This window comes from Oceanobacillus halotolerans (assembly GCF_010993955.1).
Classification (GTDB): domain Bacteria; phylum Bacillota; class Bacilli; order Bacillales; family Amphibacillaceae; genus Oceanibacillus_A; species Oceanibacillus_A halotolerans.
This window is the reverse complement of the sequence record NZ_WIXL01000001.1, coordinates 35,317-92,987: the sequence shown is the minus strand read 5'-3', so window position 1 is coordinate 92,987 and position 57,671 is coordinate 35,317. Positions and strand designations below refer to the sequence as shown.

Sequence of the window (57,671 nt, the reverse complement as noted above, 5' to 3'; positions counted from 1 at the left end):
TTTAGCTACTATATACACTACGAACTATATTTGTTTGACTGCGATCTGGTCCGACAGAAAAAATGGAGAGTGGAATTTCGGTTAATTGGGATACACGTTCTAAATAATGTCTTGCATTAGCTGGTAATTCATCTAAGCTTTTTACGTTTGTTATGTCTTCATTCCACCCTGGCATTTCTTCATAAACTGGTTCACATTCGGCTAAAATGTCTAAGCTTGCTGGGAATGATTTTAGTAATTCCCCTTTGTATCGATAAGCCACACATATTTTCACTGTTTCGATACCTGTTAAGACATCTAAGGAGTTTAAAGACAAATCAGTAATACCACTAACACGACGAGCATGACGCACTACGACACTGTCAAACCAACCAACCCGACGTGGACGGCCAGTCGTTGTACCATATTCCCGACCCACTTCTCGTATTTGATCTCCTATTTCATCATGCAATTCAGTTGGAAAAGGACCATCTCCTACACGTGTCGTATACGCTTTTGAAACACCAACAACATGATTAATTTTAGTTGGCCCAACGCCTGATCCAATCGTGACACCACCAGCAATTGGGTTAGAAGATGTAACAAATGGGTATGTACCTTGGTCAATATCCAACATAACCCCTTGTGCACCTTCGAATAAGACACGACGTCCTTCATCAAGTGCATCATTTAACACAACAGATGTATCACATACATAATCTGCCATTTGCTGACCATAATCATAGTATTCCTCTAGTATATCTTCAACACTTTCGCCTTCTACCTCATAAACCTTTTCAAATAAACGATTTTTCTCTTTGACGTTTTGTTCTAGCTTTGTTTGGAATGCATCTTTATCCAACAGATCTGCAATACGAATGCCAGTTCTTGCTGCTTTATCCATATAAGCAGGGCCAATTCCTTTTTTCGTCGTGCCGATCTTATTCGTTCCCTTTTCTTGTTCTTGTAAGTAATCCAATTTTAAGTGATATGGTAAAATAACATGGGCACGATTACTAATTCGTAAATTATCAGTGGAGATTCCCCGATCATGCAAATATTGAATCTCATCGATAAATGCTTTAGGATCTATGACCATCCCATTGCCTAATACACATAATTTATCATCAAAAAAGATCCCAGATGGAATTAAATGTAGTTTATATGTAATATCATCAAATTTTATGGTATGACCTGCGTTATTTCCACCTTGGTAACGAGCAACGACTTCCGCATTTTGGGATAAAAAATCTGTAATTTTACCCTTTCCTTCGTCACCCCACTGTGTTCCAACTACAACTACTGAGGACATATTAAAACCTCCACCTTATAAAGTATGTTAATTGTTACTAAGATAGTGCAATTTTATCAATAAACACCTATATAGTCAATTAGAACACGAACATTATAAATCTATATTTTTTTATCGTTCGTCAAAATACATTATCTTATTTTTCTTATTCAAAATTCTGCTTGGATAAATGATGGATAATATCTCCTCTACTGATAATTCCGGCCACTCTTCCAGTTTCGTTTCTAAAGTAGAAATTATTCTTTAAGAGTAATAGAATGAGTAACCGTATATACCTGGTAAATCATGAAATCACGTAATCTTCTATCTTTGATCAGGGTGTTATCTAAAAGATTTTTGTTTTTTAAGTATAAATCTTAATACACAGTTGATGTATTATGCACAATAGTTTTAGCTATGAAAATCGCTACGGAAATATACTTCGCTTTCACCAGGGGCATAAGTGCGACATCTGTTCAACTGTTCGTTTAACAGTGTCTACTTTACCGCGGGTGGCTGTTGAGCCTCCTCGTGCTACGCACTCCGGGGTCTCACCTATGCCTCTCTTCCCGCAGGAGTCTCCGTATATTTCCTACGCTTGTGATATGTTTTTGGCTATGTCATTATTTATAGTAATCCGTTGTTATGGAGTTATGGTCAGCCAAATAATTGTTGGGAAGCTATTCCAAGCGGCGGAAAATGCGAGACTCCTACGGGAAAAGGAACAGTCTGAAGACCCCACAGCGAGCGTACTTTGCTCGCGAGGAGGCTGAAGCGTTCCCCGAGGAAAGCGAGTGTTTTCCGCTGCGGTGGTTGAGCACTCATCCTATAAAGGATGATAAGGAAACATATTAAAACTATTGCGCACAATATGAATTATGCGTAGAAAAAAACTACAACGTAAGGGAAGAGGAACCTGAATTATGTAGTAGATCGTAATAAAAGGTATACTAACTAATGGGGTTGATACGAACTTAACTGAATCCATCATAAAGCATAATAAAAAGCTTGTAGAAAAACGGATGATTTCTCTACAAGCTTTTGCATTTTAGGCGTGTATGGGCTCTGGTGGTATATCACTCGTACTATACCGATGATCTAAGTCTACAAACTTATTATATTCTTTTACAAATGCTAATTCTACTGTACCAACTGGACCATTACGCTGTTTTGATATAATGATTTCAATAATGTTCTGTTGTTCAGATTCTTGATCATAGTAATCATCACGATACAAAAATCCAACAATATCCGCATCCTGTTCAATACTTCCAGATTCACGTAAATCTGACATCATTGGTCGCTTATCCTGTCTTGATTCTACTCCACGGGAGAGCTGTGACAAAGCAATTAATGGAACATTTAATTCACGTGCTAATGCTTTTAAAGAACGAGAGATTTCCGATACCTCTTGTTGCCTATTCTCACGTGAATTTTCACTTCCTTGGATTAACTGCAAGTAATCAATTAAAATCATGCCTAACCCATGCTCTTGTTTCAGGCGACGACATTTCGATCGAATTTCACTTACTCGGATACCTGGAGAATCATCAATGTAAATCCCAGCATTTGATAAGCTACCCATTGCCATCGTAAGTTTACCCCAGTCATCTGCCTCTAGATTTCCTGTACGAAGGCGTTGTGCATCAATATTTCCTTCAGCACAAAGCATACGAGACACTAATTGATCTGCTCCCATTTCCAAACTGAATATCGCGACATTTTCATCTGTATTCGTTGCGACACTTTGAGCAACGTTTAAAGCAAATGCTGTTTTACCAACTGATGGACGAGCAGCAATAATAATTAAGTCATTTTTTTGGAAACCAGATGTGATTCGATCCAAGTCACGAAAACCTGTTGGAACACCTGTTACATCCTCACTTTGCTGGTGAAGCTGTTCTATATTATCATACACATCTATCAATACATCTTTAATAGATTTAAAAGCACCTGAATTTTTTCGACCGGAAACCTCTAATATGTTTTTCTCTGCTTCATTTAATACATCTTCTACTTGATCTTCATTGCTAAAACTAGTTGTCACAATATCTGTTGCTGTGCGGATTAAACGGCGCAACAAGGCTTTTTCTTCCACGATCTTACTATAGTATTCAATATTTGCCGCTGTCGGAACACTGCTAGCAATATCGGTTAAATAGGAAACACCACCAATTTCCTCCAATGTCTTCTCATTTGATAAGGAGGTTGTTACGGTAACAATGTCAATTGGTTCTCCTCTATCCGAGAGCTTCATCATCGCATCAAATATACGTTGGTGGCTAGCACGATAGAAATCTTCTGGCATCAAGCGTTCTGATGCTTGTGCAAATGCTTCTGGCTCTAAGAAAATAGCACCTAAAACAGCTTGTTCAGCATCGACATTATGTGGTGGTGTTCGATCATTCCACAATTCACTCATCGTTTCTCCTCCTTATGAAGACTTTCAAACACGATCGTTACGTAAATCTCCTCATAGACAATACATGCATGTCCCATTCTTACATTCTATTTGCGAATTCACCAGTTGGCTGTTTTCTAAATTAAAAACACTCAATATTGACAATGTCTATTATTCGCTTCGAACAACTGTCATTGTCACTAGGAATATTTAAAATGAGTGCAGCACAACTTAGCGGAGGAAAAACACGAAGACTCCTGCGGGAAGTAGGAGATCGGTGAGACCCCACAGGACGCTAGTCCGAGAAGGCTCAACACTCCCCGGCGGTAAAGTAGACACTGTGAAAACGAACAGTTTGAACAGATGCCGCACTTATGCCCCTGGTGAAAGCGTAGTGTTTTTCCGTAGCGAAGCTATGTGCATATCCTAGTTATTGCGCATAATATAGTTTATTGATCTTAGAAACCAACAACGTATGCGAAAAGATCCTAACATTTTAAGAAAGAACCTTATATTAAACAAATGTTGACCCACTGTTAAAGCGGGTCAATTGTTTCAATTTTATTCTTCTACAACATGTACTTTAATCGTACCAGTAACTTCAGGGTGTAATTTGACAGGAACATTGGTATAGCCTAATGCACGAATTGGGGAGTCCAATTCAATTTTACGTTTATCGATTTTATGGCCATGTGACTTCTTTAATGCTTCGGCAATTTGTTTATTGGTAATAGATCCAAACAATCGACCACCATCACCTGATTTTGCCTTTACCTCAACCGTCGTATTCGCTAGCTCTTCTTTTAAACGTTTTGCTTCTTCTACTTCTTCTTGTTCTTCTTGCTTTTGTTTTTTCTTTTTCGCTTCCAACGCTTTTAAATTAGCACTAGTTGCTTCTTTTGCTAGATTATTTTTCAATAAATAGTTGCGTGCATAGCCATCAGAAACATTTTTCACTTCCCCTTTTTTGCCTTGTCCTTTTACATCTTTCATTAAAATTACCTTCATTCTGTGTCTCCCCCTTCATAATATTCATCCAGTATATCCTTTAAAAATGCCTCTGCATCATCAATCGTTGTATCTTCAATTTGGGTAGCAGCATTGGTTAAATGGCCACCACCATTCATTTTTTCCATAATAACTTGCACATTGACATTACCAAGTGAGCGTGCGCTTATTCCTATTCTACCATCCGTTCGTTCACTTAGGACAAATGATGCATTTACTCCACTCATCGTTAGCAAAGTGTCCGCAGCTTGTGCGATTAAGACTGGTCCATATACTTCTCCATCATCTGCTTTTGCAATGGCAATGGAATCTCGATAAATGGTGGCTCTTTCAATTAATCTACTTCGCTTAATATAAATATCAAGGTCTTCCTTCATAAATTGTTGCACTAATACGGTATCTGCACCTTTTGAGCGTAAATAAGAAGCTGCATCAAAGGTACGAGATCCTGTTCGTAGGGTAAAGCTTTTCGTATCCACAATAATACCTGCTAATAATGCTGTTGCTTCCAGCATGGACAGCTTTAATGTCGATGGTTGATACTCTAACAATTCTGTTACTAACTCAGCAGTAGAGGATGCATATGGTTCCATATATACCAGTGTTGGATTTTCCACAAACTCTTCTGCTCTCCTGTGATGATCAATTACCACTTTATAATCTGTCTTCGTCAAGAGACGATCACTTACAACCATAGATGGTTTATGGGTATCTACTACAACTACCAAGCTTCTTGAAGTAATCATTTCATCTGCTTCTTCTGGGTCGATAAAGTATTGCCATAGGTTTTCTTCTTCTTTAATTGATTGAATTAGGCGATTAACACCAGTGTCTACATCATTAGGGTCAAGTACAATTCGACCTTCTACACTATTTGCTTTAGCTATATTTAGAATCCCGATTGCTGCACCAATTGAATCCATATCTGGTGATTTATGTCCAAGAATAATAACATTGTCACTTGCTTTAACAAGTTCTATAAGTGCATGGGAAATAACCCGTGCACGTACTCTTGTTCTTTTTTCAACTGGATTCGTCTTTCCACCATAAAAACGAACTTTACCTGAGTCATCTTTAATAGCCACTTGGTCTCCACCACGGCCTAAAGCTAAATCAAGACTAGATTGTGCCAAATCTCCAAGTGTTGGAAGATCAACATTACCTGAACCAACACCAATACTTAAGGTAATTGGAATATTTTGCCCAGCGTTTAATTCACGGACTTCATCTAAAATGTCAAACTTCGACTTCTCCAAATATTGCAGAATTTCTTTCGTTCCAACAGCTAAAAATCGGTCTTGAGAAGTTCTCTTTAGGTAAAGACCTGATTCCTGTGACCAATTATTTAATACAGAAGTTACTTGCGAATTTAACTGACTTTTTAATGTATCATCCATGTTCTGGGTTACTTCTTCATAATTATCTAGGTAAATAATTGCTAAAATCGTTTGATCATTATAATACAATGTTTCGATCTCTGATTGTTTCGTACGATCAAATAAATATAATAAACGTTCTTCTTTTTTAACCGTTACTTGGAACTCATATTCCTCTATATGAAGCCATATCTCTTCTTTATCTTCTTTGATCATTGGTGTTAACTTATCAGATAAAATCTCTAGAGGTTTCCCAACTAACGTATCATCTTCCACAAATCGATTCATATATGGATTTGCCCATTCAATTTGATAGTCATCATTAAAAAGAATTATTCCAATTGGCATTTCCAATAACGCTTCTTCTCCTACCTTTTTAATACGATAGGATAATGTGGATATATATTCCTCCGTTTCATTCAATAACTCTTTTTCATGTCGTATACTATAGTAAAGTGAAATAACTAAAAGTATCGTCATGATTAGTCCTAAAATCCATTGAAAGTACCAAATAGCTAACACAAAAAGAAAGGATAAACTATATATAATCCACAAATGGCTGCTAAGTATGGTCTTTTTTTGGAAATCTGGCATAAAATCAGCTCCTACTACTTAACTCCCATTTAGTTTGATTGTTTAGCGATGCGATCTCTCAACCCAAATCCAATATCAATAATACCAACAAGTCGAACCAAATATAGTAGAACAAATGGGAGAAGTACTGTTGCTACTACAATTCCAATTGGTAATGCCTTTGAAATCTTTTTATGATGTGCATAAAAGAATATAAATGAAAATCCCTGAATCGTCATGAACATTCCTGCTAGCATCAGAACATTCGTAACACCTAGATAAAGTGTACTAGAAGGTTCTAATGAAAAGAAAGAAAGAATTAAGGCGAAAAAGTATATCCAAATTAACGAAATCGGCATTCGTAATTGGCGAAATGGTGGAAAAGCTAGCTGTCGATTTTCGATTCGATTTAAGATTTTATAACTAAACCACTGACTAACCAACGCAAGAATAATTGCAATAACGGCAATGGCAAACGGTACTAAATCCTTGATGAACATCATTTGTTCTTCTATTATTTCAAATTGTTCTTCTGTTTGTTCCCCTAATCCGAACTGTTCCAGTGTGCTTCTACTCATTTCCATGGATTCTTGGATTGTTTGGTCTAATTCTTCCATCCAATTGACTTGAAAAATAACTTGGCTAAAAAGGAAAACAAATAATAATCCAGCTATAAATCCTACTGTTCCACGTGCCCACGTTTCATATGGTGATATATTGTGGTGAATAGCGATACCAATCATAATCCCGCCCAAACCAGCTAGAATTGTCATTGGTAATGAAAAGATAGTAGCAAATATAAGGGATAAGATCGTTGCTACTGTTAGCATTAAGAATGATGGCTTCCAATCATATTTTGATGCATATATAATAAAAGGAATTGGTAATAAAAATATCGAGAAAATGGATATGACTGGGACAAATGTTGAAATCAATAATAATACAATATATATTCCAGTTAACAATGCTCCATCTGTTAATTTTTTGGAAGCATTCATATCTTAACACCTCATAAATGGTTATATTTTTTTCATCTCATTACAATATGATAACATGATTCCTATGTCTTTTGGTGTAGAAATTAATAGAAATATTATTTCCTAGGTAATGAGGTCTGGTCTAATTTAAGTGTTCGCTTTTTCGACATTCGCTAAACATCTATTTACTTTAGTTTTTGCAATCAGTATTTAATCCGATACAGATGTCATGGAGTGTTCATTGTATTTAAAAGAAAATCAGGGAAATTTCTATTATAATAAAAGGAAGAACTTAAATATGAAGGAGAACATAAATGAAATTTCGACAAGCCTTTCTCTATAGTTTAAAACTACCCTCTAAACAAGCTATGTTTAAACTAAATCGTATTGGAATGGATATAACAGTTATTTATATGTTTATATTACTATTTATTGTTTCCATTCCATCACTTATTGATAGAATAACAGCAACAAGTGGCATGAGCTCAGATATGAATATATTATTTCTACTCCTGTATTTTTTTATTTTTTATTATTTACCTTTAACCATAATGGTTTTTCTATTATTATCAATTGTTGCCTATATCAGTACAGGGATTGCAAAACTTCTAAAACGAAAAATCCGTTTTTCGATTCTATGGAAACTGGCTGCCTATGTGACAACAATTCCACTACTACTGTATACGGTTATTGCTTTTCTCATTCCAGTTAGTGATACGTTTTTATTACTGGTTACGATTTATGTTTTCATTTTAATGCTGAAAATGATTACGGTATATCCCAAGCGAAAAATTCGATCTAAATGAGGTAGGAACAAAGGAGCGTTTAGGATGGGGAAGCTTGTCCGATTTATTATCATGATTAGTTTTATTAGTATGGTCGTTGCTTGCTCCAATCAGTCTGAAGAACTAAATGATGAGGAAACATTAATGGTCTCAGCAGCATCAAGTCTTTCTCCCGTAATGGAAGAAGTCACAAATGCTTTTGTAAAGGATTACCCAGATATAACGGTTAACTACAATTATGGTGGATCTGGTAAACTAGCACAGCAAATCCAACAAGGAGCCCCTGTTGATCTTTTTTTGTCTGCAGACCAAAATTGGATGGAGGTACTAGTAGAGCAACAATTAGTCGATAGTGATTCAATTGCTTCATTTGCATCCAATCAACTAATTGTTATCTCACAAAAAGGATCGGAATTTAATCTTGATGAACTACTAGATATTCCATCTTTACCAGTTGAGCAAATTGCAATTGGTAATCCTGAAAGTGTCCCAGCTGGAAAATACGCAAAAGAGGCATTACAACGGGAAAATGTATGGGACGAATTGGAAAGTCAATTTGTTTATGGAAAGGATGTCAGGCAAGTCCTAACATTTGTGGAATCTGGTAACACTGATATCGGATTTATCTATGCTAGTGACCTTGAAACCTCCCAAAGTGTGGAAACACTATTTACTATACCAGAAGGATTACACGAAGAAATTTATTATCCTGCTGGAGTCATTTCAACTAGTAATCAAAAAGATGAAGCGTTATCCTTTATACACTTTCTTCAGAGTAATGAGGCACAGACTATTTTTGCACAATACTATTTACAACAAAAGGAATAAAGGTGGATGAACAAATGAACTATACACCATTATTTTTGTCCTTAAAAATAGCTGGGATTGCTACCTGTATTGTCGTTATCATCGGAATACTCTTTGCAAGGCTTCTAGCCAGAAACGAGTTTCCTGGAAAACGAATAATTGAAGCAGTCATTATGCTCCCACTAGTTTTACCCCCAACCGTTGTTGGATTTGCATTATTATATTTATTTGGTAGGAATGGACCAATCGGAGGAATTTTATTGGATTGGTTTAATATACAAATTGTGTTCACATGGATTGGAGCTGTCATTGCGGCCATCGTTGTATCATTTCCCTTAATGTATCAAAGTGCATCAGCAGCATTTCAGAACTATGACCGGAATATTGAAAATGCTGCTCTAACCATGGGAGCATCAAGATGGAAAGTATTCTGGACTATTTCATTTCCACTCGCATGGCCTGGTTTACTTGCTGGTTTTGTATTAACATTTGCACGTGCTTTAGGAGAGTTTGGTGCAACCTTAATGATTGCTGGTTTTATTCCAAATCAAACCGAAACCATTCCATTAGCGATTTATTTTGCAGTAGAATCAGGAAATATGGATGAAGCACTCTTTTGGGTAATTAGTATTATATTAATAGGATTTTCAGCTATCCTTTGGTTGAATTGGTGGAGTGGTAAGAATATCTTACGTTTTAGAAGTGATTCCTAATAATGTAGCTGGAAAGGGTTATCTATAATAATAATCCTTTACTTGATAGATGATGCGGCTTTACATATAGATAACGGAATGACGATTCATCCATAAAACTTAGGCGGTTCCTCTTTCCGCTATTAGTAAAAATAGCCTTTCATCTGTAGGATAAATTAAAAAAGTGGGAAACTAACGTGAATCGTCATAAGAAATAGTGGTCAAGTATGAAAAAGACAAGAAGTGCATCGCATTTTATATAAATAACGACATATGAGCTAATTGACTTTAATAAAAAATCAGGCAAATGGTAAGGTGAATGTAGGATGTTAAAAGTTTCGATCACCAAAAAATTAAAAGCATTTTTACTGAGTGTTTCTTTTCAGGTGGATGATGAAATTGTTGTATTATTTGGACCATCTGGTTCAGGAAAAACAACAATCTTAAATAGTATTGCAGGCTTAACACAGCCAGATGCTGGCTCAATTACATTGTATAACGATAAACTGTTTGAAACAGGGCAAAGAGATGTCCCAATCCAAAAAAGACAGATTGGATACGTTTTTCAAGATTATGCCCTATTTCCTCATATGACCGTGGATAAGAACATCCGATATGGGATGAAAGATGAACATTTGCTCGATCAATTAATTGATATTGTTGGCATCCGTCATCTATTAAGTCGCTATCCATTATCCATATCAGGTGGGGAAAAACAACGGGTTGCATTAGTTCGAGCCTTAGCAACAAAACCAAATTCCTTGTTACTGGACGAACCTTTTTCCGCATTGGATGATAAGACACGAAAAGAGTGTCAAGATGAATTACTCCGTTTACATAACCGTTGGAAAATTCCAATTGTAATGGTGACACATGATTACAAAGAGGCTAAAAAACTTGGGGACAAAATTCTAAACCTAAAAGACGGAGAGATTGTTCAGTCCACATAAAAAAACCCTTTACGTATCCATAATTGGATCTGTAAAGGGCTTTTTTATTATTCTGCAACGTAAGGCAATAATGCCATTGTACGAGCACGTTTAATTGCTTTTGTTAGTTTACGTTGATACTTTGCAGAAGTTCCAGTTACACGACGTGGAAGAATTTTTCCGCGCTCTGAAATGAAACGTCTTAGCAAATCAACATCTTTGTAATCGATGTGTGTAATTCCGTTGGATGTGAAGTAACACACTTTACGACGTTTTGCACGTCCGCGACGAGCTGCCATAAGTATCCCTCCTATTTATCAAAATGGTAAATCATCATCTGATATATCAATAGGCTCCGCGTCGTTTCCCCACGGGCTATTATTTCCTTGTTGTTCCATCGGGTTCTGATTTTGATCCGGTTTTGGACTTTGTTGGAATCCTGTTGTACCTTGTCCTCTTTCCGGTGAGGAGGATCCTCTTGATTCTAAGAACTGTACACTATCTGCAACAACTTCGGTCACAAATACTGTTTTTCCATCTTGACCTTCAAATGTACGTGTTTGTATCCTACCGTCTACTCCAATCATACTACCTTTTTTCATATAGTTTGCAAGATTCTCTGCTGGTCTACGCCAAACGACGCAATTAATAAAATCAGCTTCACGATTCCCTTGTTGATTGGAAAACGGGCGATTACAGGCTACTGTAAAATTAGCTACTGCTACTCCACTCGCTGTATAACGTAGATCAGGATCCTTCGTCAACCTGCCGACAAGTACGACACGATTCAACATCAGAACCACTCCTTATTTATTGATCATCTTCTCGAACTGCGATATGACGAATTATATCATCAGAGAACTTCGCTAAACGATCAAACTCATTAACAGCTTTTTCGTCACCACTGAAGTTAATGACAACATAATACCCATCACGATAGTTTTCGATTTCATAAGCAAGACGTTTCTTACCCATTTCATCTACTTTTTCAATCTCCGCTCCATTATCTGTAAGAACATTGTTAAAGCGCTCAATTAAACTGGTTTGCGCCTCTTCTTCGATGTCTGGGCGGATGATGTACATGATTTCGTATTTTCTCATCCGTTGCACCTCCTTTTGGTCTTAACGGCCCTTATTCGCTAGCACTATTGGCTATCATAAGAGCAAGGAGTAATAATTATTACTCACAATAGTGTATTATACCAAATCCTTTTTTAAATAACAAGCCTTCGAGAGATCCTTTCCATCGTTATACGAGTAAATGTAAACCTATCATGGTTACTTCCGTACAGGAAATAGCAATATACTAGCCCTAGTCCCCAACTATTAATGTGACTTCCTTCTTCTCTTTTCGATAAGTCAATATCGAATCACTTATCTATTAAAGAGGAAGTTCGATTAAAAGCACTACTTTGCATGGTAACATCGAACCACCTAGCATAGCCTGACGAAGTTCATACGTTGCTACTGGGTGCTTTTTAGCTTTTAAAGTATTAGACATTAAAACGAAAGTGAATTACATCACCGTCTTGAACTATATAATCTTTTCCTTCTAACCGCACTTTTCCATTTTCTCTTGCTTGTGCCATGGAGCCTGCTTCTATTAAATCGTCGTAGGAAACCGTTTCTGCCCTGATAAAGCCTCTTTCAAAATCAGTATGAATAATACCAGCAGCTTGGGGTGCTTTAATACCTTTGCGGAACGTCCATGCCCTTACTTCTTGTTCTCCTGCTGTAAAATAGGTTGCTAATCCTAACAATTGATAAGATGCTTTGATTAACTGATCTAGCCCAGACTCAGAAATCCCCAATTCTTCTAAATACATTTCTTTTTCATCTTGATCTAGCTCAGCAATTTCTTCTTCAATTTTAGCACAAACAACTATTACTTCGGCATTTTCATTTGCAGCATATTCTCTTACTTTTTGTACATACTCATTCTCTTGTCCATTTGCAATGTCTTCTTCACTTACATTTGCCACATATAACGTAGGCTTACTGGTTAGTAAATGAAGTCCTTTTACCACCTTTTGTTGCTCTTCAGTGAATTCCAGTGCACGTACTGGCATTTCGCTTTCTAAGCCATCTTTTACTTTTGTTAGTAAGTCAAATTCTGCTACAGCTTCTTTATCCTTTTGTCTAGCAAGCTTTTCAACACGTTGGATGCGTTTCGTTACTGTTTCTAAATCTGCTAAAATAAGCTCTAGATTAATCGTTTCTATATCATCAATCGGATCAATTTTACCAGATACATGTGTAATATTCTCATCTTGAAAACAACGGACAACCTGACAAATAGCATCCACTTGCCGTATATGGGATAGGAATTGGTTTCCTAATCCTTCTCCTTTACTTGCTCCTTTTACAATACCTGCTATATCTGTAAATTCAAATGCTGTTGGGATTGTTTTTTTCGGGTTTACTAATTCGGTTAATTTTGCTAAGCGTTCGTCGGGAACTTCTACAATCCCTACATTCGGATCGATTGTTGCAAATGGATAATTTGCCGCTTCTGCACCAGCCTGTGTGATTGCATTAAACAATGTCGATTTACCGACATTTGGGAGCCCGACAATTCCTGCTGTCAAAGCCATTCCATATTCACTCCTTAAGGATTTCATTCATCTGAACGCGTTCGTCTCCCTAATTATAGATACTAGCGAAACAATTGACAAGCAATGAAAAAGCAAAAACAGGAAACTTTTCTTTCCCATTTTTGCTTTTTGATTAATACTTTATGATTTTTGACTATGTATCAGTAGATTAATATGCTATTTTTTTACCCTATTTAACTTTCTTCTGCCTTCTCTAATACCTTCTTCATCTTTTTGGTAAACTCTTTTCGAGGAATCATCACACTATGATTGCAGCCTAAACATTTTATTCGAATATCCATCCCCATGCGAATAATCTTCCAACGATTTTCACCACATGGGTGTGGCTTTTTCATTTGTACAACATCATGCAATCCAAACTCTTTCTCAGCCATATATATCCTCCTTTCCCTGTTACTCCTTCTCACTTGTTTCATTTTCTTGGCTCCGTAACTTATCTCGCTCACGCTGAGAATACATGACAAGTCTTGGTGCTGGAATGTCTATACCAGATTTATATAATTGATCCTGTAATTCTCTTCGAATCATACGCTCTCCTGCCCATTGAAACCCTGGATCAGTCGATGCAATAACACGTATAGCGTAAAAAGATAAATCTAAATTTTGAACTCCAATAATCTCTGGTGTTTCCTTAATAAACTCATATTTTTGTGGAAGCATTGTTGCTGTTCTTTCAATAATACTTTCGGCCTGTTCCACATCACTTTCATATGGAATATTAATATCGACTACTGCTAACCCATTGTGAACGGAGTAATTGGTTACTTGGGTAATATTTCCGTTTGGCAGAACATGTAATTCACCAGTCCAACTTAAAATTTTAGTCGTACGAAGACCTATTTCTTCTACTGTCCCCTCTACGCCAGCAGTAGCAATATAATCCCCAACAGAAAATTGATCTTCAAAAATAATAAAGAATCCAGAAATAATATCACGTACCAAATTTTGTGCGCCAAAACCGATTGCTAAGCCAGCCACACCAGCACCTGCCAATAATGCACCAATCTGAAAACCAAGTACATTATCCAAGATCATAATGAACGCAACAAAATAAACGACATATGACGCAATATTCTTGATTAATTTTTTTAGTGTGTTTTCTCGACGTTCTGAAATTCGAATAGGACCTTTTTTACGATTAGTAAAAAGCCTATCCGTGATCCGTTTACTAACACGTACAAGAATTAATGCTAATAGAATGATAATAATGATATCAAAAACACTTTTTGCTACAGAAATCCATAAATCAGGACCTGTTATATATTCCCATACTTGTACCATTTGTTGATAAAATAAATCCAATCGAATACCTCTCTTAACTAAAGTTGTCGTCTCCCTTCGATTATACCCAAATTTTACAATATTAATCTCTGCCTGAAAAGAAATACACTAGTAAACTTTTCATGGATTACGGTGTAGCATCGGATATAATAGTAGCCTTGTTAAAACATATAAATTTAAAATGCCATAAATCGGATATAAATAGGCAACCAAATTAGAAAACCCCACCATCGTTAATGGAATCATCAGAAAAAGCATGATGATAACTAATTTCCATAATGGCGTTTTAAAATAGTTCCTAATCCTCGTGACAATTCCAAGCATTCCTGAGGCTGCTGTTGTAAAAATGGCAAACCATAGTAAAAGTGACATAAAAATGTACATGTGAAATGGATAATGATTTAATATCGCAAATAATGGAATTTCATATAATAGTAATTCATCAGCAATTTGAATCAAACTATTATTGTAAATATAGGAAATCAATCCTAAAATCATACCACTCCCAACACTTGCAATCCAAATTTCCCGTTTTGAATTTATTTTATTTCCAATAGCACCTAGTACGGCAATTAGCGGTAATATATTTAATGCTGTAAAAGGAAAAGCAGCCATCCAATTTCGCTGCTCATGTATGTGGGCGAATAATTGCATATCTTGGTCAATCATAAACATAAATAGCACATAAACTAGTCCACTTAATAATAGAGGCAAAATGAATTGATTAATCGTTAATATCCCATTAATCCCTTTTATAAACAAAATGATGAGTGCTAAAACCATGATAGCAACTCCCCACCAGTAATTAAAATTAAATGCCTCCCCAGTTGCACCACTGCCTGCAATCATAACTACAGTTGTCGTAAATAAATATAAAAAAATCATAATATCATAAAATTTTGTCAGACGCTTTCCAACGATATTTTGTAGTACAGGCAAATAAGAGCTAGAACCCTTCTGTTTGCTGACATTCAAAATAACAAAACAAGAAGTAGAAAAAAAGAGAACAAATAATAATATAGCTAGTCCACTTTCATGGCCGAAAAATTGCCACAACTCCCTTCCTGAGGCATAACCTGCACCAATAGTAGTACCAATAATTAAAAACATCCATTTCATGCCGTCTCTTATCATAATCCTATCCTCCATTGTATTTTCAGATGTATAAAATACCGATTATTTCCGTATACTAATATCAATATGATTACGGAGGATAAGCTATGAATCTGATGAATCGTTTCAAACAAAAAAACGAATCCATACGTGTGTTACATACCGAGCCTGATGTATGTTTGAAAATAAATAAACAAATATTAGCATGGATGCCAAACACTCCACGAGAATACGTTGTGGTTTGTATTGGAACAGACCGTTCAACAGGGGATGCACTTGGTCCATTAACTGGCTATTACTTAAAAGAAATGAAACCAAGACACATGTCTGTCTATGGAACTTTACAAAACCCTGTACATGCCACAAATCTAGAGGATTATGTGAAAACGATTGAACAAAATCATCGTAATCCATTTATTATTGCTGTAGATGCCTGCCTAGGCAAAGCAACCTCTGTTGGTTCCATCATTGCAGAGAATGGACCTGTTAGACCTGGAGCAGCATTGAATAAATCCCTTCCATCTATTGGGGATATTCATTTGACTGGTGTGGTCAACATAAGTGGATTTATGGAGTATTCTGTATTGCAGAATACCCGTCTATCTCTTGTCGTAGAAATGGCTAAAACAATTGCGTCTACCCTTGACGAAATTGATCAACAGTTAACATCTAGTAGAACATCACCAGCTATTGTCATTTCACAAATGGAAAATAAGGAAAGAACGATATAGATCGAAACATACGAGGCTGCCTTGGGTCCTGATTACTTTTTATGTGTTACTGATACGGGCACTGATGGGCATATATACTCTATTCCCTTTCAGCGTTCTTTCCTGCTGATTTATATACTGTGCAAGTGTTTTTTATTTCTTTTTCACCCCTATTAACTAATTCTTTTAGTGGTAGTCGTCCTCTAATTTAATCACCCTTTATGCTTAGTAAAACTAGAATATCTAGCTGAAATTTAAATGGATCTTTTATACTTTGTTACCTTTTAAAAAAGCTTAGAGAATTATTCTCTAAGCAACATCATTTTTGATATAAATTGTTTACCTTATAATTACTTTCCAAATCATTTAGTATCATAATCAACCTGGAGGTTCCCTCTATAATAGATTTAATCCAACAAGAAAATCTCATCAACCTATTTAAAACAAATGATAGATATAATATATGAATCCTACTGTTATTAATGATGGTAATAGATTGGCAACACGTATTTTCATTAGATTTAATAGATTCAAACCAATCCCAACAATCAGCAAACCACCAACTGCTGTCAACTCCGTTATAAAGCCATTCAATATTGCTTCTGGTACCCATCTTTCCACCTGAGTTGCCATTAACGCAATTGCACCCTGGTATAGTACTACAGGCACAACAGACAATATCACACCAAAACCAAGCGTCGTAGTTAATACCAACCCAACAAATCCGTCAATAAAACCTTTTGTAATTAAAATTTCATGATCACCACGAAGGCCACTATCTAGAGCACCTATAACCGACATGGCACCAATAACAAACATTAAGGATGCTGTGATAAAACCTTCTGCAACACTGAAATTTTCATTTTGTGATGTGAACTTACTTCCAATCCATGCACCGAATCGATCTAGTCCTTCTTCAATATGTAACAGTTCCCCAATAACAGCACCAGTTAATAAACTTAATAACACAATTACAATCGTTTCTGTAGAAAAGGCCATTTGAAAACCTATTAAGATTACTGCTAAGCCGATTCCGTGCATAATTGTTTCTTTAATTCTTTTTGGTATCTTTGTGAAAAATAGGCCTATTAAACAACCTATTATAATACAAGCACCATTAATAAGTGTCCCGAATAAAACCATTACGTCATCTCCATCTATATTTCGAAACCTCACGTTTACGAAGTTTTTTAGTAGGATCTTTTCGCATACTTTGTTTTTTTATGTCGCATAAACCATATTATACGCAGTAAGTTAAGACGATGTTTAGCTCGTTTACCCGTTCCGGAAATACACTTCGCTTTCACCATGGGCATAACTAGAAAGGAACAATCTTTTAGAAAGCAGCCTTTTAGTAACCCCCCTATTTTTATTGGTTGTTTTATAACTTCCTATTTACCTACTACCCTTTTAAAGGTTACGATATGCTTCAATAATTTCCTGAATAGCAGCAAGGAATTTTTCTACTTCCTTTTCCGTATTATACATGCTTAAACTAACTCTTACTACCCCTCTATCCATTGTTTCTAACATTTCATGCGCAAGAGGACTACAATGCAACCCTGCACGTACAGCAATATTATAGGTAGAGTCTAGAATCATGGCGATTTCCTGTGAATCAATATCTAATACATTAAATGCAATAATTGGTATCCGTTCTGCATTGATGTCTGGGCCATAGAGGGTAACACCATCTAATTGGTTCAATCCTTTCCATAATCGATTGACTAAAAATGTTTCACGTGGAACATTTTGATTCATTCGTTCCTCATATATTAATAACGCAGCATGTAAACCTGCAATTCCTGGAGTATTTAATGTTCCACTTTCCAATCGTTCAGGAAGCTTCTTAGGTTGATCCACATCTTCTGAGTAATTACCAGTTCCTCCATGATGTAATGGAGTTAAGGAAATGTCACCCTCTATCAACAGCATCCCTGTTCCCTGAGGTCCCAATAATCCTTTATGTCCAGGGAATGCCAACATATCAATACCTTGTTCCTTCATATGAACTGGTATATGACCCACAGTTTGTGATCCATCAATTAATGTAATAATTTGCTCGTTTTGTTGTCTTACATACTTGATTACTTCCTCGATTGGAATAATTGCACCCGTGACATTAGAGGCGTGTGTCATTGCGACTAGTTTTGTAGAAGGTCTAATTGCATGAAGAACCTCGTTAACAAAAAGTTGCTGATCTCCTTTCCATTCAATATGAGTTATATCAACATTGTATTGTTTAGCAAGAAAAGCTGTCGGACGGCGAATGGAGTTATGTTCAAAGGAAGTTGTAATAATATGGTCTCCTCTTTCCCAAGATAATCCTTTTATAGCTTGATTAATGGCAACTGTCGCATTCGAATAGAATAATGCCTGTTTGGGATTTGTACAACCAAATAGTTTTGCAGCCTTTTCTCTTGCATGTAGAATAATGTTTGCTGCTTCTCTTGCCAGCGTATGACTTCCCCTACCTGGATTTGCACCGATTTCATTTACCGCCCGAACCATTTCTTGTGAAACTGAGGGCGGTTTTGGAAAAGAAGATGCAGCATTATCAAAATAAATCATGAAGAAATCTCTCCTTTTTACCTAGTAACTCATTCATATATATACTGTAAAAAAAAGACTGACATAAGAGACAGTCAGCCCACGGTTTTTTTATTTTTCCAAAACGTCCATGATCCGTTCTAGGTCATCGTTTGTATAAAATTCAATCTCAATTTTACCCTTTTTCTTACCGCGTTGAATAGAAACAGAGGTACCAAGGCGTTCTCTTAAAAGAGATTCTCGTTCTTGAATAAATATATCTTTCTTAGGCTTTGCCTTTTTCTTTTCTGGTTTTTTGTTTAATTCTACGATTAGCTTTTCTACTTGACGGACATTAAGTTTTTCTTTGCGTATTTTATCAACAAAGGGAATAATTTTCGAAGGATCTTTAATTCCTAGGAGTGCCCGTCCATGTCCCATTGATAGTTCTCCATTATTAATATAAGCAATTACCTGATCTGGTAGAGATAATAAACGAACAATATTAGCAATATGAGATCTGCTTTTCCCTAAGCGCTTTGATAGCTCTTCTTGTGTTATTTTTAATTCATTCATTAAATTAGCATATGCATTTGCCTCTTCAATTGGTGTTAAGTCCTCTCGCTGCAAATTTTCCAGCAAGGCAAGCTCCATCATTTTTTCATCAGTTAATTCTTTTATGACAACTGGAATCGTTGAAAGTCCTGCCTCTTTTGCGGCACGATAGCGACGTTCTCCAACGACGATTTCATATCCTTTAATACTTTTACGAACAATTAGTGGTTGAATAATTCCATGTTCAAGAATTGAGTCTTTTAATTCCTCAATCGCATCAGCGTGAAAGGTCTTTCTTGGCTGATACGGATTCGGCCTACATTCATTAATTGCAATTTCCTCAATTGCACCTTGATCATGTTCTTCAACATCTGGAAAAAATGCATCAAGTCCTTTACCCAACCCTTTCGCCATTGGCCATCACTTCCTTCGCTAATTCAAGGTACACTTCCGCACCTTTGGATTTAGAGTCATACGTTATAATTGGCTGTCCATAACTAGGTGCCTCCCCTAGACGGACATTTCTTGGTATAACAGATTGATAGACTTTGTCTTGGAAATACTTTTTCACTTCTTCTATTACCTGAAGACCTAAATTTGTCCGAGCGTCTAACATCGTTAGCAATACGCCTTCAATCATTAATTGTTTATTCAAATGCTTTTGCACAAGACGTATCGTGTTTAATAATTGGCTTAATCCTTCCAACGCGTAGTATTCACATTGTACAGGGATAATCACTGTATCCGCTGATGTTAAAGCATTGATTGTCAATAAACCTAGTGAAGGTGGACAATCTATTATAATATAATCGTACTTTTCCTTTAAACTGCCTAACGATTTTTTCAGACGAATTTCTCGTGATATTGTCGGTACTAATTCTACCTCTGCTCCAGCTAATTGAATAGTTGCAGGAATAATATCTAAATTATCTACGCTTGTAGGTACGCAAACCTCTTCCGCTGGCAAATCCTCTATTAGCACATTGTAAATACATTGATCCATATCTGCTTTATTGATGCCTACTCCACTCGTTGCATTCCCTTGGGGATCAATATCTACCAGTAATACTTTATTATTCAAATGTGCTAAGCCAGCACTTAAGTTAACAGACGATGTTGTTTTTCCTACGCCACCCTTTTGATTCGCAATGGCTATTATCTTGCCCATGTTGTCACCCACCTATTTTTTAGAAAACTATACATTCACAAGACCACATTCTGATGAATGTCTTCATTATACTGATATAGCTAAGAAAAATAATTTTTTCACATAGCTGAAAACAGTTAATTTCGTATCTATTCTATTCTATCATTTTTTGCACACCTGTAACGATTAAAAAATCTTTTCATTTTTGTACATTTATTTAAAGCCTATCTTTCTCATAATAATCTTTAAAAAACCCACCTTACGTTATCAAGATGGGTAACTTAAAAGCTATTTCTTTTTTGGTATTTTAATAGTGAATTGATAATAATCTTCTAAATCCTCTTCATCCGTTTCCACGTTGATCCCTGTATCTGATACCATATTTAAAGATTGTCTGATTGTATTCATTGCAATACGAACATCTTTGTTAACGCCTTTTAATTTGGGTTTTTTCTTCTTTTTTGGTGTTTTTTCTTCATCCAACTTTGCAATTAGATCTTCGGTTTGTTTTACATTCAAATCATAGTCAATTATTTTTTTTAAGATTTCTAATTGCTTAGTCTTATCTTTCACTTTTATCAATGCACGTGCATGGCGTTCTGTGATTTCTTTAGACAGGATAGCTTGTTGGATTTCTTCTCGCAGCTTTAACAAACGTAATTTATTGGCAATCGTTGACTGATTTTTACCTAACCTTTGTGCTAATGCTTCTTGTGTTAAGGAGTGAATTTCAAGTAATTGCGCATATGCTCTCGCTTCTTCAATCACCGTCAGTTCTTCCCGTTGTAAATTTTCAATGAGGGCAATAGAAGCTGTTTCCGTATCTGACATACCTCGAACAATCGCAGAAACATTTTCCCATTCTAATAATTGTACAGCGCGCCACCTACGCTCACCAGCTATAAGTTCATAACGGCCATCATCTAATTCGCGTACTACAATCGGTTGAATCATGCCATGTGTATGTATTGTTTGCGCGAGTTCTTTTATCTTTTCCTCATTGAAGACTGAACGTGGTTGATAGCGGTTAGGGTCGATTTTATCCACTGGAATCTGTATTACTTCATCTGGATGATAACTCTCTTCAATTGATTCAGTATCATCTGTTGCTTCCTTATCACCTAACCCAAATATGCGATTTAATGGACGCACCATTGGTTAAACACCACCCTTAATTCATACGTGATAAATAATATAAGTGCTATATATAAAAATGTTTCACGTGAAACATTTTTATTTTAAAGATTACTAGCTAAAGGACTTAATTTAATCCATATAAAAACGCTTCAGGATAAAACTGCTGCGTAGTCTTGTGAGTTATTCTATTGCTACTATCCTATTTTACCATATTATATCGACTAAAAGTGCGAATTACAAAAATTATTTACGAAACTACCATATAATTTTCTGTTAAATATAGTAGATCGGTAACAGGTAGATATGTCTGGTAAAATATAAATAAAACCGCCGTAAGTCGAATAGGTTGGAGCAATTTCCTGTTACGGAGGTTTTAAATAGGAAATTACCTTAATAGTCACTATGCTCATGTTAAAATTACGTCTGCAATCTATAGATGGTTACGGAATAAAAACAACCACCTGTAGGTTTTTTGAACCCAAAACTTGCTAATGTTGACGTTATGAATGACATAGCGTTCTTAATCAGCGGCCTCCCTGTTTATATATAATCTTAGAAAAACTCGCATCCGCTCGTCCTTAGCGAATGTGTTCGTTTTTCTTATACTTGGGACATTAAAATTTTAGCCACGTCGAGTCTTCTTCTTAGCTAAAATTTTATACTTTCCTAACGTAAAAAAAAGACTAACCAATATCTTTAAAAGAAATTGGTTAGTCTCCAACACTTTAAGTTAACGGAACTATTCCTAACTTATTGGGTTTTTATTTGGCGTACCAGGTTTTCTGGGATAAGTCTTCGGTGTTGATTTCTTTTTATCAATTAAAACGATAGAACGTTCGCTCTCTTCTTCAGGTAATGAAAACGTATGAACATTACGAAGTGTTCCACCTAACAAGTGAATTGCTTTATTAGAATCAGCCAATTCTTCATTGGCCTGTGCACCCTTCATTGCAAGAAAAACCCCATTAACTTTAGTTAGTGGCAAACATAGCTCACTCAGTACTGACATTCGTGCTACTGCTCTGGCCATCACAAGATCATAGGCTTCTCGATGTTGCTTCTTTTTCCCAAAAGCTTCAGCACGATCATGATAAAAGGAAACATTAGTGATATTTAACTTATCAGCTAGTGTTTCTAGAAAACCAATACGTTTTTTTAATGAGTCCACAATCGTTACATGGATATCGGGAAAGCAAATTTTTAATGGAATACTAGGAAAACCGGCCCCAGCACCCACATCACATATCGTTAAGTCTTTTGTAAAGTTAAAATAGAAACTTGCTGAAATGGAATCGTAAAAATGCTTTAGATAAACATCCTCACGTGATGTTAAAGCTGTTAAATTTATTTTTTCATTCCATTCTACTAATGTTTCATAATACAGATGAAACTGACTCTGTTGTGCGTCACTCAAAGTGATCCCTTTTTCCTGCAACGCCACTGTAAACTGTTCTGGATTCATAAAAGACAATCTCCTTGTACTTAGTTAGCTACTCGCGCAATGTTTCCTTGTTCAATATAAACCAGCAAAATAGAGACATCTGAAGGATTGACACCTGAAATTCGAGATGCTTGGCCGACAGATAATGGACGAACTGTTTTTAGTTTTTCTTTTGCCTCAGAGGCTATACCACTAATATCATCATAGTCGATATCACTTGGTATTTTTTTATCTTCCATTTTTAACATACGTTCTACTTGTTCATGTGCTTTTTTAATATATCCTTCATACTTAATTTGGATTTCCACTTGTTCTTTCACATCATGTGGTAGATTTTCATCAGGTTCAATAACCGTTTCTAGCATGTCATACGTCATTTCTGGTCGTTTTAATAAGTCATAAGCCTTTACTGCTTCTTTTAGTGGTGTTGCCTTTACATCATTAAGCATTTGTTGTACATTTTCTTCTGGTTTTAGAATAATTTTTCCTAAGCGCTTTTTCTCTGCTTCGACTAAACGTTTTTTCTCTAGGAATTGATTATATCGTTCCTCACTAATTAGACCATACTTGTAACCTATCTCTGTTAAACGCCAATCTGCATTATCATGACGTAAAAGTAAACGATACTCTGCACGAGATGTTAATAGACGATATGGCTCATTTGTCCCCTTTGTCACAAGGTCATCAATTAATACACCAATATATGCTTGAGAACGGTCTAAAATAAGCGGATCTTTTCCTAATACTTTTGCAGCAGCATTAATACCTGCCATGATCCCTTGTGCAGCTGCTTCTTCATAACCTGATGTTCCATTAATTTGACCTGCTGTATACAAACCAGGAATTTGTTTTAATTCTAATGTTGGCCATAATTGTGTTGGAATAACTGCATCATATTCAATCGCGTATCCAGCACGCATAATTTCAGCATTTTCCAATCCTGGAACAGTTTTAATCATATCATGTTGAATTTCTTCAGGTAATGAAGTAGATAACCCTTGCACATACACTTCCTCTGTATCACGGCCTTCTGGCTCTAAGAAGATTTGGTGACGTGGTTTATCATTAAAACGGACAATTTTATCTTCAATAGACGGACAGTAACGAGGACCTGTTCCGCGCTTCATACCAGAGTACATTGCTGATAAGGTTAAATTGTCATCAATAATTTTGTGTGTAAATTCATTCGTATACGTTAACCAACAAGGGATTTGATCTGTAATATATTCCGTTGTTTCATATGAGAAGCTTTGCGGTTTCTCATCCCCTGGCTGAATTTCTGTTTTAGAGTAATCAATAGTATGACTGTTCACACGTGGTGGAGTACCGGTTTTAAAGCGAGTAAGCTCGATACCTAGTTTTTCAAGGTGTTCTGATAATTTAATGGAGACACGCTGGTTGTTCGGACCACTCTCATATTCCAGATCTCCCATTAACACTTTTCCGCGCATAAAGGTTCCAGTTGTGACAATAACGGTTTCTGCGTAATATGCTGCTTTTGACTCTGTAATAACCCCTTTACACACGCCATCTTCTACGATTAATTCATTTACCATGCCTTGTCTTAAGGTTAAGTTCTCCTCATTTTCCAAGGCGTTCTTCATTTCTTGAATATATACTGGTTTATCCGCTTGTGCTCTAAGTGCTTGCACAGCTGGACCTTTTCTCGTATTCAACATACGCATTTGAATATGCGCTTTATCAATTGTTTTTGCCATGATCCCGCCTAGTGCATCAATTTCACGAACGACAATCCCTTTTGCAGGACCGCCAATCGATGGATTACACGGCATAAAAGCGATCATATCTAAATTCAACGTTAGCATCAATGTTTTGGCACCCATTCGAGATGCAGCAAGACCTGCTTCTACACCCGCATGGCCAGCACCAACGACTATTACATCATAATGTCCTGCATTATATACCATCGATGTTCACCCTTTCGATTTTTATTATTTTCCTAAGCAAAATTGCGAGAACAACTGATCAATTAAGCTATCACTCGCCGTATCGCCAATAATTTCTCCTAAAAACTCCCATGTTCGTGTTACATCTATTTGTACAATATCTAAAGGCATTTCCATTTCCAAACTATTCATTGCATCTTCTAAAGCTTGTTTAGCCTGTTTTAATAATTGAATATGTCTTACGTTCGACACATACGTCATATCACCAGTATCGATATCACCAGCAAAAAATGTTTTAGCAATGGCTGTTTCTAAATCATCGATTCCCTTTTCTTCTGTAAATGAAGTCGAAACGATTGGACGATCCCCTGCCAAAGCTTTTACCTCATCCATGTCAAGCTTTTGCTCTAAGTCCATTTTATTAATAATAACGATATATTCTAACCCTTCTATTGCTTCAAATAGTTTACGATCATCTTCTGATAGTGCATCATTGTAATTTAATACAAATAAAATAAGATCTGATTCTTTTAATACCTGTCTAGACCGTTCCACACCAATTTTTTCTACGATATCTTCTGTTTCACGTATTCCAGCAGTATCTACTAAACGTAGAGGCACGCCACGTACATTGACATATTCTTCAATAATATCACGGGTTGTACCAGGGATTTCGGTTACAATCGCTTTATTTTCTTGCACCAACGTATTCATTAAGGAAGATTTTCCAACGTTTGGACGACCAATAATAGCTGTCGCTAATCCTTCCCGTAAAATTTTCCCTTGTTGCGCAACACGTAATAAATCATCGATCTCACTAGCTACTTCTTTTGTTTTTTCCCGCATCATTTCATGTGACATTTCTTCTACATCATCATATTCTGGGTAATCGATGTTCACTTCGACATGTGCTACCGTTTCTAGTAATGTTTGACGGAGTCGCTGAATTAATGAAGACAATCGACCATCCATTTGCTTTAATGCGACATTCATTGCTTTATCGGTTTTTGCACGAATTAAATCCATAACAGCTTCTGCTTGTGATAGGTCAATTCGGCCATTCAAAAATGCACGTTTAGTGAATTCCCCAGGTTCTGCTAGCCGAGCACCTTGAGAAAGCAAGATTTCTAATACTCGATTTACTGCAACCATCCCACCATGACAATTTATCTCCACAATATTCTCTCTCGTAAATGTTTTTGGTGCTCGCATGACCGACACCATTACTTCTTCTGCTACCTCTTTTGTTTCTGGATCCATTATTTTTCCATAGTTAATCGTATGGGAATCAACCTGTTCAAGATCCTTCCCTTGAAAAAGCCCTGCAACAATACTAATAGCCTCTGATCCACTTAAACGCACAATCGATATGGCACCTTCCCCTATCGGTGTGGATATCGCTGTTATTGTATCTGTCTCCATCTTCTTCACCTCCGTCATATAAGGATTTCTATCTATATTTATTCTTTTTATTTATTATCCACAATTCATCATTAGTGATTTTATCCACTAACTTAATAGAATACCACATATGTCTAAAAAAATAAAGTTATCCACAGTGTTAATTGATTTTTTAATGTCGTAAAAAAATCTGTTTATCCACATGTGGACAAACAGATTTTAATCATAAACTTCTTTCATCTTAATTTCAAGACATTTTTTACCTACTATAAGTATTCCAAAATACACACATTTTTATTCATTTCTATTTCGTTTTATTGCTTCACCTTCGTGATCAGTAACCTCACCTTGCTCATTTATTTCATCAATTTTTCCATCAATTGTTCCTTCTGTATAATCATCTGAAACCTGCTCATGTGTAATTGCCATCCCTTTTGAAGCTTGGTCATTACGGTTATAGTCAGATGGATCATACATTTTTCCAGCTACTTTTTCTGCATTATCCAACGTTTCTCGGTTCTTTTTATCCACATTTACCCCTCCTTTACATATCTGTACCTATGTTTTACAACAAAACGAAAATTATGAGTAAAAATCAAATGAACAAGCTAACACTAAGGCAGTTTTCTAAAAGATTGTTGCTTTTTCAAGTATGAACCCTGATGAATCGTTCATTTATATCTCGACGTAACTTTAACATGACTTACTCCCATCCAACGCTGTGTGAATACAGGCACTTAACCATCGCTGAATGAGAAAAAGCGATTTTCCGAAGTAATAATTATAGCTAAAACTTTACGTCGCATTATCTATAAACTCCAGTAGTGAGGAAACAACAAAATATGCGAAAAGTACCAAAACTAACAAAGGCATTTACAAAATCTTTACAGTAGCAACATACTCCCTTAATAAACACCTACTATACTAAAAGTTGAGAGAGATAATCTTTCAAAAAATAATTAATTCTAAAGGGGAGGACATTTTAATGAAATTTAGAAATTACTTTTTATTTATCTTATTAGCTGCTGTTATTGTAACGATTTCAGCATGTGGTACAGAAGCTGAGGAAAGCAATGGAGATAACGGGGAAGCATCTTCTGATAATACCAGTGAAAATGGGGAAACAAATAGTGAATCAGAATCAGACGAATTAGAAGGCAGTGTTGTCATTGATGGATCTGGAACGGTTTATCCATTAATGTCTAAATTAGCTGAAGAATATATGCTAAATGAACAACCAAATGTATCTGTTGAAGTAAGTCGTTCAGGAACAAGTGCTGGATTTGAAAAGTTTTTAGTAGAAGATGGAACAGACTTTAATGATGCTTCCCGCTTAATTAAAGATGAAGAACAAGCAAAAGCAGATGAACTAGGAATGGAAGTAAAAGAATTAAAGGTTGCCTTAGATGGACTATCATTTGTCATTCATCCAGAAAATGATTGGGCAACAGAAATGACTCCAGAAGAAATTAAAAGCATCTTCCTTGCTGATGGCGGAGTTGAAACATGGTCTGACATTAATCCTGATTGGCCAGACGAGGAAATTCAACCAGTAGGTCCAAATGAAAACCATGGTACGTATGAATTCTTTTATGAAAATATTTTAGAAGAAAAAGATATGGTAGCTGATGCAGATCTTCAACAAGAATATTCTACACTCGTTACACTAGTATCTGAAGATGTCAATGCAATCGGATTTTTCGGATTTGGATACTATGTCAATAATCAAGATAAATTACAAGCTGTAAACGTTGATTTTGGCAATGGACCAGTTGAACCATCTCTTGACACAATAGCTGAAGATGGAGAATATGCAGAATTTACTCGCCCAGTATTTACGTACTTAAATGTCGATCATGCTAAAGAAAAACCTCAAGTATTAGACTACGCTATTTGGGCGATGAATAACGTAAACAATTTTGCTGGTGAAACAGGCTTTGCGCCAATTCCAGAAGAAGAAGCACAAAGCTTAATAGAAGACTTAGAAGGCCTTCAATAATAAATCATTTGAATACAAGAATGCAATGCATAGGTGAGGACAGATATCTTCTGTCCTCACCTTCCTGCTACGTCTATGTTTTAAAAGGAGGCAAATTGTATGACAACGAAGAGTGAATCAACCAAAAGTAACGCAATAAATGTTAGAGCTGCCATTGAACAAAAAAAGCAGAAGAAAAACCTATCCTACCTAATTGAGAAGCTTATTCCAACTGGCCTCTTCCTTATTGCAACTATTTCTATACTGACTACGATTGGTATTATTTATACGTTATTAAGTGAGACAATTGAATTTTTTAAACAAGTCCCTATCATGGATTTCTTTACAGGAACCGTTTTAAAACCATTAAGTCAAAATCCTGAATTTGGTATCTTACCACTTATTAATGGAACCATTCTTTCATCTTTTATCGCAATACTTGTAGCAGGTCCCATTGGAATAATGACTGCTGTATATTTGAGTGAATATGCTTCAGATAAAGCGAGAAGAGTGTTAAAACCATTGTTGGAGATACTTGCTGGTATCCCGACCATTGTCTATGGTTTTTTTGCTTTCACATTCGTAACGCCTGTATTACGATATATCATTCCAGACTTGGAAGTGACCAATATCTTAAGTCCTGGACTAGTTATGGGCGTAATGATCATTCCAATGATAGCTTCTCTCTCAGAAGATGCGCTTGTTTCCGTTCCTAATTCCATGCGTGAAGGAGCCTTAGCAATGGGAGCAACCAAATTAGAGACGACATTCCGTATTGTCATTCCAGCTGCTTTTTCTGGTATTATCGCATCTTTTGTTCTTGCCATATCTCGTGCAATTGGGGAAACAATGATTGTGACAATTGCTAGTGGAAGTTCAAAAAACTTTACATTTGATGTTACGCAATCCATGCAAACAATGACAGCATATATCGTAGAAGTTGCAGGAGGAGAAGCAGCAGCAGGATCGACTATCTATTACAGTCTCTATGCTGTTGCCATGACACTATTTGTATTTACCTTATTGATGAATATATTCGCCCGTTTTATTTCTCGTAAGTTTAGGGAGGAATATTGATGAAGTATGTAGATCAAATGCAAATACAGAAAAGGATGCATACCCGTTTATTTGCGAATACACTATTTAAATATATCTTTTTGTTATCTACCCTTTTTGGCCTAATTGTATTAGCAATTCTTATTTTTCGAGTCCTATCACAAGGAGTCAGCTGGCTTGATTTTAATTTTTTAACTGGAAGATTATCAACCGATCCTGGGCGTGCTGGCATTATGGGAGCATTACTTGGAACCGTTTGGTTAATGGCCGTTGTAATCCCTGTTACATTAATAATAGGGATTGGTACCGCTATTTATCTTGAATTGTATGCCAAAAAGGGCCGCATAAATAGTTTCATCCAAATGAATATTTCCAACCTTGCTGGTGTCCCGTCTATCGTTTACGGTTTATTAGGCCTAACAGTATTTGTTCGAGCAATGGATATGGGAAATATCGTATTAGCTGGAGGTTTGACACTTGCTTTACTTATTTTACCTATTGTGATTGTAGCAGCACAAGAAGCTATACGGGCTGTTCCACAACATCTCAGTGAAGCCTCTTATGGACTAGGGGCAACAAAATGGCAAACGGTTAAAAATATTATTATGCCTGCTGCACTACCTGGTATTTTAACTGGATCTATTTTAGCTCTTTCTCGAGCAATTGGGGAAACAGCACCATTAACCGTTTTAGGCATACCTGCTTTATTAATTCCTTTTCCAGAAGGGATATTCGATAAATTCACAGTACTCCCGATGCAAATTTACTATTGGACACTAGATTCTCCTTTAGAAGCAGAATATGCGAATTTAGCAGCAGCAACCATTATAGTTTTACTTTTATTACTGTTTATATTAAATGCAGTTGCAGTCTTGATTCGAAATAAATTTCAAAAAAGATATTAATTATGGTTACCCCCTTTTTTAATATAGAAAGAAAGCCTGGATGTCCTTACATACCAGGCTTTCTTATGTGGTAAGAAACAATCATGGCTCGCCTTGAGCGAGCCACCATCTATCATGAAAATGGATCACTAATTTATTGTAATGCAATTAAGCCCTTCAAAAAAGTAATAATGAAGGGCCTAGCTTAGTGTTGTCTTTTATAGAAATGTTTTCATACAAAAGTATAAAAAGTTGGCGTTATTACAGCCTTGTATAGGAAAGGCCACGTCCAGCTTCGAGCGATTGGCATCCTAGTGCCGATAGACATAGGGATGCCCGAGTTTTCATCGACCAGTGTTCCCCCTAGAGGTCATAAGCCAATCCTCATTACGCGTAAAAAACGCCACGTCGAGGCTTGGCTTATACTTGGCAGATAAGAAAATACTTACTGCATAAGTGCAACTAAGGCTTTCGCCACTTGGCGAAAAGCCAGTTTTCTAATCGGGGGTGATCAAGGCACTTGCACTTTTGTTCTCGTTTCTTCTTTCATACTATAGTGTATAGTGTTGTATATTCTCCGTTAAACTTTTTGATATGTTAGTAAGGTTCAGCCCTATTTGATGGGTGTTTTCTAACTGAACAATTTGCTTGTTACTAGTTGTAAGCATCTCTTCTGCATTTGCTACCGTTTCTTGTGATACCGATGAAAAATGTACTGCCGATTGTTCTAATACTGGTAATACATGACCTAAGTCTTTTAAATCACCTTGTAAGCCCTGCAATTTATTATTGACTTCTGCAATTTCAGCCATTAATTCATCTGTCGATACTTTAGCCCTGTTTGATACACTTAATGTTGTTTTTGTTTTATTTAACATTTGTTCAAATTCAAGTGAAGCACTTTTTGTAATCTCCTCCATTTTATAAATGGAATTCGTAATTTCATTTGCAGCACTAGATGACTGTTCTGCTAATTTCCCTACTTCATTTGCTACGACTGCAAACCCTTTTCCTGCTTCTCCCGCTCGAGCAGCTTCAATCGATGCATTAAGTGATAATAATTTTGTCTGTTCAGCTATGCCTTGTATTAGTCCAACTAATTTTGTTATGGAAAGGGAATAATGTTGAACTTGTTGGATCGTGGAAGTCAAATGTTCAAAATCCTCTTCAAATGTATGAATGGTATCAATTAACTCTGTTATACTTTTGTCACCTTGTTGTGCAGAACCATTCATATCTTCGGAACTATGAAAAACGACTTCTATATTAGACATCATCCCTTCAATGTTTTGTTTCATTTCACTAAACATCGTTACATTCTTCTCAGAGCTACTAGCTGTTTGTTTAGCACCTTGCTGTACTACATTTATCGCTTCAATTAATTGTTTATTTGATGCTAATGTACCTTCCGAAGAATGTTGTAAATCAGTACCCGTCTGCTCCAATTCATGTGTTGTTTCTTTCATTTCATTTAACATACTTCGCATATGATCAATCATTGCATAGTAGCTTTTTTGTAATGAAATTAACTCAGGTAAAGTTGTCTGAATCGGATCAGAATGATGTAATTTTCCTTTACGAACCTTTTTCATCTTTTCACGTAAAGAGATAAGTGGCTTCGTTAAGCTTCTTACAAATAACATAATTAAACCACTAGAAAGAAAAATACTTACAATACTAATCGCTATCATAAAATAGGCCATTTCATTTACTGGTCCTATGTAGGATTGGGTTGGTACTAATAATACATATATTCCGTTTACTTCATCCATTTCCTGAAACGTTAAAGTATAATCTTGACCATTTATTTTTTCATGAATGATTCCACTCTTTGTTTCGCTAATTTGATTTAATATGGAATCTGGAATTGCTGGAAGTTCGTTTTCACTTATTTGAAATGGTGTCACTTCCCTGTTGTTGATATAAAAATATTCAGAAGTTATACCCTCATCTTGTAATTTATCACGCTGTTGTCTAATATTCATTTCTAGCTGTTGATTGAAATAATCATCATCACTAACATATAAAAAATTTAAATTATCTGCTATGTACCCCATCAGCTCTACTTCACGTTCCAATCGATTTTCAATCGAATTAACTGTCATATTCTTTGACTTTGAATAAGAACTAAACCCTACTACCATAATGGATATCGTTATTAATAAAATAAAAAGGATTAAGAGACGATTTCTTAAACTTAATTTCATTAGCATTTTTCTAAACCAACGACCTACTCGTTGTATTAAAGATCCATTAAAATGATTCAATATATAGTCCCCCTAATAACCAGCATTGTAAAAAGTATATCAGGGGAATATTAACCTACTATTAATCTATTATTAAAATTGTGTATTTCGACAAATTTTCTCATCAACTATGATGAGAAAAAAAGGCTGTTTTCCAGAAGATGATTATTGCTTTTATAGTAATAACTCCTAATGAATAGTTGATGTAAATTGTGACGTAACTTGATATTATGATAGTGCTATCACTCGCTTCGGAAAAACACTACGCTTTCCGCGGGTGTCTCGTGAGCCTCCTCGGGCTATCGCACTGTGGGGTCTCACTTAGGCCACTGATCCCGCCGCAGGAGTCTTCGTGTTTTTCCTACGCTGATTTGTGCATTCCAATTCGTATCATTTATGTTCCTAATAAAACAGTTGATTGGAGCGTAGGACAGTCGACTCCTGCGGAAAAAACAACAGCTGAAGATCCCACAGGAAGCGGTTTTTGCTTCCAATGTCTAGCTGCAGTGCCTACCCCCTCGAGGTCTTAAGTCAATCCTCATTACGCGCAAAAAGCGCCACACCGAGGCTCGGCTTAAGCTTGGCAGATAAGAAAATACTTACTGCATAAGTGCAACTATGGCTTTCGCCATTTGGCGACAAGCCTAGTTTTCTAATCGGAGGTAACCAGGCACTTCCGCTTTTCTATAGAGGAAGCTAAAAGCGTCTGTCCGCGGTAAAGAAGACACTGTGAAAACGATAGTTTGAACAGATGTCACACTTATGCCCCTGGTGAAAGCGACTGTCTGGAGCGGAAATAAACTACAATTCACTAAAATTACGTCGCAATCTATAGAAAATACGCCGTTAATAAAAACCAAAGTATGCAATAAAAAGAAGCCCCTTAGATCACTAAGGGGCTCTCGCTAAACTATTATGGTTTTATAACAATATGACGATGTGGTTCTACACCATCCGAATAAGTGGAGACATCCTTTTGCTGTAACACATTGTGAATGATTTTACGTTCAAATGCTGGCATTGGTTCTAATGCAACCTTTTTTTGAAGACTCACTGCCTTATCAGCCATTTTTAATGCTAAGGATTCTAATGTCTCTTTTCTACGACTACGATATCCTTCAGCATCAACGCTAACAGTATAATATTCATTTCCTTGTTTATTAATAATAAGTTGTACTAAATATTGCAGCGCATTTAATGTTTGACCTCTTTTACCAATTAATATTGCAATATTTTCTCCAGTAAGGTCAAATGTAACATGATTCTCTTCTACCGTAGACGTTACTTCCACATCTACATTCATATTACTAGTTACATCATATAGAAAAGCTTTTGCTTTTTCGACTTGATTTTTGCGACGTTTAACTTTTACAATCGCGCGTTTTGAACCAAATACACCTAATAACCCTTTTTTTCCTTCATCAATAACATCAATATCAACTTGGTCCCGAGTGGTGTTTAACTGCTTTAATGCTGATTGGACCGCTTCTTCAACTGTTTGTCCACTAGCAGTTACTTCTCTCACTTTTTGTCTCCCCCATTATTCATCATAGGATTACGTATCAGTAGTGTTTGAATAACCATAAAGATATTACCAATTACCCAGTATAATGCCAATGCTGCTGGGAAGAAGAATGCAAATACTGTAATCATGATCGGCATCATATATAACATAACCATCATTTGTGGATTTTGAGCTGCAGGACTACCTGCCATCATTAATTTCTGTTGTAGGAAAGTTGCTGCACCAGCAATAATTGGTAGAATCATATCTGGTGAACCCAACTCAAACCATAAGAAATTATGTGTCTGAATTTCCGTTGTACGCATAATCGCATGATACATCGCAATCAAAATTGGCATTTGAACAAAAATAGGCAAACAACCAGCTAACGGATTAACACCATGCTTTTGGAATAATTGCATCGTTTCCTGTTGTAATTTTTGCTGCGTGTTTGCATCTTTTGAACTATACTTCTGCTGAATCTCTTTTAATTCTGGTTGAATATCTTGCATTGCTTTAGAACTTTTTAATTGTTTCACATTCAATGGTAATAGTACTAACCGTATAATAATGGTTACAATTACAATGGATAACCCATAGTCCTCAGTAAATAATTCTGCAAAGTAAGTAAGCACCCATGATAATGGATATACAAAATATTTATTCCAAATTCCTTCACTTTCTGGTGTAATTGGTTGATCAATTTCCATACAACCAGAAAGTATTGCTAGCAACCCTATTATTATTGCAAGCAAGAAAATCTTTTTACGCAATGTAGTTCCTCCTAACTAAGAAAACAACTGTGTAAGCACTTTAATTTCTATTTTAGCATTAATACAATACAAGATTCTATAATAATCCTATTTTACCTTAATTTACTTTTATTTTTTAATAGACGTTCTTTATAGAGCAAATGGGTTAAACTTTTCTTGATTTGGTGAAAACTCATCGATTTAGTTGGTTGCCTGGCAATAATGACGATATCATACATTGGCTGAATATCGTCTTCTAGCTCATGAAAAGCTTGCCGCAAATAGCGTTTAATTTGATTTCGCATTACAGCATTTCCAATCTTCTTTCCCACCGATAAACCAATACGAAAATGTTTTTGGTCTTCTTTATACATATAATATATAACAAGCTGTCGGTTAGCAAATGTTCTACCATGCTTAAACACATACTGAAATTCTTTATTATCTTTTATACGAAATACCTTCTTCATAACGATCACCACATGTTATAGAACTTGTCTACCGAATTATGTTAGGCAAAACACTAGTTAGTATATACGAGATCATTAGAAAAACTCGCATTCGCTCGTCCTTTAGCGAATGTGTTAGTTTTTCTTATACTTTGTACATCAAAATTTTAGCAACGTTGGATGTGACTTCTTAGCTGAAATTTTATGCTTTCCTAAGTGTTAAAAAAATAAGCAGTGTACCCCAACTTTTTCCTCCAAAATGAGATATAACTGAGAAACACTGCTTATCCTAGTAAAAAGACCACTGATAGTGTTCAGTGGTCTATGCAGATAATACTTTTCTACCTTTACGACGACGGCGTGCTAGTACTTTACGTCCATTTTTTGAACTCATACGTGCACGGAATCCGTGAACCTTTTTACGTTTACGATTATTTGGTTGAAACGTTCTTTTCATCTATCTTGCACCTCCTCGAGGAATAAAAACTCATTTAAAACTAATCCAATAGACAGTCTCAACTATTATAAGGAATTCATTAGTTATTTGTCAACTTCACATGGAATTATTTTTATCCACAAATCCTTGTTCAACATTTTTCGATATCATTTTATTATCCACAACACATATCGACATGTTAATCACAAAATATAGTGGTGTGGATAGTAAATATCTACAAGCTATAGAAATTGTGGATAACTGTCAAAAAACCATTGCAAATTAAGGTTTTATTTGGTATTATATTTGTGTTTTAATATGTGTATAGGTGATTCTATATTAAAAGTTTTCCACAATCTGTGGATATCATGTGGATATTTATTAACATCTATGTGTGCAGACTTATCAACATGTTTGTGAATGATGTATATAAAAGTTATGATCTACTGTATGTTATAGGATAGACTGTCCACAACTAAAATTTCATATCATTCCAATTTACTAGCATTATTTTCTATATTCATAGCCTATGCTAGTTTTTAAATGTTTATGCAAAAATGCCTTTCCATCTTTCTATTCAGTAGAAGGATCGAGAGAGGCTTTTTCTATCATCTACTACCGAAAGGGGTGACATAGTTGAATAATATTGAGGAGTTATGGACTGCGACATTAGAAAAAATAGAAGAGAAAATTAGTAAACCTAGTTTTGACACGTGGCTTAAAAACACAAAAGCATTACGAATTAACGAAGATACCTTAATTATCGCAGCTCCTAATGAATTTGCACGTGATTGGTTAGAAGGGCATTATACATCCTTAATAACAAATATTATTGGGAACATTACTGGGACACCATTATCGATAAAATTCATTATTCCAGAGTTACAAACTACAGAAGAAGAAACGAATCCATCACCTAAAGCAGCAACACCAATACAAAATGATTCTGGTACAGAGTCCCCGAAAACGATGCTAAATTCGAAATATACATTTGATACATTTGTCATCGGATCAGGCAATCGGTTTGCCCATGCTGCTTCATTAGCGGTTGCCGAGGCACCTGCTAATGCATATAATCCATTGTTTATTTATGGTGGTGTCGGATTAGGGAAAACCCACTTAATGCATGCAATCGGACACTATGTACTCGAACATAACCCAAATGCAAATGTAGTATACTTAACTTCGGAAAAATTTACCAACGAATTTATTAATGCCATTATGGATAATAAAACCATTAATTTTCGCAACAAATACCGTAATGTCGATGTCTTATTAATTGATGATATCCAATTTATTGCTGGGAAAGAATCAACACAAGAGGAGTTTTTCCATACATTTAATACCTTGCATGAAGAAAGTAAGCAAATAATCATTTCGAGTGATCGTCCTCCTAAAGAAATCCCAACATTAGAGGATCGCTTACGATCACGTTTTGAATGGGGATTAATCACAGATATTACACCTCCAGATTTAGAAACACGTATTGCTATCTTAAATAAAAAGGCCAAAGCAGAAGGATTAGATATTCCTAATGAAGTAATGCTTTATATCGCTAACCAGATAGATACGAATATCCGAGAATTAGAAGGTGCTCTCATACGAGTTGTCGCCTATTCTTCTTTAGTGAACCAAGATATTGATGCTTCATTAGCTGCTGATGCGTTAAAAGATATCATTCCAAGTAGGAAACCAAAAGTGGTTACAATAAAGGGAATTCAAGAAGTTGTTGGGGAAAAATATAATGTCAAATTAGAAGAAATGTTAGCGAAAAAACGGACGAAATCTATTGCTTTTCCTAGACAAATAGCAATGTATTTATCACGTGAATTAACCGACTTTTCTCTTCCGAAAATAGGAGAGGAATTTGGTGGCCGTGATCATACTACCGTTATCCATGCACATGAAAAAATAGCAAAAATGATGGAAAATGATACCCTTTTAAGTAAGGAAATTGAAGAAATTAAAGAACAAATCAAATCAATTTAGTTATCCACATGTGAATAGCGTGGATAACAGGTTCATACTTGTTCACACTTTACCCACATGGGGATAAGTTGATATACAAAACCATTTCTTAGTTATCCACATAATCACAAGCCTTATTACTTTTATTATTATATTTTATAAATAAAAGATATATAGATTACTTCCACTAGGGGGAAATATTTTATGAAATTTATCGTTCAACGCGACAAACTAATTGCTAGTGTGCAGGATGTCATGAAAGCAATATCAGCAAGAACTGCTATTCCTATTTTGACTGGAATGAAAATTGAAGCGAAAAAGAATGGACTTTTATTAACTGGTAGTAACTCTGATATTTCTATTGAATCCCATATACCAGTAGAAGAAGAGGGTATCGTTCATATTGAGCAAATAGAAGAAGGCAGTATCGTCTTACAAGCACGCTATTTTCCAGAGATTGTTCGTAAATTACCAGAAAAAACAGTTGAAGTAGAAGCGGATGCTAACTTAAATGTAACGATTCGTTCTGGAAAAGCAGAATTTAATCTTAATGGCCAAGATGCAGATGAATATCCACAATTGCCAAAACTACAGACAGATGAAAGCTTTGAATTACCGATTGATTTATTAAAAAACTTAATTAAGCAAACTGTTTTTGCCGTATCAACAATGGAAACAAGACCGATATTAACAGGGGTTAATTTAAAATTAGAAGATAACAAACTATCTTTTACAGCAACAGATAGTCATCGACTTGCTTCACGTGAAATTCCGATGGACTCAACAAATGTATCATTCTCAAGTGTTGTTGTTCCTGGAAAAAGTTTAAATGAGCTTTCCAAAATTCTAGATGATTCAGAAGAAACGGTAGAAATCAGTGTTACGAATAATCAAATCCTATTTAGAACTAAACATCTAAATTTCTTGTCCCGATTACTAGATGGGAATTATCCAGAAACATCTCGTTTAATACCTGATCAAAGTAAAACGGTTATTCATATAAAAACAAAAGAGTTACTAAATACAATTGATCGTGCTTCCCTTTTAGCTAAAGAAGACCGAAATAATGTCGTTAAATTAACAACAAAGAGTAATCAAATTGTTGAAATTACTGGTAATTCACCTGAGGTTGGACGTGTTGTTGAAGAAGTAAATGTTGATAGCATTCAGGGAGAAGAATTAAAAATATCATTCAGTTCGAAATATATGTTAGATGCGTTAAAAGCAATTGAATACGATGAAGTGAAAATAGATTTTACTGGTGCAATGAGGCCATTTATTATTCGTCCAGCTAACAATGATCCAATTTTGCAATTGATTTTACCTGTCCGGACGTATTAATGATCTTCAAAATTTAGGACAAGCTATTAATAAAGCTCTTATCTGAATAAGGTAAGAGCTTTATCCTTTTCTATTGACCCTATGTCGCATAATGTATATTATGCGACATAACTTAAAGTGATGTTTAGAGCGTTTACTCGCTTCGGAAATACACTTCGCTTTCCGCGGGTGGCTGTTGAGCCTCCTCAACTCGTTCCTCGTTTGCGGGGTCTCATCTAGGCCTTTCCTCCCGCAGGAGTCTACGTGTATTTCCTCCGCTGATTTGAGCTATGTTTTATCATGTATTTGCGTACTATACAATAGTTGATTGGAGCGGAGGAAAGTCGACTCCTATTCCTGAAGAGACTCGCATTTTCCAGAGCTTAGGATAATTTTTTTAGGCTTAAGTAAGATGAACTCTACGACAAGTTGATTTCATGGGTTTTAATTACTTGTTGATTAGAAAATCTCTACTAGTGGAGGCAGAATACGTAGACTCCTATGGAAACAACACGTGTCCGAAGACCCCGGAAGAAGTGTTCTGTGCGTCACGGGAGGCTGAGGCCGTGTCCATGGCTACGAAGACACTGTGAAAACGACAAGTTTGAACAGATGCTCGCACTTGTGCCCCTGGTGAAAGCGAAGTATTCTGCCGGAACGGTAAGCTAGTGCATAATACATCTTATATGAAAGAGGTTTTATACTAAAGCAACTATCTTTTAAAAAACAGCTATTTTTTTAAGATGTATTAGCTTTCTTTCACGAGGAAACTTTAGTAAAATAGAGGTATACGAAGTAAGTACGTGCAAGCAAAATAAAAAAGAGAATTTGGTGATATTTTTGGAAGAACAAATTAGTATTAACACTGAGTATATAACCTTGGGTCAATTTATCAAACTCGCAAATTTCCTTGAGTCAGGCGGAATGGTAAAACTGTTTTTGCAAGACCAAGGTGTTATCGTTAATGGTGAAAGAGAACACCGTCGAGGAAGAAAACTTTATCCAAATGACGTCGTTGAAGTAGAAAATGTAGGTACCTTCACTGTTGTGAAAGATTAATGGTACCTACATTATATTGTGTAAAAGGTAGAAAGTCGCTAGAAAAAAAGAGGAATTCTTTATGTTTATTGATCAATTAACATTAAAACATTATCGTAATTATGAAAAATTGGATGTAACCTTTGATGATAAAATTAATGTGATCATTGGAGAAAATGCACAAGGGAAAACAAATTTGATGGAGGCAATCTATGTATTAGCCTTTACTAAGTCACATCGTACACCTAGAGAAAAAGAATTGATACAGTGGAACGAAGAATATGGTAAAATAGAAGGTAGACTTACGAAACGGAATCAATCAATACCTTTAGAGATCATCTTATCTACTAGAGGAAAAAAAGCAAAACTAAATCATTTAGAACAAAAAAGATTAAGTGATTATATTGGTGCATTTAATGTTGTGATGTTTGCTCCAGAAGATCTTACATTAGTCAAAGGTCCACCACAAATACGACGACGTTTTATTGATATGGAACTAGGACAAATTCAACCACGCTATATCTATCATTTGGGACAATATCAAAAAATTTTAAAGCAACGCAATATGCTGTTAAAACAAATGCAACGAAAAGAAGTCCAAGATAAAACGATGTTATCTGTTTTAACGGAGCAGTTAGCCCAACATGCAGCAACATTGCTTGAGCGACGCTTTTTGTTTTTAGAATTATTACGTAAGTGGGCACGACCAATTCATGATGGAATAAGTCGTCAGTTAGAAGACCTTGAAATTCAGTATAACCCGACAGTAGACGTATCAGAAGAAGCGAATAAGGAAATAATAGAAACAGTCTATTTAAATAAATTTCAAGAAATAGAAGAAAAAGAGATTGAACGTGGAACTACTTTATGTGGCCCGCATCGAGATGATCTTACCTTTTATGTTAATCAAAAGGATGTACAAACGTATGGGTCACAAGGACAACAACGAACGACAGCTCTTTCTGTGAAATTGGCTGAATTAGAGCTTATTTACAATGAAGTAGGGGAATATCCTACCTTACTTCTTGATGATGTATTGAGTGAGCTTGATGATTATAGACAATCACATCTCCTAAATACCATTCAAGGAAAAGTACAAACTTTTGTTTCCACCACGAGTGTTGATGGAATTAATCATTCAACCTTACAAAATGCAGAGTTATTCCGAGTGCATAATGGTACAGTAGAAAAAGAAAGTTAATTTAATTTTTAGCAAGTGTGGAGGAATACGATGTTTATTCATATTGGCAATGATAATGTCATTCAATCAAAAGATGTGATTTCCATTATTGACTATGATGTAGTTACCTCTTCCACAATCATGGAAGAAATGATGGATAATGCAGAGATAAATAGCAAAATAGTGGGGCCGAAAAATGAAGCAAAAGCGGTCGTCATTACAAGCGATGTTATTTATTATAGTTCATTATCTGTATCTACTTTAAAGAAACGAGCTAGCATGATATCGACAATTAGTAAATTAGATGATTTCTCAGATGAATTGGAAATAGATGATGAGAATGATCTGGAAACGATCAACTAAGTTTTTTTATATGTTAGGAAAGTTTAAGAAAAACTGACACATTCGCTAAAGGACGAGCGAATGCGAGTTTTTCTAATCATAGAAACGCAGGTGAAAATATGACAATGGAAGATAAATTATCACAAGAACAAGCCTATGACGCAGAGCAGATACAAGTCCTTGAGGGATTGGAAGCAGTTCGTAAAAGACCTGGAATGTATATTGGGTCAACAAGTGAAAAAGGACTTCATCACCTTGTATGGGAAATTGTGGATAACAGTATTGATGAGGCTTTAGCAGGCTATTGTGACCATATACAAGTGATTATTGAGGAAGATAATAGTGTTACTGTTAAAGATAATGGCCGCGGAATTCCTGTAGATACTCATGAGAAAACAGGTCGACCAGCATTAGAAGTAATCCTTACAGTCCTACATGCCGGAGGAAAATTTGGTGGTGGCGGTTATAAAGTATCTGGTGGATTACATGGTGTTGGTGCATCAGTTGTAAATGCTTTATCTTCATATCTAGAAGTAGAGGTTCATCGTGATGGTCAGATTCACCATCTATCCTTTAGAAAAGGTGTTCCACAGGGTGAAATTGAGATTGTTGGAGAAACAGATATTACAGGTACGATGATTCACTTTGTTCCAGATACTGAAATCTTTACCGAAAGTGTCGAATTTAGTTATGATATTTTAACCCAGCGATTGCGTGAATTAGCCTTTTTAAATAAAGGTTTAACCATAACCCTTGATGATAAACGAACTGATGTTGAACCTGTGAGCTATTTTTATGAAGGTGGTATTAGTTCGTATGTTGAATATATCAATCATACAAAAGAAGTATTGCATGAACCTTTCTATGCTGAAGGGGAAGACGACGAAATACAAGTAGAAGTTTCCCTTCAGTATAATGATGGATTCGCCAGCAATATTTATTCATTTGCCAATAATATTCATACGTATGAAGGTGGAACACACGAATCTGGTTTTAAAACTGGTTTAACAAGAGTTATTAACGACTATGCACGAAAAAATAACTTATTTAAAGAAAATGACCCAAATTTAAGTGGTGAAGATGTTCGAGAAGGTTTAACAGCAATTATTTCGATTAAACATCCTGATCCGCAATTTGAAGGGCAAACGAAAACGAAACTAGGAAATAGTGAAGTTCGGACAGTAACAGATTCAGTGTTTAGTGAAGCTTTATCCAAATTTTTATTTGAAAATCCAACAACTGCAAAAATTGTTGTTGAAAAAGGACTTATGGCATCTAGAGCACGAATGGCTGCGAAAAAAGCACGTGAACTAACACGACGTAAAGGTGCTTTAGAAGTGTCCAATTTACCAGGGAAATTAGCAGACTGCTCCTCAAAAGATGCAAAAATTAGTGAATTGTATATTGTAGAGGGTGACTCTGCTGGAGGATCTGCAAAACAAGGACGAGACCGTCATTTCCAAGCTATTTTGCCACTAAGAGGGAAAATCTTAAACGTAGAAAAAGCTAGATTAGATAAAATTCTATCCAACAATGAAGTACGTTCGATGATCACAGCCTTAGGAACAGGAATTGGAGAAGAATTTGATATTTCCAAAGCTCGTTACCATAAAGTGGTCATTATGACAGATGCTGATGTGGATGGTGCACATATACGAACATTATTACTAACCTTTTTCTACCGTTACATGCGTCCATTAATTGAACATGGCTATGTGTATATTGCACAACCGCCATTATATAAAATACAACAAGGGAAAGCTGTTTATTATGCTTATAATGATGCTGAAATGGAACGTATTATAGAACAAATTCCGAAAGCACCAAAACCAGGCTTACAGCGTTATAAAGGGCTTGGAGAAATGAACGCTACCCAGCTTTGGGAAACAACGATGGATCCTGAATCTCGAACATTATTACAAGTAGAATTAGAAGATGCCATTGATGCAGACCAAATTTTTGACATGTTAATGGGTGATAAAGTAGAACCTCGTAGAAACTTTATACAAGAGAACGCACAGTATGTAAAGAACTTAGATATTTAGAAAAAAAGGCAAAGGATATTAGAAAACTTGGCTTATCGCTAGGTCTTTATAGCGAAAGCCTTAGTTGCACTTATGCAGATAGGATGGTTTATACTTTCCTATCTGCAAATGTGTTGAAATCGGCTATACATGCGATTTCTTCTAATCTGACTGGCCGAAGGAAAACATAGGTTAGTGTTTTTCTTAAGGAGGTAATTTAATGGTGGATCAACGTCCAAGTGTTCAGGAAATTAATATCAGTCAGGAAATGCGAACATCATTCCTAGATTACGCAATGAGTGTTATTGTCTCACGTGCCATACCAGATGTACGAGACGGTCTAAAACCAGTTCAGCGTAGAATATTATATGCAATGAATGATTTAGGTATGCATGCTGATAAAGCTTATAAAAAATCAGCGCGTATTGTTGGAGAAGTAATCGGTAAATATCACCCCCATGGTGACTCTGCTGTTTATGAAGCAATGGTCCGAATGGCGCAAGATTTTAGTTATCGTAATATGTTGGTAGATGGCCACGGAAATTTTGGTTCAGTTGATGGTGACTCTGCTGCAGCAATGCGTTATACAGAGGCTCGCATGTCAAAAATTTCAATGGAACTATTACGTGATATCAATAAAGATACCATCGATTATACGGAAAACTATGATGGATCTGAAAAAGAGCCAATTGTTTTTCCTGCTCGTTTTCCAAATTTACTTGTAAATGGAACATCAGGTATTGCGGTTGGGATGGCTACGAATATTCCACCACATAATCTGGGAGAAACGATTGATGCAGTCCTTGCAATTAGTAAAGATCCGACAATTACAATAGAAGAGCTGATGGAAAATCATATACATGGTCCTGATTTTCCTACTGCTGGGGAAATTTTAGGTCGAAGTGGAATCCGTAAAGCTTATGAGACTGGAAAAGGTTCCATTACGGTACGTGCCAAAACGCATATTGAAGAACTAGCTAATGGAAAATCTAAAATTATTGCAACTGAATTACCATATCAAGTGAATAAAGCGAAATTAATCGAAAAAATTGCTGAGCTTGTTCGAGATAAGCGAATTGATGGTATTACTGATTTAAGAGATGAATCAGATCGGAATGGGTTACGCGTTGTAATCGAGCTTCGTCGTGATGTGAATGCAAATGTTGTATTAAATAATTTATACAAATACACCGCATTACAAACGACTTTTGGAATTAATATGTTGGCATTAGTAGAAGGTAAACCAAAAATCCTTACAATTAAGGAAAGTTTAGAACATTATTTAAAACACCAACAGGAAATTATTAAACGACGAACTGCTTTTGAATTAAGAAAAGCAGAAGCACGTGCACATATTTTAGAAGGATTACGCGTTGCTCTAGATCATTTAGATGAGGTAATTGAATTAATTCGAAGCTCTAAAACGGCAGATATTGCCCGTGAAGGGTTAATGGAAAATTTTAATCTCTCTGAAAAACAGGCACAAGCTATCTTAGATATGCGTCTGCAGCGCTTAACTGGTTTAGAGCGCGAAAAAATTGAAGAGGAATATAAAGAATTACGACAACGAATTGATGAGCTAAAAGCGATACTCGCCGATGAAGAAAAAGTATTGGAAATCATCCGTGAAGAGCTAATCGATATTAAGGAACGCTATAGTGATGACCGTCGTACTGAAATTATGCTAGGTGGCGTTGATTTTATTGAGGATGAGGACTTAATTCCTGAAGAAAATATTGTTATTACGCTAACTCACCAAGGTTATGTTAAACGTTTACCAGCCTCCACTTACCGTACGCAAAAACGAGGTGGTCGTGGTATCCAAGGAATGGGTACAAATGAAGATGACTTTGTTGAACATCTTGTGTCAACCTCTACACATGATACAATCCTTTTCTTTACGAATAAGGGAAAAGTATATCGAGCAAAGGGGTATGAAATCCCAGAGTTTAGCAGGACAGCTAAAGGTCTTCCTATTATTAATCTATTGCAAATTGAAAATGATGAATGGATCAATGCTGTTATATCCGTTGAAGCGTATTCTGATGAGTATTATTTATTCTTTACGACAAAACATGGTATTTCCAAACGAACGAAACTATCCCATTTTGCTAATATCCGCCGTGGTGGATTGATTGCTGTAGGGCTGCGGGATGAGGATGAGTTAATATCTGTTCGCCTGACAGATGGTACAAAAGATATTATGATTGGTACTCGAAATGGATACTTAATTCGTTTCCCAGAAGACCAAGTTCGTTCTATGGGTAGAACAGCAGCTGGTGTAAGAGGTATTTCCTTAAGAGATGATGATGAAGTTATTTCAATGGAAATATTGGAAAGAGGTACAGAAGTATTGCATGTAACAGATAAAGGTGTTGGTAAACGTACACCAGAGGATCAATATCGAATTACAAGACGTGGTGGTAAAGGGATCTATACATGTAAACTAGCAGAGACAGACCATGTAGTAGCTGTAAAAGCAGTAACAGGTGAGGAAGATCTTATGCTTATTACAGCAGCAGGTGTCTTAATTCGAATTCCAGTTTCAGGTATTTCCCGAACAAGACGAAATGCACAAGGTGTTCGCCTTATTCGTTTACATGAAGATGAATCCGTTGCTACCGTTGCTAAAATTGAACATGCTGAAGATAAAGAAGAAAAAGATGTAGCGGAAGAAGTTGAGCAACAAGTAGATGATCCTGAATCAGAAGATAATTCAAACGAAACCAACTAGAATGAGGAAAGGCCAAGAGAAATAGATATTTCTTTTGGCTATTTTCTTAAGGTTTGTCTTTTTTAGTGTAAATCTTAGTGAATAGTTTACCTATATTGTGACGTAGATAGCGCCATTGATTTCCGAAGCGGATAAAAAATCCATTTTGATTTACGTCGCAATTCACATCAACAGCGATGTCCAAATAAAATAAAGGATCTATAAAGAGCTTTTCTTTTTTAGAAGAAAGTTGTTAACTTTAGGGGGATTGAAATGCGAGTAAGAGTGGAACAACTTGTTCCGGGTTGTGTGGTAATACGGGATATTTATAGTAAAACAACAAAACCAATTGTTCCGAAAAATACAGTGTTAACGGAGGAACATATCAAGGTCTTGGAGCGTTTTTTAATTGAACAGGTGGATGTAGCTCATCAACTAGCGGATGGCCAAGCATTTAATCCTAAAAAACTTACACCAAAAGAAAAAAAGGAACAGTCAATAGAGATAGAAGCACGTTCGTTCAAAGAACATTATCAATATGTCGTCACAAAATACAAGGCATTATTTACGGAATGGCAACAACAAAAGCCGATTGATGTAGCTGTTATTCGTAAATGGCTAGTACCATTATTAGAACGACAAGATGATATAAATCAAGCTGTCTATACCCTACATCATTACGCTGGAAAAGAAACATATTTTTATCATCATAGTGTTGCGCTTAGTGTATTAAGTACTTTCCTTGCTAAAAAAATGGGCTATTCAAAAGCAGAATACCTACAAGTTGGGATTGCAGCTTTACTATGTGATTGTGGGATGTCCAAGCTAAATCCTACCATGCTGATGAGCACTGATTCGTTAACAGGAGCGGAGTTTAAAGAGATTAAAAAGCATCCTGTCTACTCTTATCGATTTGTAGAACATATTCCTACAATTACCAAATCTATGAAGCTCGCTGTCTTACAGCATCATGAACGCTGTGATGGAAGTGGCTATCCACTTGGATTGACGACATCAAACATACATCCATATGCACGAATCATTGCTGTTTGTGATATTTACCATGCCATGACCTGTGAACGCCCATATCAAGAAAAACGATCCTCATTCCAGGTAATAGAGGAGATCCAAAAAGAACAGTTTTCAACACTTGATGTGAAAGTTGTCCAAACGTTTATGAAAAGCTTGTCCAATTTTTCAATAGGTACAAAAGTGAAACTATCTAATGACCAAATTGGTGAAATTGTCTTTGTTGAATCGGAACAGCCTACTCGTCCAATGATACGAATATCAGATACAGACCATATTATTTCCTTAAAAGATGAAACCAATCTATATATTGATGAATTATTAAGTAGATCTTAATTCCTTTGTAAATTTTGATAAAGCTTATGTCCAAGAAGAAGTGGAATTTTTTCAGCAGTGATCGCTAAAAAATGGCTGATAAACGCATAATCAATTTCTGGTTTAGTTGTAATTAATTCCCCCCACCATTCTGCTTCATACCGACATAACATACTAAGGTTATACAATAGAAGATAGTGTACCATAACCTCTGAAATCGGGATAAAATAGGATCGATTGATCGGAAAGTAAATCATTTCATTAGACATATGGAAGAAAAATGGATTACTTTCACTTTCGATGCTTTTTGTTAATTCAACGATAACAGCTTCTTTTTCTGTTGTCGTTTTTTTAATGGGTGATAAATAAGGTTTCAGCCGTTGGATCAATGCTTTTTCTGTTAAATGGTAGTGATCCAATAATTGTGTAGGAAGCCTCAGGATAGATTGGTGTTGTTTCCCGACACTTATCATTTTTTCCCGTTGATGAAACGAAAGTAAAATCTGCATTTCTGGGATAAGCCCGAATAAATAATCCATTTTTATTTTCTCAAATGGAACCTTTTCTTGCTCGTAGATATGTTGATTCACATAGGGAAACAATCCATTGTGCTGTATTTTCACTTCATCCTCTATAAAGGAATAGTTTTTTCGTTTTCTTTTTCGAGTCGATACACCATGTGCTAACAAACTAGTTGATTCTGGATAATTTGGTCGAATAGTCAATAGGCAGGCTTTTAATAGATGAACCATTCCATAAAAATATAAAATTGGCTGTATCAGTAACTCCGATTTTCTGCCATTTTCATAAAACTTTCTGCCATGATTTAAGTAATGGACAAATGCACTACAGTTTTCATAACTTTTTATTTCAGCGTCTTTCATCCCCAATTGCTGGTAGCAGGAATATAAAAAATATTGTGCAGATGATTGCGATAATAAATAGGTGTAGAACGTATTTATTTCTTGAAACTTCATATAGAAAGCTCCCCTCTAGCATGTTTGAAAATTGCGAATCTATTTATTTTTTATCCTTTCCAAAACGCTATTGAAAAAAAAGAAGGATTGGCGTATTGTAAACTACAATAGAAAATGCTTACTTAGTATGACCAACTGTTTATTTTTTAACACATCGGCAATATGTAAACTATTATTTTGAGGAGGGTAAGAATGCGGGAAGACAAGTTTGTAAAAGAAGGTTTAACGTTTGATGATGTATTACTAATGCCTGCAAAATCAGAAGTATTACCAAAGGATGTACAGGTTGATACGAGATTATCAGCTAACCTCAAGCTAAATACCCCTTTCATTAGTGCTGGGATGGACACGGTTACAGAAGCACCAATGGCAATTGCGATGGCACGACAAGGTGGACTTGGAATCATTCATAAGAATATGTCAATTGAAGAACAAGCAGAACACGTTGATCGTGTAAAACGTTCGGAAAGTGGTGTAATTGCTAATCCCTTTTTCTTAACTCCAGAGCATCAAGTGTACGATGCAGAACATTTGATGGGAAAATTTAGAATTTCAGGTGTACCCATTGTAAATAGTATTGAAGAACAGAAGTTAGTTGGTATTTTAACGAACCGTGACTTACGATTTATACAAGATTATTCCACCGTTATTTCAGAAGTAATGACACATAATAATCTTGTGACAGCTCCAGTTGGAACATCACTTGAACAAGCGGAAGAAATATTGCAACGTCATAAAATTGAAAAACTGCCTCTTGTTGATGAAAACAATGTGTTAAAAGGATTAATTACCATTAAGGATATTGAAAAGGCAATAGAATTTCCGAATGCTGCTAAAGACATTCATGGTCGGCTAGTAGCTGGTGCTGCAGTGGGCGTTACAGCAGATTCTATGAAACGGATTGAGCAGTTGGTAGATAAAGGGGTCGACGTTATTGTAATTGATACTGCACATGGTCACTCTAAAGGAGTAATTGAACAAGTACGTAAAGTAAGAAAAAAATACCCTGATTTAGATATTATTGCAGGAAATGTTGCAACAGCTGAGGCTACAAAAGAATTATTTGAAGCGGGTGCAACTATTGTTAAAGTAGGAATTGGGCCAGGATCTATTTGTACGACACGGGTTGTAGCAGGTGTTGGTGTTCCACAAATTACAGCTGTCCATGATTGTGCGATTGCTGCAGAAGAATATGATGGAACTATTATTGCCGATGGTGGTATAAAATATTCAGGAGATGTCGCAAAAGCACTTGCAGCTGGGGCCCATGCTGTCATGATTGGTAGTATGTTTGCTGGTGTAGAAGAGAGTCCTGGTGAGACAGAAATTTTCCAAGGAAGACAGTTTAAAGTGTATCGAGGTATGGGGTCTGTTAGTGCCATGAAGGCAGGATCAAAAGATCGCTACTTCCAGGATTCACAAGATGCCAAAAAGCTTGTACCAGAGGGAATTGAAGGACGTGTTGCCTATAAAGGTCCACTAGCAGACACGATTCACCAATTAGTAGGTGGTGTACGTGCAGGTATGGGCTATTGTGGTGCTAAAACAATTGAAGCATTACGAAATGATTCACGTTTTATCCGGATTACAAATGCTGGCTTACGTGAAAGTCATCCCCATGATGTACAAATTACAAAAGAAGCACCAAATTATCACGTATAAGCTAGAATACCCATTTAATTAATGAAAAAAATAGGATAGATGGGGGTGCTTCCCCATCTATTTTTTATGCCTCATTCGTGGTAAAATAAAAAAGTGCGTTCTACTAAACGTAGTAGAATTCCCGTAATATTGCCATAACGATAAGGTGGAGGTAGAAAAAGTTGAAAGATATATTCCAAAAGAAGTTGTTACTGTTTCTTATATTTGTTTTGAGTTTGATAGTTGTTACGGTTCAACCAATAGCTACAAAGGCAGAAGTAGATATTGGAGGGGAATCAGCTATTTTAGTTGATGCAGAAACAGGAAAGATATTATATGCAAAAAATGCTGATACCGCACTTCCACCAGCTAGTATGACAAAAATGATGACGGAATACTTAGTTTGGGAAGCGATCGAAGAAGGTCAAATCAGCTGGGACACAACAACACAAATAAGTGATTACCCATACAGTATTTCTGCAGATGCTTCGTTTTCAGGCGTAGGCCTTACACAAAATGTAGATTATACGGTACAAGAATTATATGAAGCCATGGCAATTAATTCAGATAATGCAACGACGATAGCATTAGCAGAATTAATTGCAGGATCTGAAGGCGAATTTGTGAAGATGATGAATGAAAAAGGCGAAGAAATGGGTCTACCAGATTTTGAATTTGTCAATTCTACTGGGTTAGCGAATGAGTCTCTTGGGGAAAACTATCCAGAAGGAACAGACCCAAATGCCAATAACTTATTATCTGCAAGATCTGCAGCACTGCTCGCTTATCACTTAATTAAGGATTATCCAGACGCATTAGATATATCTAGTATCCCAGAAACAGAATTCGATGATCAAATCATTACCAATTGGAATCGAATGCTACCACATGAAGGTGTAAACTTCAAACAATTTTATTATGAAGGAATTGATGGACTAAAGACTGGTTACACCGATCTTGCAGGTTACTGCTTTACTGGAACTGCAAAACAAGATGGTAAACGTCTTATTTCTGTTGTGATGAAAACAGAAAGTGAAGCAGCACGCTTTGGGCAAACTCAACAGTTAATGGATTATGGGTTTAATCAATTTGAAACACAAGAATTATTTCCAGCAGGCTATCAATTAGAAGATGAAAGTACAATTCCTGTTGCAAAAGGAAAAGAAGATACAGTAGAAGTAGAAACAAGTGAAGGATTTACACTACCTATAAAAAATGGGGAAGAGGAAGCGTATCAGATTACGTATCAATTTGATGAAGATAAATTAAACGAAGATAGTGAACTAGAAGCACCAATTGAAGCAGGGGAAAAAGTAGGAACTGCAAAACTTGTATATGATGGCGAAACCGATTATGGCTATATATTTGGAGAAAAGAGTCAAACAGTCGATTTAGTGACAAAAGGTGATGTTGAAAAAGCAAATTGGTTGATGTTGTCATTAGGTGCTGTTGGTGACTTTTTCAGTAGTATGTTTTCAACAGTAGTTGATACTGTTAAAGGATGGTTCTAAATAGTAAAATATATTTGGTAGAAGTTTCGATGTTAATAGGAGGGAATATTGATGACAAATACAGGTACAGAACGTGTAAAACGTGGAATGGCAGAAATGCAAAAAGGCGGCGTTATCATGGATGTGGTAAACGCCGAACAAGCGAAAGTTGCAGAAGAAGCGGGTGCAGTTGCTGTAATGGCATTAGAACGTGTGCCATCTGATATACGCGCAGCAGGTGGTGTTGCACGTATGGCTGATCCAACCATTACAGAAGAAGTGATGAATGCAGTTTCCATTCCAGTAATGGCAAAAGCACGAATTGGTCATATTGCAGAGGCACGCGTGCTAGAGGCAATGGGTGTTGACTACATTGATGAAAGTGAAGTATTAACACCAGCTGATGATATATACCACTTAAATAAATCCGATTTTACGGTACCATTTGTATGTGGGTGCCGTAATTTAGGAGAAGCAGTTCGCCGTATTGGTGAAGGAGCTTCTATGCTTCGTACAAAAGGGGAACCAGGAACTGGAAATATTGTCGAAGCAGTACGTCATATGCGTCAAGTACAATCTGAAATTCGTAAATTAACTGGGATGTCAAGAGATGAAGTAATGACATTTGCAAAAGAAATTGGTGCACCATTTGAATTGTTATTAGAAATTCGTGAAGAAGGTCGTTTGCCAGTGGTTAACTTTGCAGCAGGAGGAGTAGCAACACCAGCTGATGCTGCATTAATGATGGAGTTAGGTGCTGATGGTGTATTTGTCGGTTCTGGTATTTTTAAATCTAATAATCCAGCTAAATTTGCAAAAGCGATTGTTGAAGCAACAACTCATTTTCAAGATTATAAATTAATTGCAGAACTGTCCAAAGATCTAGGTACTGCCATGAAAGGAATTGAAATGAGTACACTTGAAGCACATGATCGTATGCAAGACCGAAGTGAATAGAAAGAGGGAATCCGTATGACAACGATTGGAGTATTAGCATTACAAGGTGCTGTTCGTGAACATATTCGTTCTGTTGAAGCATGTGGTGTGGAGGCAATCGAAATAAAACGAAAAGAACAATTAGAGGATATTGATGGACTGATTCTTCCTGGTGGAGAGAGTACAACGATGCGTCGTCTTATTGACAGCTACGATTTCTTTGATGCGATCCAAGCATTTGGAGAAAAAGGAAAGCCAATCTTTGGAACGTGTGCTGGGTTAATTCTCATGGCAAGTGAAATTGAGGGACAAGAGCAAGCACATTTAGGATTGATGAATATGAAAGTTGCTCGTAATGCGTTTGGTCGTCAAGTAGCAAGCTTTGAGGCAAAAATTCCAGTGAAGGATATTGCGGACAATTTTAATGCTGTCTTCATTCGTGCTCCATATATCACGGAAGTTGGTTCTGAAGTAGAGGTTCTTGCCACGTATCAAGATCGAATTGTAGCAGCACAACAGGATCATTATTTATGCTCAGCCTTCCATCCAGAATTAACCGATGATAATCGTTTGATTGCTTATTTTGTAAAAATGGTAGAAGAATCGATACAAACCCTTGCAAGTTAGGGCTAAATTCGATAAGATATAGCATAATATAAAATAGTCTAATGATAATGAAATAGGAACAATAGTGGTGATAGGAACTAGTAACAGTACCCTTTTCTTAAGAGAGTCGATGGCTGGTGTGAATCGATGAGAAGGTGCTGTGAATCCATCCTTGAACTGGTTTACGAATAGTCAGTCGAAGTAAGTAAACCCGGTAGGTCCCGTTATGATCTAACTTGAGCTGGAGGAGTCATCTATACTCTTCAATCAGGGTGGCAACGCGGGAAAAACTCTCGTCCCTATTTTTGTAGGGATGAGAGTTTTTTGTATGGGCTTAAACCTATAGGTTGTAAAAATGCTGTATTCACCTTTTGGTTTAATAAACCGTTATGTAGAGTTGATAGAATGCTGCGCAATCATTAAAGGAATTTTTCCCGCCGTTCCGGAAATACACTACGCTTTCACCAGGGGCATAAGTGCGACATCTGTTCGGAGCGGAAATCAAAAGTACTAACCTACGTCGATATCTATAGAAATGGACACATTGAAAAAAATCTAAAGGAGGAAGTTAACATGTTAGATATGAAATTTTTGCGCAATAATTTAGAAGAGGTAAAAGGAAAACTTGCACATCGAGGAGAGGATTTATCTGAGCTTGATAAATTTGAAGAGCTGGATACGAAAAGAAGAAAATTAATTGCTGAAACAGAGCAGCTAAAGGCAAAACGAAATGAAGCATCTAAAAAAATTCCACAACTAAAAAAGGAAAATAAAGATGCAGAGCCAGTTATTAAGGAAATGCGAGAAGTAGGAGACCAAATCTCTTCCTATGATAAAGAATTAAAGGATATTGAAGAGACATTAGAACAAATGATGCTATCTATTCCTAATATTCCTCATGAAAGTGTTCCTGTTGGGGAAGACGAAGAGGATAATGTAGAAGTACGCAAATGGGGGAGTCTCCCAAAATTTCCATTTGATGCCGAAGCCCATTGGGATATTGCAACCAATCTAGATATTTTAGATTTTGAACGTGCAGCAAAGGTCACGGGAAGTCGTTTCGTTTTTTATAAAGGTCTTGGTGCACGATTAGAACGAGCATTACTTAATTTTATGATGGACTTACACGCAGATGAGCATGGATATGAAGAAATGTTACCACCATACATGGTAAATCGCACAAGCATGACAGGTACTGGACAACTTCCAAAATTTGAAGAAGACGCATTTAAATTGGCAGATTGGGATTATTTTATGATTCCAACAGCAGAGGTACCTGTAACCAATTATCATCGTGACGAAATTTTCTCAGTTGATGATTTACCAAAAAAATATGTAGCATTTAGTGGTTGTTTCCGTTCAGAGGCAGGTTCAGCTGGAAGAGATACAAGAGGTTTAATTCGTCAACATCAGTTTAATAAAGTAGAACTGGTTCATTTTGCAAAGCCAGAAGATTCTTATGAAACATTAGAAACACTTACAGGTAATGCAGAAAAAGTATTACAATTACTAGAACTTCCTTATCGTATAATGAGCATGTGTACAGGTGACTTAGGATTTACAGCAGCAAAGAAATATGACATTGAAGTATGGATCCCAAGCCAGGATACGTATCGTGAGATTTCTTCTTGTTCTAACTTTGAAGATTTCCAAGCAAGACGCGCTGGCATTCGTTTTCGTCGGGAAGAAAAAGCAAAACCAGAATACGTTCATACATTAAATGGATCTGGATTAGCAATTGGTAGAACGGTTGCAGCAATCCTAGAAAATTATCAGCAAGAAGATGGTACAGTGGTGATTCCAGAGGTACTTCGTCCATATATGGGAGGAAAAGAAATTTTAGGTTAGTAAAAGTGATGATAAAACCTACCAAGCTATATGACGAATTCCTTGCAAATAAGGAAAAATAACCTTATGATTGTCAAAGATGGGAAGGACCTTTTCCCTCTTTGGCAATGTTTTTAAAAAATGTATTTTTTATTGTTGACATCGGAAATATAATATTGTATATTATTATATGTCGCATGGAGGTATACCCAAGTCTGGCTGAAGGGATCGGTCTTGAAAACCGACAGGCGGGTCAAACCGCGCGGGGGTTCGAATCCCTCTACCTCCTCCATTTATAAAAAAAGCGCATAAAATTTGGAGATATGACAGATAGATGAAGCCGTTACAATCGTAGCGGTTTTATTTATTATAATCGTTAAAAGATAAGTTATAAAAAGACATTGAGCAGAATAGTAGCGAATGTAACCTGTGAAAGAGAGTGGAATTCATTGGCTGAAAGATTCCATCATAAGTGTCATTCGTGAACCTACCTGTGAGTTGTTAGTGATAAACTAACCGCAATATATTGCGTTATCAATACAAAGTGGGCAATTGCCAATTAAGGTGGTACCACGGAATCTCACCCTTATTCCGTCCTTTTTTTAGGATGGAATAAGGGTTTTTTATATGGCAAGGGACATATAATATAAGAATTAAAAAAATACAGGAGGATCTAGTATAAATGAATAAAGTATCATTTGTTGGAGCAGGGTCAATGGCTGAAGCAATTATTGCTGGAATACGAAAAGAAGGTTTTTTATCGAAGGAAAATATTTATGTGACGAATAAAACAAATCAAGAACGTTTAGATCACTTAGTCGATTGTTATAACATAACGTGTGAGCAAGATAAAGAGGTTGTCTTAAAAGATGCCGATATGATTGTGCTAACAATGAAACCTTACGATATGGAAGTAGCAATAGACGAGATGAAGCCATATGTGAACAAAGACCAGTTAATTGTCTCGGTCGCTGCAGGCATTTCAACAGATTTTATTGAAAAACAGTTTGGGATGGAAATTCCTGTTGTACGTGTGATGCCAAATACATCAGCAAGTGTTGGAAGTTCTGCCTCAGCTATTGCAAAAGGTGAATATGCTACTGAGAAACATGTTCACCAAACAGATGAATTATTTCAAACGGTTGGTACGACAACAATTGTTGATGAAGATTTAATGCATACAGTTACAGGTATCTCTGGAAGTGGACCAGCATATATTTATTATTTAGTAGAGGCAATGGAAGAAGCTGCTGTTAAATCAGGTTTAGATAAAGAAATAGCAAAATCACTAGTTACTCAAACCATTATTGGTGCAGGTGAAATGCTAAAGCAATCTGGTGAAACAGCGGACGTCCTACGAAAAAAAATCACAAGCCCAGCAGGAACGACACATGCAGGTATCGAAACATTAAAGAAACGTGATTTTCAAGAGGCCATTATGGAATGTGTTTACAGTGCAAGGGAAAGGTCTATTGAATTAGGAAAACAATAAATGGAAAGAGGAAGGGTGGAATGAATGCCAGATTGTCCATCTTGTGGGAAACAATGGCACTATAAGGATACATTGAAACAAGTATTAAGAAGGAAAAAACAATGTCCTTATTGTGATCGTGCAGTATATGTAACAACGAAAGGGAGATGGAGAGAATCAACACTGCAAATGGTGCCGTTATTAGTATGGCTACCACTTGTTTCTTTTGGTGTTGCTCCGGTAATTTATATTCCTATTGTGATTACCATATTTGTTTTAATGTATTTTATTATTCCATTTTATACTGAGTTGAGTAAGGATGAGGAGCCTATTTATTAATCTTTTTATAAAGTAAAAGAGACAACAGTTTGGTTATTGTTGTCTCTTTTACTTATAGATCTTTTTAAAAAGATCTGTTCACATACTTTGTTGTTTTCTACTGCGTATAATTCATATTATGCGCAATAGTTTTTAGCTATAATTAACCGCTACGGAAAAACACTACGCTTTCACCAGGAGCATAAGTGCGACATCTGTTCAAACTATTCGTTTTCACAGTGTCTACTTTACCGCAGGCGGCTGTTGAGCCTCCTCGTGCTACTCGTCTTTAGGGGTCTCACCTAGGCTTCTTTTCCTGCAGGAGTCTACGTGTTTTTCCTCCACTGTTGATGATGCCTTTTTGTCTATACCATTTTTGAATAAAATACGTTGCAAATACGTTGCATGAAGCAATGGATTGTCGAATTTCAATATAATTATAAATTTCGAATCATATCTTCTTTCATGTTAGTCAAACTATTTGAAGCTGTGGAAAATGCGAGACTCCTGCGGGAAA

The 57,671-nt window shown here is 36.2% G+C and carries 50 protein-coding genes, 1 tRNA gene and 2 other annotated features; of the genes, 24 read left to right on the top strand and 27 right to left on the bottom strand.

The features are described from left to right. Position 1 precedes the first annotated feature (1 nt). The 5 genes from GHC26_RS00455 to GHC26_RS00435 all read right to left on the bottom strand — a co-directional run bounded on the left by GHC26_RS00455 (position 2) and on the right by GHC26_RS00435 (position 7,626). Entirely contained in the window at positions 2–1,291 is a 1,290-nt protein-coding gene (locus tag GHC26_RS00455) for an adenylosuccinate synthase (protein WP_163969298.1), read from the bottom strand. A 1,027-nt stretch (positions 1,292–2,318) separates the two neighbouring features. Beyond that, positions 2,319–3,692: a replicative DNA helicase gene (gene dnaB, locus GHC26_RS00450; protein WP_163969297.1), complete on the bottom strand. Its 1,374-nt coding sequence runs from the start codon at positions 3,690–3,692 to the stop codon at positions 2,319–2,321. Positions 3,693–4,232: 540 nt separating this feature from the next. After that, the gene (gene rplI, locus GHC26_RS00445; protein WP_163969296.1) at positions 4,233–4,679 is read right to left on the bottom strand and encodes a 50S ribosomal protein L9; all 447 of its coding nucleotides are present in this window, start codon (positions 4,677–4,679) and stop codon (positions 4,233–4,235) included. Continuing rightward, positions 4,676–6,649 (bottom strand): DHH family phosphoesterase, encoded by a 1,974-nt coding sequence (locus GHC26_RS00440; protein ID WP_163969295.1) that lies wholly within the window; start codon positions 6,647–6,649, stop codon positions 4,676–4,678. Before GHC26_RS00440 ends, rplI begins: the two co-directional genes overlap by 4 nt. Positions 6,650–6,678: 29 nt before the next feature. Next, positions 6,679–7,626 (bottom strand): YybS family protein, encoded by a 948-nt coding sequence (locus GHC26_RS00435; RefSeq protein ID WP_163969294.1) that lies wholly within the window; start codon positions 7,624–7,626, stop codon positions 6,679–6,681. Positions 7,627–7,919: 293 nt separating this feature from the next. On the opposite strand from GHC26_RS00435, the gene GHC26_RS00430 reads away from it, so the two are divergent. From GHC26_RS00430 to GHC26_RS00415, 4 genes are all read left to right on the top strand, one after another. Beyond that, complete coding sequence (locus tag GHC26_RS00430; protein ID WP_163969293.1) at positions 7,920–8,411, top strand: DUF1189 family protein; 492 nt, start codon at positions 7,920–7,922, stop codon at positions 8,409–8,411. A 24-nt stretch (positions 8,412–8,435) separates the two neighbouring features. Further along, the gene (gene modA / locus GHC26_RS00425; protein WP_163969292.1) at positions 8,436–9,218 is read left to right on the top strand and encodes a molybdate ABC transporter substrate-binding protein; all 783 of its coding nucleotides are present in this window, start codon (positions 8,436–8,438) and stop codon (positions 9,216–9,218) included. Between the two features lie 14 nt (positions 9,219–9,232). Beyond that, positions 9,233–9,910, top strand: a complete 678-nt coding sequence (gene modB / locus GHC26_RS00420; RefSeq protein ID WP_163969291.1) for a molybdate ABC transporter permease subunit — start codon at positions 9,233–9,235, stop codon at positions 9,908–9,910. A 305-nt stretch (positions 9,911–10,215) separates the two neighbouring features. After that, complete coding sequence (locus GHC26_RS00415; protein ID WP_163969290.1) at positions 10,216–10,839, top strand: ATP-binding cassette domain-containing protein; 624 nt, start codon at positions 10,216–10,218, stop codon at positions 10,837–10,839. Positions 10,840–10,886: 47 nt separating this feature from the next. On the opposite strand, the gene rpsR is transcribed toward GHC26_RS00415, so the two are convergent. The 7 genes from rpsR to GHC26_RS00380 form a co-directional block, all read right to left on the bottom strand. Then, positions 10,887–11,117 carry a 30S ribosomal protein S18 gene (gene rpsR, locus GHC26_RS00410; RefSeq protein ID WP_163969289.1) on the bottom strand — a complete coding sequence of 77 codons (231 nt, stop codon included), beginning with the start codon at positions 11,115–11,117 and terminating at the stop codon, positions 10,887–10,889. An 18-nt stretch (positions 11,118–11,135) separates the two neighbouring features. Further along, positions 11,136–11,612 (bottom strand): single-stranded DNA-binding protein, encoded by a 477-nt coding sequence (ssb, locus tag GHC26_RS00405; protein WP_163969288.1) that lies wholly within the window; start codon positions 11,610–11,612, stop codon positions 11,136–11,138. A gap of 16 nt (positions 11,613–11,628) precedes the next feature. Beyond that, the gene (gene rpsF / locus GHC26_RS00400; RefSeq protein ID WP_163969287.1) at positions 11,629–11,919 is read right to left on the bottom strand and encodes a 30S ribosomal protein S6; all 291 of its coding nucleotides are present in this window, start codon (positions 11,917–11,919) and stop codon (positions 11,629–11,631) included. A 392-nt stretch (positions 11,920–12,311) separates the two neighbouring features. Further along, positions 12,312–13,412: a redox-regulated ATPase YchF gene (gene ychF / locus GHC26_RS00395; protein WP_163969286.1), complete on the bottom strand. Its 1,101-nt coding sequence runs from the start codon at positions 13,410–13,412 to the stop codon at positions 12,312–12,314. Positions 13,413–13,606: 194 nt separating this feature from the next. Continuing rightward, a complete protein-coding gene (locus GHC26_RS00390) occupies positions 13,607–13,807 on the bottom strand; it encodes a DUF951 domain-containing protein (protein WP_163969285.1) in 201 nt (66 codons plus the stop codon). 19 nt (positions 13,808–13,826) lie between these two features. Further along, positions 13,827–14,735, bottom strand: coding sequence for a mechanosensitive ion channel family protein (locus GHC26_RS00385; protein WP_226376807.1), 909 nt, complete (start codon positions 14,733–14,735; stop codon positions 13,827–13,829). A 99-nt stretch (positions 14,736–14,834) separates the two neighbouring features. Continuing rightward, positions 14,835–15,848: a YkvI family membrane protein gene (locus tag GHC26_RS00380; RefSeq protein WP_163969284.1), complete on the bottom strand. Its 1,014-nt coding sequence runs from the start codon at positions 15,846–15,848 to the stop codon at positions 14,835–14,837. 86 nt (positions 15,849–15,934) lie between these two features. On the opposite strand from GHC26_RS00380, the gene yyaC reads away from it, so the two are divergent. Further along, complete coding sequence (yyaC, locus tag GHC26_RS00375) at positions 15,935–16,558, top strand: spore protease YyaC (RefSeq protein ID WP_163969283.1); 624 nt, start codon at positions 15,935–15,937, stop codon at positions 16,556–16,558. A 417-nt stretch (positions 16,559–16,975) separates the two neighbouring features. Here yyaC and GHC26_RS00370 read toward each other — a convergent pair whose 3' ends face one another. The 9 genes from GHC26_RS00370 to GHC26_RS00330 all read right to left on the bottom strand — a co-directional run bounded on the left by GHC26_RS00370 (position 16,976) and on the right by GHC26_RS00330 (position 27,185). After that, a complete protein-coding gene (locus GHC26_RS00370) occupies positions 16,976–17,680 on the bottom strand; it encodes a DUF554 domain-containing protein (RefSeq protein ID WP_163969282.1) in 705 nt (234 codons plus the stop codon). Between the two features lie 267 nt (positions 17,681–17,947). Beyond that, on the bottom strand, positions 17,948–19,108 hold the full coding sequence (locus GHC26_RS00365; RefSeq protein WP_163969281.1) for an aminotransferase class V-fold PLP-dependent enzyme: 1,161 nt from the start codon (positions 19,106–19,108) through the stop codon (positions 17,948–17,950). Positions 19,109–19,198: 90 nt separating this feature from the next. Then, the gene (locus tag GHC26_RS00360; RefSeq protein ID WP_163969280.1) at positions 19,199–20,035 is read right to left on the bottom strand and encodes a ParB/RepB/Spo0J family partition protein; all 837 of its coding nucleotides are present in this window, start codon (positions 20,033–20,035) and stop codon (positions 19,199–19,201) included. Next, positions 20,016–20,789 (bottom strand): ParA family protein, encoded by a 774-nt coding sequence (locus tag GHC26_RS00355; protein WP_163969279.1) that lies wholly within the window; start codon positions 20,787–20,789, stop codon positions 20,016–20,018. Before GHC26_RS00355 ends, GHC26_RS00360 begins: the two co-directional genes overlap by 20 nt. A gap of 267 nt (positions 20,790–21,056) precedes the next feature. Beyond that, entirely contained in the window at positions 21,057–21,923 is an 867-nt protein-coding gene (gene noc, locus GHC26_RS00350; RefSeq protein WP_163969278.1) for a nucleoid occlusion protein, read from the bottom strand. Between the two features lie 727 nt (positions 21,924–22,650). After that, on the bottom strand, positions 22,651–23,367 hold the full coding sequence (gene rsmG / locus GHC26_RS00345) for a 16S rRNA (guanine(527)-N(7))-methyltransferase RsmG (protein ID WP_163969277.1): 717 nt from the start codon (positions 23,365–23,367) through the stop codon (positions 22,651–22,653). A gap of 20 nt (positions 23,368–23,387) precedes the next feature. After that, positions 23,388–25,274: a tRNA uridine-5-carboxymethylaminomethyl(34) synthesis enzyme MnmG gene (gene mnmG, locus GHC26_RS00340; protein ID WP_163969276.1), complete on the bottom strand. Its 1,887-nt coding sequence runs from the start codon at positions 25,272–25,274 to the stop codon at positions 23,388–23,390. Positions 25,275–25,298: 24 nt separating this feature from the next. Continuing rightward, positions 25,299–26,675: a tRNA uridine-5-carboxymethylaminomethyl(34) synthesis GTPase MnmE gene (gene mnmE / locus GHC26_RS00335; protein WP_163969275.1), complete on the bottom strand. Its 1,377-nt coding sequence runs from the start codon at positions 26,673–26,675 to the stop codon at positions 25,299–25,301. 273 nt (positions 26,676–26,948) lie between these two features. Further along, positions 26,949–27,185 carry a YozQ family protein gene (locus tag GHC26_RS00330; RefSeq protein WP_226376806.1) on the bottom strand — a complete coding sequence of 79 codons (237 nt, stop codon included), beginning with the start codon at positions 27,183–27,185 and terminating at the stop codon, positions 26,949–26,951. Between the two features lie 454 nt (positions 27,186–27,639). Here GHC26_RS00330 and GHC26_RS00325 point away from each other — a divergent pair, with 454 nt between their 5' ends. The 3 genes from GHC26_RS00325 to pstA all read left to right on the top strand — a co-directional run bounded on the left by GHC26_RS00325 (position 27,640) and on the right by pstA (position 30,593). After that, the gene (locus GHC26_RS00325) at positions 27,640–28,653 is read left to right on the top strand and encodes a PstS family phosphate ABC transporter substrate-binding protein (protein ID WP_163969274.1); all 1,014 of its coding nucleotides are present in this window, start codon (positions 27,640–27,642) and stop codon (positions 28,651–28,653) included. 99 nt (positions 28,654–28,752) lie between these two features. Further along, entirely contained in the window at positions 28,753–29,709 is a 957-nt protein-coding gene (gene pstC / locus GHC26_RS00320; protein ID WP_163969273.1) for a phosphate ABC transporter permease subunit PstC, read from the top strand. After that, on the top strand, positions 29,709–30,593 hold the full coding sequence (gene pstA / locus GHC26_RS00315) for a phosphate ABC transporter permease PstA (RefSeq protein WP_163969272.1): 885 nt from the start codon (positions 29,709–29,711) through the stop codon (positions 30,591–30,593). The genes pstC and pstA overlap by 1 nt, the downstream gene beginning before the upstream one ends. Positions 30,594–31,123: 530 nt before the next feature. Here pstA and GHC26_RS00310 read toward each other — a convergent pair. The 5 genes from GHC26_RS00310 to rpmH all read right to left on the bottom strand — a co-directional run bounded on the left by GHC26_RS00310 (position 31,124) and on the right by rpmH (position 35,980). Further along, positions 31,124–32,839 (bottom strand): methyl-accepting chemotaxis protein, encoded by a 1,716-nt coding sequence (locus GHC26_RS00310; protein WP_318936913.1) that lies wholly within the window; start codon positions 32,837–32,839, stop codon positions 31,124–31,126. Positions 32,840–33,731: 892 nt separating this feature from the next. Beyond that, complete coding sequence (jag, locus tag GHC26_RS00305; protein WP_163969271.1) at positions 33,732–34,343, bottom strand: RNA-binding cell elongation regulator Jag/EloR; 612 nt, start codon at positions 34,341–34,343, stop codon at positions 33,732–33,734. After that, positions 34,340–35,095, bottom strand: a complete 756-nt coding sequence (gene spoIIIJ, locus GHC26_RS00300; protein WP_163969270.1) for a YidC family membrane integrase SpoIIIJ — start codon at positions 35,093–35,095, stop codon at positions 34,340–34,342. Before spoIIIJ ends, jag begins: the two co-directional genes overlap by 4 nt. A gap of 92 nt (positions 35,096–35,187) precedes the next feature. Then, positions 35,188–35,544 carry a ribonuclease P protein component gene (rnpA, locus tag GHC26_RS00295; RefSeq protein WP_163969269.1) on the bottom strand — a complete coding sequence of 119 codons (357 nt, stop codon included), beginning with the start codon at positions 35,542–35,544 and terminating at the stop codon, positions 35,188–35,190. 301 nt (positions 35,545–35,845) lie between these two features. After that, on the bottom strand, positions 35,846–35,980 hold the full coding sequence (gene rpmH / locus GHC26_RS00290) for a 50S ribosomal protein L34 (RefSeq protein ID WP_035507360.1): 135 nt from the start codon (positions 35,978–35,980) through the stop codon (positions 35,846–35,848). Between the two features lie 615 nt (positions 35,981–36,595). Between rpmH and dnaA the strand changes: the two genes are divergently transcribed. From dnaA to GHC26_RS00250, 8 genes are all read left to right on the top strand, one after another. Next, positions 36,596–37,948, top strand: a complete 1,353-nt coding sequence (gene dnaA / locus GHC26_RS00285) for a chromosomal replication initiator protein DnaA (RefSeq protein WP_163969268.1) — start codon at positions 36,596–36,598, stop codon at positions 37,946–37,948. A 183-nt stretch (positions 37,949–38,131) separates the two neighbouring features. Further along, positions 38,132–39,268: a DNA polymerase III subunit beta gene (gene dnaN, locus GHC26_RS00280; RefSeq protein ID WP_163969267.1), complete on the top strand. Its 1,137-nt coding sequence runs from the start codon at positions 38,132–38,134 to the stop codon at positions 39,266–39,268. A gap of 819 nt (positions 39,269–40,087) precedes the next feature. Next, entirely contained in the window at positions 40,088–40,306 is a 219-nt protein-coding gene (yaaA, locus tag GHC26_RS00275; RefSeq protein ID WP_163969266.1) for a S4 domain-containing protein YaaA, read from the top strand. A gap of 61 nt (positions 40,307–40,367) precedes the next feature. Next, positions 40,368–41,486, top strand: a complete 1,119-nt coding sequence (recF, locus tag GHC26_RS00270; protein ID WP_163969265.1) for a DNA replication/repair protein RecF — start codon at positions 40,368–40,370, stop codon at positions 41,484–41,486. A 30-nt stretch (positions 41,487–41,516) separates the two neighbouring features. Beyond that, complete coding sequence (gene remB, locus GHC26_RS00265) at positions 41,517–41,828, top strand: extracellular matrix regulator RemB (RefSeq protein ID WP_163969264.1); 312 nt, start codon at positions 41,517–41,519, stop codon at positions 41,826–41,828. 104 nt (positions 41,829–41,932) lie between these two features. Next, positions 41,933–43,852, top strand: a complete 1,920-nt coding sequence (gyrB, locus tag GHC26_RS00260; RefSeq protein ID WP_404821759.1) for a DNA topoisomerase (ATP-hydrolyzing) subunit B — start codon at positions 41,933–41,935, stop codon at positions 43,850–43,852. 199 nt (positions 43,853–44,051) lie between these two features. Next, on the top strand, positions 44,052–46,565 hold the full coding sequence (gyrA, locus tag GHC26_RS00255; RefSeq protein WP_163969262.1) for a DNA gyrase subunit A: 2,514 nt from the start codon (positions 44,052–44,054) through the stop codon (positions 46,563–46,565). Between the two features lie 252 nt (positions 46,566–46,817). Further along, positions 46,818–47,909: an HD-GYP domain-containing protein gene (locus tag GHC26_RS00250; RefSeq protein WP_163969261.1), complete on the top strand. Its 1,092-nt coding sequence runs from the start codon at positions 46,818–46,820 to the stop codon at positions 47,907–47,909. Here the strand turns inward: GHC26_RS00250 and GHC26_RS00245 are convergent. Further along, on the bottom strand, positions 47,906–48,865 hold the full coding sequence (locus GHC26_RS00245; protein WP_163969260.1) for a YaaC family protein: 960 nt from the start codon (positions 48,863–48,865) through the stop codon (positions 47,906–47,908). The genes GHC26_RS00250 and GHC26_RS00245 overlap by 4 nt on opposite strands. 192 nt (positions 48,866–49,057) lie before the next feature. Here GHC26_RS00245 and guaB point away from each other — a divergent pair, with 192 nt between their 5' ends. The 8 genes from guaB to GHC26_RS00205 all read left to right on the top strand — a co-directional run bounded on the left by guaB (position 49,058) and on the right by GHC26_RS00205 (position 57,175). Further along, the gene (gene guaB, locus GHC26_RS00240) at positions 49,058–50,527 is read left to right on the top strand and encodes an IMP dehydrogenase (protein ID WP_163969259.1); all 1,470 of its coding nucleotides are present in this window, start codon (positions 49,058–49,060) and stop codon (positions 50,525–50,527) included. A 161-nt stretch (positions 50,528–50,688) separates the two neighbouring features. Continuing rightward, on the top strand, positions 50,689–52,017 hold the full coding sequence (locus GHC26_RS00235; RefSeq protein WP_163969258.1) for a serine hydrolase: 1,329 nt from the start codon (positions 50,689–50,691) through the stop codon (positions 52,015–52,017). A gap of 51 nt (positions 52,018–52,068) precedes the next feature. Next, positions 52,069–52,953, top strand: coding sequence for a pyridoxal 5'-phosphate synthase lyase subunit PdxS (gene pdxS, locus GHC26_RS00230; RefSeq protein WP_163969257.1), 885 nt, complete (start codon positions 52,069–52,071; stop codon positions 52,951–52,953). Between the two features lie 15 nt (positions 52,954–52,968). Continuing rightward, positions 52,969–53,559: a pyridoxal 5'-phosphate synthase glutaminase subunit PdxT gene (gene pdxT / locus GHC26_RS00225; protein ID WP_163969256.1), complete on the top strand. Its 591-nt coding sequence runs from the start codon at positions 52,969–52,971 to the stop codon at positions 53,557–53,559. A gap of 58 nt (positions 53,560–53,617) precedes the next feature. Further along, positions 53,618–53,842 (top strand) — a binding site (T-box leader). Positions 53,843–54,111: 269 nt separating this feature from the next. Beyond that, positions 54,112–55,386, top strand: a complete 1,275-nt coding sequence (gene serS / locus GHC26_RS00220; RefSeq protein WP_163969255.1) for a serine--tRNA ligase — start codon at positions 54,112–54,114, stop codon at positions 55,384–55,386. Positions 55,387–55,564: 178 nt separating this feature from the next. Further along, positions 55,565–55,657: transfer RNA gene (locus tag GHC26_RS00215), tRNA-Ser, on the top strand. Between the two features lie 100 nt (positions 55,658–55,757). Then, positions 55,758–55,967: a binding site (T-box leader), on the top strand. 80 nt (positions 55,968–56,047) lie between these two features. Then, the gene (gene proC, locus GHC26_RS00210; protein WP_163969254.1) at positions 56,048–56,857 is read left to right on the top strand and encodes a pyrroline-5-carboxylate reductase; all 810 of its coding nucleotides are present in this window, start codon (positions 56,048–56,050) and stop codon (positions 56,855–56,857) included. A 24-nt stretch (positions 56,858–56,881) separates the two neighbouring features. Continuing rightward, complete coding sequence (locus tag GHC26_RS00205) at positions 56,882–57,175, top strand: TIGR04104 family putative zinc finger protein (protein ID WP_163969253.1); 294 nt, start codon at positions 56,882–56,884, stop codon at positions 57,173–57,175. Positions 57,176–57,671 lie beyond the last annotated feature (496 nt).

Excerpts from the sequence above, each read along its gene's own strand:
- GHC26_RS00455 (WP_163969298.1), bottom strand. The coding sequence starts at position 1,291 with ATGTCCTCAGTAGTTGTAGTTGGAACACAGTGGGGTGACGAAGGAAAG.
- dnaB (WP_163969297.1), bottom strand. The coding sequence starts at position 3,692 with ATGAGTGAATTGTGGAATGATCGAACACCACCACATAATGTCGATGCT.
- rplI (WP_163969296.1), bottom strand. The coding sequence starts at position 4,679 with ATGAAGGTAATTTTAATGAAAGATGTAAAAGGACAAGGCAAAAAAGGG.
- GHC26_RS00440 (WP_163969295.1), bottom strand. The coding sequence starts at position 6,649 with ATGCCAGATTTCCAAAAAAAGACCATACTTAGCAGCCATTTGTGGATT.
- GHC26_RS00435 (WP_163969294.1), bottom strand. The coding sequence starts at position 7,626 with ATGAATGCTTCCAAAAAATTAACAGATGGAGCATTGTTAACTGGAATA.
- GHC26_RS00430 (WP_163969293.1), top strand. The coding sequence starts at position 7,920 with ATGAAATTTCGACAAGCCTTTCTCTATAGTTTAAAACTACCCTCTAAA.
- modA (WP_163969292.1), top strand. The coding sequence starts at position 8,436 with ATGGGGAAGCTTGTCCGATTTATTATCATGATTAGTTTTATTAGTATG.
- modB (WP_163969291.1), top strand. The coding sequence starts at position 9,233 with ATGAACTATACACCATTATTTTTGTCCTTAAAAATAGCTGGGATTGCT.
- GHC26_RS00415 (WP_163969290.1), top strand. The coding sequence starts at position 10,216 with ATGTTAAAAGTTTCGATCACCAAAAAATTAAAAGCATTTTTACTGAGT.
- rpsR (WP_163969289.1), bottom strand. The coding sequence starts at position 11,117 with ATGGCAGCTCGTCGCGGACGTGCAAAACGTCGTAAAGTGTGTTACTTC.
- ssb (WP_163969288.1), bottom strand. The coding sequence starts at position 11,612 with ATGTTGAATCGTGTCGTACTTGTCGGCAGGTTGACGAAGGATCCTGAT.
- rpsF (WP_163969287.1), bottom strand. The coding sequence starts at position 11,919 with ATGAGAAAATACGAAATCATGTACATCATCCGCCCAGACATCGAAGAA.
- ychF (WP_163969286.1), bottom strand. The coding sequence starts at position 13,412 with ATGGCTTTGACAGCAGGAATTGTCGGGCTCCCAAATGTCGGTAAATCG.
- GHC26_RS00390 (WP_163969285.1), bottom strand. The coding sequence starts at position 13,807 with ATGGCTGAGAAAGAGTTTGGATTGCATGATGTTGTACAAATGAAAAAG.
- GHC26_RS00380 (WP_163969284.1), bottom strand. The coding sequence starts at position 15,848 with ATGATAAGAGACGGCATGAAATGGATGTTTTTAATTATTGGTACTACT.
- yyaC (WP_163969283.1), top strand. The coding sequence starts at position 15,935 with ATGAATCTGATGAATCGTTTCAAACAAAAAAACGAATCCATACGTGTG.
- GHC26_RS00370 (WP_163969282.1), bottom strand. The coding sequence starts at position 17,680 with ATGGTTTTATTCGGGACACTTATTAATGGTGCTTGTATTATAATAGGT.
- GHC26_RS00365 (WP_163969281.1), bottom strand. The coding sequence starts at position 19,108 with ATGATTTATTTTGATAATGCTGCATCTTCTTTTCCAAAACCGCCCTCA.
- GHC26_RS00360 (WP_163969280.1), bottom strand. The coding sequence starts at position 20,035 with ATGGCGAAAGGGTTGGGTAAAGGACTTGATGCATTTTTTCCAGATGTT.
- GHC26_RS00355 (WP_163969279.1), bottom strand. The coding sequence starts at position 20,789 with ATGGGCAAGATAATAGCCATTGCGAATCAAAAGGGTGGCGTAGGAAAA.
- noc (WP_163969278.1), bottom strand. The coding sequence starts at position 21,923 with ATGGTGCGTCCATTAAATCGCATATTTGGGTTAGGTGATAAGGAAGCA.
- rsmG (WP_163969277.1), bottom strand. The coding sequence starts at position 23,367 with ATGAATCCAGAACAGTTTACAGTGGCGTTGCAGGAAAAAGGGATCACT.
- mnmG (WP_163969276.1), bottom strand. The coding sequence starts at position 25,274 with ATGGTATATAATGCAGGACATTATGATGTAATAGTCGTTGGTGCTGGC.
- mnmE (WP_163969275.1), bottom strand. The coding sequence starts at position 26,675 with ATGGAGACAGATACAATAACAGCGATATCCACACCGATAGGGGAAGGT.
- GHC26_RS00325 (WP_163969274.1), top strand. The coding sequence starts at position 27,640 with ATGAAATTTAGAAATTACTTTTTATTTATCTTATTAGCTGCTGTTATT.
- pstC (WP_163969273.1), top strand. The coding sequence starts at position 28,753 with ATGACAACGAAGAGTGAATCAACCAAAAGTAACGCAATAAATGTTAGA.
- pstA (WP_163969272.1), top strand. The coding sequence starts at position 29,709 with ATGAAGTATGTAGATCAAATGCAAATACAGAAAAGGATGCATACCCGT.
- rnpA (WP_163969269.1), bottom strand. The coding sequence starts at position 35,544 with ATGAAGAAGGTATTTCGTATAAAAGATAATAAAGAATTTCAGTATGTG.
- rpmH (WP_035507360.1), bottom strand. The coding sequence starts at position 35,980 with ATGAAAAGAACGTTTCAACCAAATAATCGTAAACGTAAAAAGGTTCAC.
- dnaN (WP_163969267.1), top strand. The coding sequence starts at position 38,132 with ATGAAATTTATCGTTCAACGCGACAAACTAATTGCTAGTGTGCAGGAT.
- recF (WP_163969265.1), top strand. The coding sequence starts at position 40,368 with ATGTTTATTGATCAATTAACATTAAAACATTATCGTAATTATGAAAAA.
- remB (WP_163969264.1), top strand. The coding sequence starts at position 41,517 with ATGTTTATTCATATTGGCAATGATAATGTCATTCAATCAAAAGATGTG.
- gyrB (WP_404821759.1), top strand. The coding sequence starts at position 41,933 with ATGGAAGATAAATTATCACAAGAACAAGCCTATGACGCAGAGCAGATA.
- gyrA (WP_163969262.1), top strand. The coding sequence starts at position 44,052 with ATGGTGGATCAACGTCCAAGTGTTCAGGAAATTAATATCAGTCAGGAA.
- GHC26_RS00250 (WP_163969261.1), top strand. The coding sequence starts at position 46,818 with ATGCGAGTAAGAGTGGAACAACTTGTTCCGGGTTGTGTGGTAATACGG.
- GHC26_RS00245 (WP_163969260.1), bottom strand. The coding sequence starts at position 48,865 with ATGAAGTTTCAAGAAATAAATACGTTCTACACCTATTTATTATCGCAA.
- guaB (WP_163969259.1), top strand. The coding sequence starts at position 49,058 with ATGCGGGAAGACAAGTTTGTAAAAGAAGGTTTAACGTTTGATGATGTA.
- pdxS (WP_163969257.1), top strand. The coding sequence starts at position 52,069 with ATGACAAATACAGGTACAGAACGTGTAAAACGTGGAATGGCAGAAATG.
- pdxT (WP_163969256.1), top strand. The coding sequence starts at position 52,969 with ATGACAACGATTGGAGTATTAGCATTACAAGGTGCTGTTCGTGAACAT.
- serS (WP_163969255.1), top strand. The coding sequence starts at position 54,112 with ATGTTAGATATGAAATTTTTGCGCAATAATTTAGAAGAGGTAAAAGGA.
- proC (WP_163969254.1), top strand. The coding sequence starts at position 56,048 with ATGAATAAAGTATCATTTGTTGGAGCAGGGTCAATGGCTGAAGCAATT.
- GHC26_RS00205 (WP_163969253.1), top strand. The coding sequence starts at position 56,882 with ATGCCAGATTGTCCATCTTGTGGGAAACAATGGCACTATAAGGATACA.